Here is a 41,507-nt window from a genome sequence, read left to right on the forward strand (position 1 = left end):
ACCCGAACGGTGCCGTCGAGATGCCACCGGGCGAACTCGGCGTTGGCCTCCATCCGCAACGGGACGTCGACGGTCACGTCTTCGAACGCACACTCCAACTCCTCCTCCCGATCGATGGCCGTGTCGAGAACATCGTCGACAACGTCGAGCCACGTCTGTCCGTTTGTCTCGTCTGCCGGGGCGCGTCCCGGCTGGTCATCCAACATGTGGCGACCTACGGTTCGGGGGTGATTTGTATCTTCGGCTTCCGAGGGGGCGCGGGAGTCGACGGGTCGGGGCCGAAGCGTTTTCACCGCCACCGGATGAACGATGCGTATGCCGACAGTCGACCCCGGCGGTGGGATTTACGATCTGTTCGGGCGGCGGCGATTCAACGCCGCGCTCGGCTGGGGGTTCGTCGGGGTGCTTTGTTTCGCCGCCGGTGGGGCGGTGGTCGGCGGACGCCCCCTCTGGGCGGGGTTTACGCTGGCGCTCGTCGCACTCGCCGCCGTTCCGGCGGTCGCCCGCCGCCGTCTCGACGCGATGGTTCGTGGGAAGCGTTGGCGCTTGCCTCCGTCCCGGCGGTGGGGCGGCTCCTCGTCGTCGGACAGACCGTCGGCGGCGTGACGCTCACCGGGCGCGTGACCACGTACGTCGCCGTCGCAGCCGCCGCACTCATTCTCGCGGTGGAACTCGACGTGTTCACGCCAGTCCGGATGACCCACACCTTCGCCGTGCTGTTCGTGGTCGTTACGACGGTGGCAACGGCGGGGTTGTGGGCCGAGGCACGCTGGCTTTCCGACACGCTCCTCGGGACGCAGGTTCTGTTGGACGGCCGCCCCGAGCACGTCATCGAGGAGGCGCTCATGTGGGACTTCGTCGCCGCGACGGTGGCCGGCGTTGTCGCCGGTGTCTGCTTCGAACACTACTTCCGGCGGTTCGCAAACGAGACGCCGCGGTATCCGATCGACACCACCGGGAACGGAGACGACTGAGGTGCGACTCCGTGACCGACTCAACGTGAGCGAGCGCCGACAACGACAGCTCTCTCGACTACTGCAGGTTCTACTCGTCGGACTCGTGTTTGTCGGGTTCGAACGTGGCAACGCAGGGGTCGTCGTTAACGCGACGGTCGGACTGGGAGTGACGTACCTGCCTGCGGTGCTCGAACGCGACTACCACATCCCGATGGACTCGGCGTTGACGCTGTGGATCACCACCGCCGTCTTTCTCCACGCGTTCGGAACCGCCGGGCTCCCCGGGGCGACGACCAATCTCTACCGGAGCGTCTGGTGGTGGGATCACCTGACACACACCCTCTCCTCGACCATCGTCGCGGCAGCGGGGTACGCCACCGCTCGCGCGTTCGAACTCCACTCCGACGGCGTCTCACTCCCCGACCGGTTCATGTTCGTGTTCATCCTACTGTTTGTTCTCGCGTTCGGCGTTCTCTGGGAAGTTCTTGAGTTCGGTGTGACGGTTGTCGCGTCGGTTTTGGGAACGCAAGCCGTTCTCGTTCAGTACGGCCTCGGCGACACGATGCTCGACCTGTTGTTCGACACCCTCGGCGGTATCATCGTCGCTGTCTGGGGGACGGCACATCTGACTGATCTCGTCGGTGTTCTCGCCGACCGGTTCGGTCTCGGGACCGCGAGCGAGGATAGCCCCTGACGCCCGACCCGGGACGATCGGTCGGGTCAGTCGAGTTCAACCGCGACGTGAACGAGCGACACAACGGCACACGACAGAACGGCGACGGTTGCGTAGGCCACCCCGGAAACCTGCGCGAACGGGTCGACGTTGGCCGCCGCGAGCGCTATCGACACGATGATGACCGTGGTGGCGAGCAGATACCACCGCCACCACCGCCGTCGGCGGTCGCCGATTGCGTCGAGATACGGCAGACAGCGTCTGGCGCCGTTGGCCAGCGTGATCTCCCCCGCCCGCTGGTCGTAGGACACGATGTCGCGGTCGGCGAGTTTCGGCAGGTGCATCTGGTAGAGGACGGTCTGGACGCGTTTTCGTTGTTCGTACGTCACGTCCGCGGGGTCACAGTCGTTTTCCATCGCGGCGATGTGTTCGCTCAGGTCGCGCAGGTCGACCGGTTCCGACCGGTCACGGAGGTAGCCGATGACCTCGCGTCGGCGCTCGTTGCGGAGCGTTGAAAAGAGCGCGTCTCGTGGGGAATCGTCCGATTCGGTCGGAGGGGGGTTCGGTGGCATCGGCTCAGCGGGTCCGCCGCTTACCGGGAACGTTCGGCCGGGCGACCGTCTGAGACACGCACGTCACTGATCGTCGGAACGACATAATTGTACTGTCGACCGACCGATCAACCGACAACGATGGGGCACCGAACGGGCTAGAGTATTTTTTTCTGGCGGTGGAGTGTCACGTATGGGGTACGTTGTCCGGATGCCAAAGCTCGGCTTGGAGATGGAGCAGGGAACGTTGCTCGAATGGGCGGTGGACATGGGTGAGTCGGTCGGCGAGGACGATTTGATCGCCGAAATCGAATCTGAAAAAAGCATCGGCGAGGTCGACGCCCGCGAGGACGGTGTTTTGCGGGAGGCGTACCTGTCGGTCGGCGACGCAGTCCCGCCGGGGACGCCGATCGGAATCGTCGCGCCGGCGGAGGCGGACATTTCGTCGCTCGAAGCCGACGCCGAGGCCGACCTCGCGGGCGACGCGGCGGCCGAGACGACCGAGAGTCCGGGGGCTACCGGGGGGGCCGACGACCCCGGCGACACCGACCCGGCACACACCGATGCGGACGACGGAACCACGACGGGAGTAAAGGCCTCACCACGGGCACGCCGCCGCGCCGAGGAACTCGGCGTCGACATCGCGACCGTTGAGGGCACAGGTCCACAGAACTCGGTTACCGAAGCCGACGTCGAGGCCGCCACGGAGGGCGACGAGAACCGGGGTCTCAAGGATGGCGAGACGGCGACCCGACCCGGTCGCGCCGATCCGGAGACCGAGACGGTCGCAGGCGTGACGCGTGCGCCGCCGTCGACCGTCGACCGGTACGCGCGGGAGACGATGGTTCTCGACGCCGACGCGGCCGAATCGGTGTTCGACGCGGCGGCCGCGGCGCGCGAGACCGTCGACGAGGACGCGTCGGTGACAGACGTGATGGTGCTGGTGACGACGGACGCACTGGCGTCGTCCCCGCGGTGTAACGCCACGTTCGCCGACGCGACCCACCAACTCCGGTCGGAGGCCCACATCGACATCGTCGTCGGTAACGAGGGGGAGATGTCGGGGACGGTCCGCGTCGACGACGCGTCGGCGTTTGCGGCGGGATCGGCCGTCGGGCGAGTGATCAATCCGCCAGCGGTCGTCGCTCTGGAGTTCGATCCGGTCGGACAACGGGCGACGCCAGAACACGACGGCGTCGGGTTCGAACCGCTGGTGACTCTCGGGGTGACCTACGACACCCGGGCACTCGACGCCGACGACGCTCGGGCGTTTCTCGATGCCGTCGCCGCGGCCGCCGGCCGTGCTCCCGCGCTCGTCACGGAGTCGTTCCTGTCGGGGGCGTAACGTCAGTCGCGGACGAGGACCCCGGCACGGGCGGCACGATCAAGTGCGTCTCGGACGTCGATCAGTTGCGGCCCGTTCTCGCGTGGCGTGATGTCGACGGTGGCGTCGACCAGTTCCTGTTCTCGCTCCCCGTCGGCGCCGACCACGCCGTCAGCCACATCGAATCGGGCTGTCTCGCCGGCGGCCAAGCGGTCGTGTGACTCGATGCCGACGGTTGCGGTCACACCTGGCGCGACGGCCGTCCGCACCGTCCGGGACGCCGTCGCCGGATCACGGAGACGAAGCGCGGCCCCGCCGGCAGCCTCGGGACCGAAGGGGTCGAGACAGCCGGTAGCACCGCTGAGACCGATCTCTGTGGGGTGAGCGCGGCTCACTACACCACCCACCAGATCGGCGGGGTCGATGAGTGCGCGCGTGCCGACGAACGACCGGGCGGACACCTCGACCGACGCGAGGCCGGTCACCGTCGCCTCGCCGGTCGGCGTCTCGGCGCGGGCCTCGACGGTCCCGTGGCGCGTCGTCACCGCGTCGGTGTCGACGCGGCCGGCGGCGACGACGGCGGCGGCCGCCCCGGCGACCGTGCCGTCGACCGGCGTCGGGACGACGTTGTTGGTGCCGGTCGAAACGGCAAGCACCGGCATCGGCCCGCTCTCGACGGCGGCGTCGCGGGTGGTGCCGTCGCCGCCGAGAACGACGACGACGTCCGCGGACTCCCGGAAGTGAGCGACCGCCCGACGGGTGTCCTCAGCCGACCCCTCGACCGGCAGATCGAGAATCTCGACGGTGACGGTGTCGGGCGCGTTCTCGGCGGCGGCCGCCGCGATGCCGGCGCGGTCGGGCATGATCGACACCATCGGCGGCTCGCTGAGAACCGTCACCCCGTCGAGAACGCAGGCAGCGACCCGTTCTTTCGCGCGGTTATCGACAACGCTCGCGCCGCCGGTCAGCCGCCGGATATCTCGGCCGGCCCCGGGGTTGACGACGAGTCCGACGCGGGCCACTATGTGATCCGACCGATCGCCTCCCGGACGTCGTCGCCGTCAGGGAGCACCTCGTCTTCGAGTGTCGGGCTGAACGGGATGTGCGTGTCGGGCGTCCCGACCCGCTGGATCGGGGCATCGAGGCTGAAGAAGGCGTTCTCCATCGCGCGGGTGGCCACCTCCGCGTGGATACCGTAGGAGAGGGGACTCTCGTCGGCGACGACGAGGCGGCCCGTCTTCTCGACGCTCTCGACGATGGTGTCGGTGTCAAGTGGGTAGAGCGACCGCGCGTCGATCACCTCGACGCTCGTCCCGCCGGCGAGGTCCTCGGCGACATCGAGCGAGTCGCCGACGAGTCGCTGGGTGGCGAGAACGGTCACGTCCGACCCCTCCCGTTCGACCGCCGCCTCGCCGATTGGGACGGTGAACTCGGGATCGGTCGGCACCTCGCCCTGCCGTTCGTAGATCATCTTGTTCTCAAAGACAAAGACGGGATCGTCCGAGCGGATGGCGGCCTTTGTCAGCCCCTTCGCGCTCTCTGCGGTGCCGGGCGAGACGGCTTTCAGTCCGGGGAAGTGTGCGATCCAAGCGTGGACGGTGCCGGAGTGTTGGCTGGCCGCACCCATGCCGCCGCCCTCGGTGGTCCGGATGGTGACGGGCATCTCCGTTTTCCCGCCGAACATGTAGCGCATCTTCGCCATCTGGTTCATCGTCTGTTCCATCGAGACGCCCATGAAATCGGAGAACATGATCTCCACGACCGGGCGGGTGCCGGTGGCGGCCGCGCCGGTCGCCGCGCCGACGAAGCCGGCCTCGCTGATCGGTGTGTCACGGACGCGTTCCTCACCGAACTCGTCGATCAGGTCGCCCGTTACCGCGAGAACACCGCCCATATCACCGATGTCCTCGCCCATCATGTACACGTCGTCGTCGCGGTCCAGTTCCTCGCGGAGCGCCTGTCGGATCGCCTCGCGGACGGTCATCGTCTCCGTCTGTTCGATACCCGCTTGCGCCATCAGTGATCACCCCCGTCGGTCCGGGCCGTGGCCTGTTGTGCGAATCGTTCGATTTCCGGCACCGAGTCCCCGAACATGTCCTCGTAGGCCTCGCTGGGATGTGGGTCGTCGGCCTCCTTGGCGTAGGCCAACGCGTTCTCGATGGTCGCTTGGGCCTCGGCCTGCATCTCCTCGAACACCGCCTCCGTGAGCTCACCCCGGTCGATCAGGCGTTCTTTGAACGACGCGATGGGGTCTTGCTCCCGCCAGCGCTCGACCTCGTCCTCGTCGCGATACACCTGTTCGTCACCCTCGTAGTGCCCGCGGTAACGGTAGGTTTCGGCCTCGATCATCGTCGGGCCGTCGCCGGCGCGGGCGCGCTTTCGCGCTTCCTCGACCGCCTCCGCGACGGCCGTCACGTCCATACCGTCCACCGTAACGCCCGGGATGCCGTGAGCCGCAGCGGTGTCGCTGAGGTTGTCGACGTTGTGTTGTTGCTCGACCGGCGTCCCCTCGCCGTATCGGTTGTTTTCGATGACGAAGATGGCCGGCAGATTCCACGTCGATGCGAGGTTGACCGCCTCGTGTACCTGCCCCTGTGCAACCGCGCCGTCGCCGAGAAAGCCGACAGCCACCTGGTCGCGGCCCTGATAGTCGATGCTGAGAGCCGCTCCCGTCGCCATCGGCGGTCCTGCGCCGACGATACCGTTGGCGCCGAGCATCCCGGCGTCGACGTCGGCGATATGCATCGACCCGCCCTTGCCGTTGCAGTAGCCGTCCGCCTTGCCGTACAGTTCGGCCATCATATACTTTGGGTTCAGTCCCTTGGCGATGCAGTGGCCGTGGCCGCGGTGGGTGCTGGCGATGTAGTCGTCGTCGTTCAACGCGGCACAGGTGCCGACGCCTACCGCTTCCTCGCCGACGTAGAGGTGGACGAACCCCGGTATCTCGCCGTCGGCGAACCGCTCGCCAGCCGTCTCGTCGAACGAGCGGATCGTTAGCATTCGACGCAAGGCCTCGACTCGTCCCTCCGCCGAATCGAGTGTATAGTCTGACATGCTGTACCCCGTGTGCTGGTCTGACACGCTGTTAAAAATAACGATCGTCCAGGAAGGATTCGGGGGTGTCAGTCGCCGCGGATCGCATCGGCGAGACGGAACATCGCGGCCCGGGCGCGGTCAAGATCGGGGTTCTCGAGCATCGTCAGAAAGCCGTGGATCTGGTTATCGTAGTGGACGTGATCCGTCGGGACGCCCGCGGCGTCCAACCGCTCAACGTAAGCCCGGCCCTCATCGCGTAGCGGGTCGAATCCGCAGGTAAGCACCGTTGTCGGTGGAAAAACGGCGGGTGACTCGGCGCGCAGTGGCGAGGCGTAGGGATGTCTCCCATCCGCGTCGTCGCGGAGGTAGCCGTCCCAGAACCGTTCCATGTCCGCCCGCGTCAGAAGGTAGCCCTGCGCGTTCTCGGTGTAGGAGTCGGTGTCGAAGGCGTGATTCGTGGCGGGGTACGCGAGCACCTGCCGGTCGATCGACGGCCCATCGCGGTGGGCGGCAAGCAGTGACACGCCGGCCGCGAGGGTGCCGCCGGCGCTGTCACCGGCGAGGACCAGACGGTCGTCCCCGTCCTCGGTGTCGACCGGCCCCTCGTCGGCGAGCCACCGCACCGCCGCATAACAGTCCGCAAGCGGAGCCGGAAACCGGTGTTCCGGAGCGAGCCGGTAGTCGACGGCGACGACCGTCGCCCCCGTCGTCCGGGCGAGAGCACGACAAAGCGCATCGTGGGTATCTAGCCCGCCGAGCATCCAGCCGCCGCCGTGGAAGAAGGCGACGTCCGGGCCGTCGGCCTCGCCGGAGTCGTACGTTCGGATCGGAACAGGGCCGGCCGGGCCCGGGACCGTCCGGTCGGTCACCTCGGCAACCGAATCCGGGTCGTCGACGGCACACAACCGCCGGTACGTCGCCCGGGCCTCGGACACCGACAGCGTGTGGAGTGGTGGAACGCCCGCCTCCGAGAGGTCGTGGAGGTATGACTCCACCTGTGGATCGAGTTCCGTTGCCATGACGCGTTTTTTGTTCGGAGACGATCATTAAAACCGTTCGGCAGGGCAACGGCGGCACTGTCGGGCGGCGTGTCCATGAGGGGGCCGTGACCGTCGCCACGGACACCGTCGCGGTCAGATGAACTCCGCGTTCCCCGGCCCGTTGGTGATGTGGATCTCGAACGGTTGGGTGCTGGTATCGTCCCGTTCGACCAGTTGCCAGTAGGTCTCGGCCAACTCCACCGGATCGAGAAGCGTCTCGTCGTCGCGGTCGGGCGCGTCCGGCGTATCGATCTGTCCGTCGAGAACGACGTGTGCCACGTGGACCCCTTCGGGACCGTACTCCTGTGCCATGTCCATGGCCATCCCGCGGGCGGCGAACTTCGCGGCCGTGAACCCGATCGCACCGCCGAGGCTCCGCACCGCGGAGGTCGCGCCGGTGAAAATGACCGTTCCGCCGCCCGTGTCGAGCATGTCGCCGACCGCTTCCTGCGAGCAGACGAACGCGCCGCGGCCGCCGACCGCCCACGCCTCCTCGAACGCTTCGACGCTCGTGTCCATGAGCCCGGTCCACGAGGCGGCGCTCGCGTGGTTGACGAGTACGTCGACCGAGCCGAACGCCTCGCGGACCGCGTCGAAGCCGTCGCGAACCGCCTCGACGTCGGCGATGTCGGTCGGGACGGCGAGTCCCTTACCGGGGTCGGGAAGGTCGGCGGCGAGGGGTTCGATGTACGTGTCCGACCGGGCGAACAACGCGACCCGACAACCCTCGGCCGCGAACCGCCGTGCCAACGATTCACCGAGTCCGGGGCCGACGCCTGCGATGACCGCCGTGCGAGCCATGCCCGGTCTACGCCTCGTTCGGTGTAAACGATGGCGGCGGAGGCGGGGGGCTGTTCGGAGGTTGGAGGGGCCATGGGAGCTGGGGTCACCTCGAACGTCCGCTGCACGGAACGGTGTCCCGTTGGGTCGGCGGAGTTTTAAGTCATCTGTCGAACAAGAATGGGTGGAAGACCGACTCATGGTATTCAAGAAAATAACGCTCATCGGCCGGAGTTCGGAGAGTTTCGACGCCGCCGCGGACGACGCCATCGACCGCGCCACCGAGACGCTCGACCGGGTGAAGTGGATCGAGGTGGAGGAACTGGGCGTGGAGGTCGCCGGCGTCGAGGACCGCGAGTACCAAGCCGAGGTCGTGGTGGCGTTCGAACTCGAGGGGTAGTTGACCGCCGCGACGTCGCGGAGGGTGAGGGACCGAGGCGGTGGCGGGCCGACCGCCGCGAATCGAATAAATGAAACCGACACCCATCGTTGAGGACGTATGACACTGGTCGTCGTGCCGGTTCGCTACCCGCTCAGCAAGCACTCCCGGGCGACGCTTGCCGAGGCGACCCGGGTCGCCGAGGAGCGCGACGCCGACCTGACGGTGCTGCACGTCGATCTGTATCAGGAGACCGGTGAGGTGACACGAACGGGGTTGAAACGCGCCGTCGAACAGGAGTTCGGCCCGCTGGACCGCGCCCGGTACGTCGTGCGCCGGGGCTTTCTGGTCGAGGAGACGATCGTTGACGAGGTGGTCGCCGAGGACGCCGACGCGGTCGTCGTCGGCTCGAAACAGGTCGGGCGGTTTCGGCAGGCGCTTGGCCGGTTTCTCGACGACCCCGACGTGGAGCGGTTCCTGCGGGAGAAGGTTGACTGTGACGTGATCACGGCGGCAGGGTAGCTCACCCCCCACGGTTGTCGGGGTCGGGTCGGCCCGCATCGAGGCCGTCGCTCTCGGGTGGTGTGTCGTCGCGTGGGGCGGCCTCGGACTCGGCCGATGGTTGAGTGCCGTTCTCGACGGCGACGCGGGCGCGACCGCTGTGCTCATCGAACAACAGGTGTTGGTGTGGGTAGGCGATCTCGACGTCGGAGTCGTCGAGGCGCTCCCAGATCCGTTCACGGACCGTCGATTCGATCCGCGGGATTCTGTAGGGTGTCTGCACCCAGAACCGCAGGACAAGTCTGACCCCGCTGTCGGCGTACGAACCGATCAGACACGTCGGTCGAGCCGGGTAGCGGGCGCTCCCGATGCGGATGTCAGGGCCACCCCCGATCACCTCGTCACAGTCTCGCGCCGCCTGCTCCATGATCCGTCGGGCCTCGTCAAGGTCGCCCTCGTAGGTCACGAGCAGTGGGACCGAGAGCCGGGTCCGTTCGTCCTCGGCGGAGAGGTTGGTCACGTCGCGTTCGCGCATCTGGGCGTTCGGGACGACCTGAGACGTGTTGTCGAGTGTGAGAATCTTCGTGTATCGGATCGTGATGTCCTCGACGAACCCCTGACGACCGTCCTCGAGTTCGATCATATCGCCGATTTCGTACGGATTGTCAGCGAGAACGAACAGGCCGTTGATCACGCTCCCGACGATCGGTGCGAGAACGATACCGAGAACGGCCGAAAAGACCGTTACCGAGAGGACGATATCGCCGATTTCGAGGCCGAGAAAGCTCGCGGCGATCAAACCCCCGATGACGACCGTCGTGACGCGGAGTATTCCCAGAACCGTCTGGGCGACGCTCTGGCGTTTGAACCGGCGGGCGACGGGACGGCCGAGCAGGCGAACGAGCAGTTTCGAGACGACGACCGCCAGTCCCACGACGACCACGGCGGCAAGAATCCGAACGGCGGTACTCCCCCACAGCCACGCCAGTAACTCCGCGGTTCCCGTCGGCGGCGCCGGATCGGTCTGTGCGACCGCCGCGGTGTCCATGCCAGCGTCTCGCCGCGTCCGGGAGAAAAGGGTTTCCACGGTCTCGGGCCGGCGCGGCGGGCCGCCGATCACAAGCTACTATGCCGTCGGCGTTGGACGACGTAGACGAATGGACCGACGGACACGCGAGTATCTCGCCGGCCGGTTTGGCGACTACTACCGGAGCGCGGAGCCGACGCGACCGCCGGCCGCGGCGTCTCGGGAGTGGGGTCACATCCCGTGGACGAGCGGTGCGGAGACGACGATGGTCCGTCACCGGTCGATCTACGATCTGGGGGATCTGGGTGATTTTCTCCGGCGAGCCACACCACGGCACGTCTACTTCTCGGCGGCGCGGTACGACGACCCGGGTGCGGGGTCGATGGACGAGAAAGGGTGGCAGGGAGCCGACCTCGTCTTCGACCTCGACGCGGACCACCTCCCCGGGACCGACCCGGGGAACGCCAGCTACGCCGAGATGCTCGCGGATTGTAAGAACGCCCTCGAACGCCTGCTCGACCTGTTAGAACGCGACTTCGGCTTCGAGGACGCGACCGTGGTGTTCTCCGGGGGTCGGGGGTATCACGTCCACGTCCGCGACGACGGGGTCGCCGGACTGGACTCGGCGGCCAGACGGGAAATCGTCGACTACGTGCGTGCCGTCGACCTCGATGTGGCGGGACTGATTCGGACGCGCGCGGTCGGTGGGGCGACCCGGCGCGAACTCCGGCTCGGTGGTGGCTGGGGGCGACGAACCCACCGTCGCCTCCGCGCGTTCGTCGAGGAGTTGCGGTCGGTCGACGAGGAGACGGCGAAAAAACGGCTGATGGCCTTCGACGGCATCGGCGAGGGGCGGGCGACGACCCTGCTCGGTGCGTTTGTCGGCAACGAGTCGGCCATCGAGAACGGCAACGTCGAGGTCGGCGGTCCTGGCGCACGCACCTTGGTCGAGGCGCTCGCCCGCGAGACGGTCGAGAACGACAGCGCACCCATCGACGAGCCGGTGACGACCGACACTCGGCGACTGATCCGACTGCCGGGGAGCCTCCACGGCGGGACCGGACTGGTCGTTCGCCGGATCGACCGCGATGCCCTCGACGCGTTCGATCCGCTGGTCGACGCGGTTCCCGAGCGGTTCACGCGACGCTCGGTCCGGGTCGAGGTGACCGATCCCGGAGGGGTCGAACTGAACGGCGACAGGTTTACACTCGATGCAGGCGAGCACTCCGTACCGGAGTGTGTCGGGGTGTTCCTGATGGCGCGCGACCGAGCCCGGAAGGTCAAAGAATGAACGTCGAGGAACTGCGCACGGTCCAACGGACCGAACGGCAGAAAGACAGTCTCCAGCACCTCCGGGACTCCTTTTACCGCGACGTGGCGGAGTATATCGCCGAGCGGAAGGCGGAACGCGAACGCATCGCAAGCGAGGTCGACGACCCCTTCTCGTCGCCCGAGGTGAGCCGCCTCAGCGACGAAATCGAGACGGCCGAGGAAGTCGTCGAGAGCATCTACGAGCGTCGTATCGGCAAGATCGTCAAGCGGGCAACCTTCGCGGCCGCCGGGATGGCCGCGGAGGACGAGGGACTCACCGGCGAGGAGCGTGAGCTGTTCGATGATCTCGTCGCCCGGATCGAGAACAACCGCCGGACGGTGCTTGAGGATCTCGTCGGCGATGTCGACGCCGCCGACGAGACGGCCGAAAGCGACACGCCGGCCACGGAGACGGCGTCGGCACCGGCGACCCCCTCTGAGCCGGCGGACGCCGGGACGGCCGGCGATCCGGCACCGACGACCCCGGATCCCGACGACCTCCTCGCGGAGGCGATGGGTGGGGACGAGGGCGGGAGCAAGGCGACCGGCGGCGACGCGGGTGGAACGGCCGACCCGGCGAACGACGACGGTGCACCGGCGGCCACGGCTGCTGGGACGGATCCCACGCCCACGCCCACGCCGACGGCGCCGGACCCCGAACCGGAGTCGGAACCGGCGACGACGCCGGGGCCGGGTCCCGACCCCGATCGGACCGCGACCGATGGCCAGGCGACGGACGGGGGTGACGCCGCGGCGTCGCCCGGCACCGACCGGACGATGCTGCGGATCACGCGGGACGTAGGCGAGATATTCGGCGTCGACGAACGCGAGTACGACCTCACGAGCGAGGACGTGGTGATGCTCCCGACGGCGAACGCCGAGCCGTTGCTCGACCGGGGCGCGGCCGAGCGACTGGAGTAGGGGCCACAGATACTTTATGAAGCCATCCCAACGGCAGCTATGGTAGACGGTCGCTCCCGTCGCGGGATGCTCGTGGCGGTCGTGTCGATGCTGCTTGTCGCCGGGCTGGCTTCAGGGGTCACCACGGCCGGTGCCGGGGACGCCGCCGTCGAAACCGACACCCGAACCGATACCGATGTCGGATGGACGACGGCCGTCGATGCCGATGTCGACGGGACCGCGACCACACCGCAGACGACCGACCGGCCGACGGTCGGCCAACAAGCAATCGCCGCCCGGAACGACGAACCGGGAGCCGTGACACTCACCTTCGAGTACGACATTCCCTCGTCGGTGGAGGCGCTCCGGGTGAACGTCCCCGTGACGTCTCTTTCGGGGATTTCGGTTGAGGAGATGGACGGGTTCGAGCGGACCGAACAGGGCTGGTTCCGCTGGGACGGCGAAACAGAGACGCCCTCCTTTTCGTTGCGGTTGGCGGTGAGTGACTCGCTCGCCGACGGCGTCCGTGGCGTCGAGCGTGACGGCTGGGCGCTCGTCTCGGAGCCGAACAGTCGGGTGCAGGTGCGGGCCCCCGGCCAACCGATCCGGACGAGATCCTTCGAGGTTGCGGCAGACGAACCGGGATACGCCGATAGCCACCTCGCGTACCTCGGCGACTACGACAGGCGAGATGTGACGGTCGCCGACGAAAACGCGACGTTTATCCTCGGGGCCGAAGGGGTCGACCCGGCGCGGGCGACCGACTTTCTCCGGACCGCGAACGAGCGTTTCGACCTCGGAATCCAGCGGGAGCGCGTGACGGTGTTTGTCATCCCGCTACGCGAGGAGGAGACGGCGGATATCGAGGCGGCGACCGTCGACACCGCGTTCTGGATCGGATCGAGCGAACTCGCCCTCGACGAGACGGGGTCGGTGTTCGCCCACGAGTACGTCCACACCCGACTCGGGCCGACGGGACGGGACGACGCGACGTGGCTGACCGAGGCAACCGCGGAGTACTACGGCCGCGTCTTCGCGCTCAACGACGGTGTCGGGAGCTACGACGCCTGTCTCGACGGACTCCGGGCGACGGAGTACGCGCCGGATGAGCAGGCGGTCGTTCTCTCGGAGCGACGGACGTGGCGCGGGACCACCGCCCACTATGGCAAGGGCGCACACGTCCTCGCCGCGTTGGACGCACAGATTCAGCGACGAACCGGCGGCGAGCGGTCGCTCCGGGACGTGTTCGACGGACGGTCCGACCCGTTTCAAAACTACGAGGCGTTCCGCGCGGCGGTGATCGAGGTGAGCGGCGACGAGGACCTCGGCCCGTGGCTGGATCGTTACGTCACCACGGACGACCTGCCACCACTGCCCGAGAACCCGCGGTACTACGTCGCGGCGTCCACGGTCGATACGGACGGTGACGGAATGGAAAACGGGGCGGAACTCGACCAGAACAGGCATCCCTTTGTCGAGGGCGAGGGGCCGACCGTCGCGACGGTGACGAGTGTTGACGACACGACGACGGCACCCACCGCGACCGACGACGCGGACGACAGAACGGAACCGACGACGGCCGAACAAGGCACGACCGGGACGACCGGCAACGCGCCCGGCTTCGGGGTCGGCATCGTCGTCGCGGCGGTTGCGACCCTCCTCGTTGGCGTTCGGGTGTGGACGAAACCCTGATCGGACGGTCAGACGCGGCGCAGGCCGTCACCGAGACCGGCCGCGTTCCCACACTCCGGGCATTCGTAGGTCCAACCGTCCTTCGTGGCGCGGCCTTCCGGGAATTCGGCATCACAGCGTCGACAGGCAAGGAGATCGCGGCGATCGGTGACGTGTAGTTGCGGCATACTCGGATGATTTACCGCATCTGTGATGAACGTGTCGTTTCGGTTCCATGCGGTCGCACGCCCGGCCGGGATCGGCGGGGTTACTCCCTCTCGTCGTCGTCGCCGTCGCCGTCGTCGTCGCTTCGCAGGATGCCGCGGCCGGTCATCCGCTCGGGGTCGAGAACATCGTCAGCCTCGGCCGCGGTGAGATACCCCTTCTCGACGGCAACCTCACGGACCGTCTCGCCCGTTTTGAGCGCCGTCTTCGCCACCTCGGAGGCCTTATCGTAGCCGATGGCGGGATTGAGCGCCGTCGCGAGCGCCATCGACCGTTCGACGGCTGCCTCGCAGTGAGCCTCGTTCGCCTTGAGTTTCGCGACGAACCGCTCGGCAAAGGTCTCGGCGGCGTTCGCGAGGAGGTTCGCCGACTGGAGAAAGTTGTGTGCGACGACCGGTTTGTACAGGTTGAGATCGAGTTGGCCACCCGCCGCGCCGGCGGAGACGGCGGCATCGTTTCCCACGACCTGTGTGTGGACCTGGTTGACCGCCTCGGCAACGACGGGGTTGATCTTGCCGGGCATGATCGACGATCCCGGCTGGTTTTCGGGTTGCTCGAGCTCCCCGAGCCCGTTCCGGGGGCCGGAGGCAAGCAGGCGGAGGTCGTTTGCGATCTTGTTCAGCGACCCCGCGACCGTTCGGAGAACACCGTGGGCCTCGCTCATGGCGTCGTGGGCGGCTTGGGCCTCGAAGTGGTCGTCGGCCTCGCGGAACGGGAGTCCGGTCTCGGCGGCGATGTACTCGGCCGCGAGTTCGGGGAAGTCGGGGTGTGTGTTCAGGCCCGTTCCCGTGGCCGTCCCGCCGAGGGCGAGTTCGGCCAGTCGCGGCGTGACCGACTCACACCGGTCGATCCCCTTCTCGACCTGTGTGCGGTAGCCGCCGAACTCCTGGCCCAGACGGACCGGCGTCGCGTCCTGGAGGTGTGTGCGGCCGGTCTTGACGACGCCGTCGAACGCCGCGGTCTTGGCGTCGAGTTCGGCCGCGAGCGTCTCCAGTGCGGGGATCAGATCCGTTTCGACGGCGGTCAAGGCGGCGACGTGCATCGCGGTCGGGATCACGTCGTTGGAGGATTGTCCGAAGTTGACGTGATCGTTCGGGTGGACGACCCGGTCGCCGACCTCGGCACCCAGCAGTTCGGCGGCGCGGTTGGCGATCACCTCGTTTGCGTTCATGTTCGTGGAGGTGCCCGATCCGGTCTGGAACACGTCGACGGGAAACTGGTCGTCGTGGTCGCCGGCGATCACCTCGTCGGCGGCGGCGACGACCGCGTCTGCCACCTCGTCGTCGAGGAGGTCCAACTCGCGGTTGGCCCGCGCCGCGGATTTTTTGACCACGCCGAGGGCGCGGACGAACCGACGGCCGAACCGCTGGTCGCTGATCGGGAAGTTCTCGACCGCCCGCTGGGTCTGTGCCCCCCAGTAGGCGTCGGCGGGCACGCGAACCTCGCCGAGACTGTCCCGTTCGACGCGACGGTCGGGGTCGGAGTCGGAGTCGGAGCCGGAATCGGAATCGGAATCGGAATCCGAGGTGGGGTCGTCGCTCATGCGCGAGCGAACGGGAGCCGCGTCGTAAAACCTACCGCTACGCGTCCGGGCCGTGTTTTTCGTACGCCTCGGGGGTGTACGTCTTCATCTCCATCGCGTGGATATCGGTCGTCATGTGTTCTTCGAGGGCATCGTAAACGAGCTGATGTTGTTGGACCAGCGACAAGCCCTCGAAGGCCGGCGAGACGACCACGGCGGCGAAATGTTCGTCCTCGTGGTCCTCGTCGGGCACCCGAGGCATCGTGACCGTCGCCTCGGCGTTCTCGATACCCTTCTCAATGAGTCGCTCGACCTCGGCGGTGTCCATACGTTATCCCGGCGGCCGCGGCACAAAAACCACCCGCTACACCGGGCGATACACGGCGGAGACAACGACGGCGCCGGCCCGGTCGACGGTGTGTTCGACGATCTTCGTCTCGATACTACCGTGCCACGTCCAGGCGTCGCGGGTGTCTCTTGCCGTCTCGATACCGCGGGTGATCCGCCCCTCGACGTTTTTGACGTTCTCGCCGCTCCCCTCGAAAAAGACGCCGCCCTCCTCGGCGGTCGCCCACCCCAGCCCCGCCGCGATGGTTTCGTTTTCCACCGGCGATTCGTTCTCCGCGAGAACGACCGCGACGAGTTCCCCCACGTCCCACCGCCGCTCGTGTGTGCCCCGCTCAACGACGGTCGCGCCCGCTGGGACCACCGACGAGAGCGTGACCAGATTGTAGTTGTGGATCCCCCCGACGCTCAACGCCTCGTCGAACGCACTCAAGGTGGTCCGTCCCTCGCCGGTGCCCCAGACGATCTCGATCTCCATCGTGGTTCGACCTTTCGAGCACCGTCACAAACCACTTGTGTCTCCACGGCAGTCACTGCCCGACTCGGAGGCTCCGAACGGGGCCGGCCGACCGCAGCCGTCCGTCGGGAACGACCGGGATCGCGTTACTGCTGATACCGACGGTCGTCGTCGCGGTCGACCTGCGACCCACCGCTCCCCATCTCGTCGTAGGTCATCCCGGAGAGATACTCGTCGTACGTAACATCGTACCCCTGCCGGAGGTAGAAATCGAGGTCGCCGGTGTCGACCGTCGACCGATACAGGGAGTGAATCGCCCGTCGAACGAGTTCGTCCGGGTCACCGCCGCCGGCCGCGAGCAACATCGCCAGTTCGTTTCGCGTCTCCCGGTCGAGGTCGATGGCGAGCGACTCGCCGAGATCACCGTAGATGGTTCGTACGTCCGCGTTCAGGTCGTCGAGGCTCATGTCCGCACAAGACGCGGGCGTGGAATACCGCTTTCGGCTCGGTCGGCCGGTTCGGTCGTGGTCCCGACCACCACCCCTAAGCGACCACGTCGCTAGCCACCGATAATGAGCAACGGCGAGAGCGACGAGAACGCGAACGCCGCCCGTCTCGACGCCGCGGTCGACGTCGATACCGTCCGCACGGCGCTCGTCGAGTGGTACGAGGCCGGCCACCGCGAGTTCCCGTGGCGACAGACCAGCGACCCCTACGAGGTTCTCGTGTCCGAGGTGATGAGCCAGCAGACCCAGCTCGACCGTGTCGTCGAGGCGTGGCAGGCGTTTCTCGACCGTTGGCCGACCGTCGACGCCCTGGCGGCGGCCGACCGGAGCGAGGTGGTGTCGTTCTGGACCGACCACCGACTCGGCTACAACAACCGTGCGCGCTACCTCCACGAGGCCGCCGAGCAGGTGGTCGGGGAGTTCGACGGCGAGTTCCCGAAAACGCCAGAGGGGCTACAGAAGCTGATGGGCGTCGGTCCATACACCGGCAACGCCGTGGCGAGTTTCGCGTTCAACGCCGGCGGCGCCGTCGTCGACACCAACGTCAAGCGGGTGTTACACCGCGCTTTCGGCGTTCCCGACGACGAGAACGCGTTCGAACGCGCCGCGACCCACCTCATGCCGGAGGGCGAATCGCGTGTCTGGAACAACGCGATCATGGAGCTTGGAGGAGTGGCCTGTCGGGGGACGCCTCGTTGCGACGAGAACGGGTGTCCGTGGCGGGGGTGGTGTGAGGCCTATCGAACGGGCGATTTCACCGCTCCCGACGTGCCGACCCAACCGGAGTTCGAGGGGAGCCACAGACAGTTTCGCGGCCGGATCGTCCGGGTTCTGGGGAACCACGACACGCTGGCGCTCGACGACCTGGGCCCGCGGGTCAGGGTCGACTACGCGCCCGATGGCGACCACGGACGGACGTGGCTCCGGAGCCTGTTGGAGGATCTACGGGACGATGGGCTGGTTGAACTGGTCGACGATGGGACCGGAGACGCGGTCGTCGCGCGGCTCCAACGGTGAGATCCGCCGAGGATTTATTCTCCTCCCACGCGGCGTGAGAGTATGCGCATGGAACTTCGCGTGTGTAAGCTCTGCCACGATGGCGAACACGGTAACGAACACAAGACCGCCGTGACACAGGATATGGTCCGGTGTGCGCGCCGCATCCGGGAGTATAAGGATCTCATCGGTCTCGGCGAACTCCACATCACGATGGTTACGGAGGGCGAACCCGGCGGCGCCGAGGCTCTTCCGGTGATCGTCGCGGGCATCGAACAGGACCAAATCTCGTTGTCGGACACGCAACTGGTGATGGAAGACGAGGACGGCAACTTTCTGGTCTACCCCGAACCGAAGGATATTCTCGAGGTGCTCACGCGCAACATCGACCAGATGAGCGAACAGACCAGACAGGACGTGACGGTCGAACTCTCCTCACAAGGCGCGGAACTGCTGTCCGGATAAAAACGCCGTTCGCGACGGCGGTTAGTCGTCGTCGGGTTGTCCGCCGTCGGCCGCGGTCGGCTGCTGGCGCTCCTTCTCCAGTCGGCGCTCCCACCGCACCCGCAGGAGGTTGCCGTACATCGAAAGAACGAGGCCAACGAAAAGCACGAAGATGCCCGCGTTGATCCCAATGGTGAGCAGGAGGTTCTCCGGCCCACCACCGATCGAAATCTCCCGAGGAACGGGGTAGCCTTCGTCGAAGATGGAACCGATCATGACGCTCGTGATCCCGACGACGGTCAGAATCCCCATGACCGAGCTCACCGCCCGCCACGAGGGCGAGAGCGTGAGGTCCTCGATTCCCCCATCGGCGTGGGTTTCGGGAATCAACTCACGCGGGATGTACGCCTTCGGCTCGACCGGGTAGAACGCGGGGTGGAGCCCGTGTTCGAAGATGTGGAGCATAACTCCCATCAGCATGACGACACCGAGCAGGCCGTGAAAGACCACGAACCCCATCGCCGCGGTCTTGGTGCCGAAGTACTGCATCAGGCCGGTCTTGCTCCAGATGAGCAGACCGCTGACCGTCAGCAGGAACAGTTCGGCGGCGAAGATGAACACGACACCCTTGCCGATGTAGGACAGCAGGGGGATCTCGTCGGGGTCACCGCCGGCGAACTGCTTTGCGTTGGGGTGACGTTCGTCCGCGCGACCAAGCGCGAACTGCACGTCCTGAATGAACGCCACGAAGTCCTTGGGGCTGGGGATGATCTCACGGAAGTTGCTCCGTCCCGTGTCGGTCGTGATCATGAGCGTCATCCAGAAGCCGATGAGCGCGATCAGACCGAACCCGGCGGCCCGGTGGAGCGCCGTGACGCTCTGTGGGCCACCCAACAGCGACAGCATCCACCAGAGTTCGTCGTTGAACGTGAGGCTGTATCCCGTGAAAAACAGGATGAACACGTCGAGTCCCAGCAACGAGTGGAACGTCGTTGTGACGCGGGTGAACTTGCCGTGATCCAGACTAGTCATCGGTCTCACCCCCGTCGGTCGCGACGGCCTCAGCGGTCCGCTCGCCGGGCTGTTTCATCCGCGTGGCGAGGCGGCGGAACGCCGCCCAGTGAATAAACACCATCAGGAGGATGAACACGCCCATCAACACGTCCACGGCGTGGATGAGTGCAACGAGGAAGTCGAGCCACGGAACCGTGTTCCCGACGACCCAGTCGGTGCCGATCCCGCCGCCGGCGACCGTCGGGTTGACCCGGAACAGGCCCTCGTAGAAGACCGCCGTTCCGGCGGCCCACCAGACGGACCCCACCGCGAGTGCGAGACCGGCGATGGCGCTGAAGATCACCGACACTTTGCTGTAACCGCTGGTTTCGGGAAGGTCGTCCTGATAACTCATCTCAGAACACCTGCGCCTCCTCCTCGCCGAAGATGATTTCCATGGCGACATCGTTGAAGAACGTGCCGCTGTCCCGCCGTTCCAGTTCCGCGGAAATCTCCGCGGCGTCGCCGACGAGAATGGCGTCGGTCGCGCACTCCTCGGCACACGCCGGTCCCTTGCCGACGTCCTGGCGCTCCTCGCACATGGTACACTTGTCCATGTTGCCGCCGCCGCCGAACAACTGGGCGGCGCCGTCGTCGGATTCGGGGAACTGGGGCGCGCCGAACGGACACGCCGACAGGCAGTACTGACAGCCGACACAGAGGTCGTCGCGCACCTGCACGAAGCCGTCTTCCTTCTGGATCAGCGAGTCCGTCGGACAGACCGACACACACGGGGCGTTCTCGCAGTGATAGCACTGCATCGGGACGGCCGTCTCACCCGGAGACTCCCCCTGTTCGAGGGCGCGGGCGCTGTGGGCGTTGAGTCCGTCGGCCCCCTCCTGGCCCTCCATCATCGTCGAGATGCTGATCCGTTGCTCGTCGGGCGCCGAGTCCCACGTCCGCTTGCAGGCGACGACACAGCCGCCACAATCGATACAGGCCTCGACGTCCGGGAAGATGCGGGCGTCCTCGCCGGTGCTCATGACGCCCTGCTGCATTATTTCTTTGTTGCTTGACATTTTTGATCACCTACTGGACGGTGCTCCCGTCCCGGACGTCGAAGTCTTTCTGAAGTCCGATGTCGTTGCGGTCCTGTGGGAACTCGAGGTCGACGTCCATGTTGAGTTCCTCGAGTAGACTCTGGGTGGCAGGACGGACCGAAACCATCGATACCTTTGTCTCCTGCATCTGCGTTTCGACGTCGTAGCCACGCGACGTGATGGCGTTGACCGAGTCTCCGATGGCGTACGGCACCATTCCGTCGGGGTATTTGTCCTCCAGACTCTGGCCTTTGAACACGCCACCCCAGTGGTACGGCAGGAACGTTTCCTCGTCGTACGGCCGATCGGTCACCCGTGCTTTCACGAGAATGGATCCGCGGTCGGTCGAGGAAATCACGACCAGATCACCGCCGTCGACGCCGAGTTCCTCCGCCTTGTTCGGCGTGATTTCGGCGTACATGTGCGGTTGGAGGTCGGCGTTGTGGATGTTGCTCCGGGTCTCCGAGCCACCGCCCTGGTGTTCGACCTGTCGGCCGCTCGTCATTATCGTGTCGAGCGTCGGGCCGTCGTTGTCGGCGTGGATGGTCTGCATCGCCCGCTCCTGTTCCACGGCGTTGTTCTGGTCGAGGCGGTAGAAGTTGCGCTGTTGGCCGTTGGCCGGCCACTCCTCGACGAGGTCCGGGCGCGGACTCTCGAGCGGTTCACGGTGAACCGGCACCGTATCGAGGAAGTTCCAGACCACCCCACGCGCCCGACCGCGCCCCGTCGGCGCGTCGGGTTGGTTGTAGTCGTACTGCTCGTAGAACGACGGATCGATGTTCTGTGTCTCCGAGAGATACTGATCGAACTCGGGAACCCCGGTGTCCGGCTCGTTGATCGCCTGTGCGGCGGTGTACACCGACCGCTGGTTGTCGAGTGCGTGCTGTTGTGGGATGGTGAGCTCGTCGGACTGGGTCTCCTGTGTCGGGTCGATCAGACTTTTTGGCGGGGTCGTCTTCCAGCCGGGATACTCCGGAATGCCGTGGATCATCCCGTCGCTCGCGGTGTCGGCCGTGGACGCCCAATCGGGGTTGTACGGTGCCCGCGTCATATCGAGGGCGTCATCGACGCTGTCGTACCGGTCACCGACAGCGTCGACCGTGTTCTGGAGCGGATACTCCTCGTCCGTGTTCATCTCCGCCCACTCCTCGGGGCTCGGGGCTCTGGTACCCCAGCGGGTCCGGAAGTCCTGTCCCCCGTTGTTGGGGTTTTTGTCGTCGTTCCAGATGATCGGCGTTCCGGGGTGGCCCTCCCCCCAACACGGCCACGGGAGCCCCCAGTACTCGCCTTCGACCGGCGTCCCCTCGGCGGCCTGAAGATTCTCGTGGGAGAACGCGTAGTCGTACTCGATGTGTTGCTGGAGGCGTTCCGGTGTCTGCCGGTAGCCGATGGTGTTCGTCCCGAGGTTGAACTCCCGGATGACGTTCTCGTAGGTTGATTTCCCGTTGTAGATTTCGGGGCCGGTCCCCCAGTCGAAGTGCTCGCCAAAGCCGAGCGAGTCGGCCAACTCCTGCATGATCTGCAGGTCGGGACGGGAGTTGTGCGACGGCGGCTTGACCGGTTCGGACCACTGGATGGAACGGTGGGAGTTCGTCAGCGAGCGGTAGTGCTCGTACTGGCTGGAAGCCGGCAGGAGCAGTACCGGCGGTCCCTCCTCGAAGTCGGGGAGAACGCTCGCCACCGACGGGAACACGTCGACGACCACCAACAGGTCGATGTTCTCCATCCCTTCTTTCATCTGTTCCATCTCGCTGATAGAGTTGGAGGAGTGGCCCCAGAAGACCGCGATCTTCACCTGGTCGGGCTGGTAGACCGGCGTCTCCTGCATCCGGTCTTCCTGGTCGAGGGCACCCTCGAACCAGCGTGCGACCGTCAGCCCGTTCTGGAACATCATCGAGTTCGGCGCAGGGTTCTCCGGTCCGAACGTTCCCTCGTAGCTACTCGTCGGAAGCGAGTCAGGGCTCTCCACGTCGTTCGCACGGACGTACTTCTCCGGTGGCATCACCTCGAACCGGTCGTACATGTCCTCGAACGATGTCGAGCCGCTGGTGTAGGGGTTCTTGTCCCAGATGTCCGCCCACCACGACCAGCCACCGGGTGACAGCCCGTAGTACCCCGGCAGGATGTGGCTCGCAACGGCGAGGTCGGTCGCTCCTTGCACGTTGGCGTGGCCACGCATGACCTGCAGGCCACCGCCGCTCCGGGCCGCGCTCCCCGACGCGAGGCTCGCGGCGGCGTAGGAACGGATGTTCTGGGTGCCGTTGTTGTGCTGGGTGCCGCCCATCGCCCACTCGATCTGGATGTTGGGGCGGTGCTCGTCGAACAGTTCGGCGAGGCGCTCGATCTCCTCAACCGAAAGCCACGTGATGTCCGCGACGGTCTCCTTGTCGTACTTGTCGAGTTCGGCGTCGATGTCCTCCCAACCCTGAACGCGGTCCGAAAGCATGTTCTGCCCGGTGTCGTCCGCGTCGGGGTCGAGTGCGAGGCCGTACTCGTCGCGGAGTTCCTTGATAATGCCCATCATAATGGCCACGTCGGTTCCCGGCCGGAACCGCATGAACTCGTCGGCGTGGGCCGCGGTCTTTGTGAACCGCGGGTCCATGACGAGCATGTGGCCACCGCGTTTCTGCCCTTCGAGAATATGCTGCATCGCGATGGGGTGGGCTTCGGCGGGGTTCTGCCCGATGACGACCAGCAGGTCGTACTGGCGGTAGTCCTGCAGCGTGTTCGTCATGGCGCCGTAGCCCCACGTGTTCGCGAGGCCGGCAACGGTTGTCGAGTGACAGATCCGAGCCTGGTGGTCGACGTTGTTCGTGCCCATAAACGCCGCGAGCTTCCGGATGGCGTAGGACTCCTCGTTCGAGTGGTGGGCGCTCCCGAGAAGCATGACGCTCTCGCGGCTGGCTTCCTCGTCAACGTCGACGGACTCCGACGGCGAGACGTCGGAGTCCGGCCACAGCGCCTGGATATCGGTCGACAGCCGGTCGTAGGCGGTGTCCCACGACAGCTTCCGCCACGCGCCGTTCTCCCGGATCATCGGGTGTCGGAGCCGCTTCTCCGAGTGTTCGGTCTCGTAGATGCCGGCGCCCTTCGAACAGAGCGACCCCTGATTGATCGGGTTCTCCTCCCATGGCTCCATTCCGGCGAACGAGTCACCGACACGCTCGCCGTGGAAGCCACAACCGACCGAACAGTAGTTGCAGATGGTCTTCGTCAACTCGCCTTCCGTATCGGCAGCCGACACCTCCTCATCACCGGACTGTGCAAGTGCCTGCCCCGCACCGCCGCCACCGAGGGCGACGGCACCGGCAAGCGCGCTCGCCTTCATGAACGAGCGCCTGTCTAAGTCTATCGAAACTGGTTCAGTGCTCATGGTGTGTGGTCCCGTTGTGTGCGCGTGCCAGCATCGTCACGCACATGCTCCCATGCATTATGTTCACATTATATAAATTAATGTGTTTAGGTTGACCTAAACCAACCACTATCAGGTAGGTTCTCGGAATATCGAAATCGAAAGCGACTAGCACGCAGCAAATGTTATACCGATGGTGCTGTTTAGCCGGGGTATGAACGTCGGTGCATTCGTCTGCTCCTGTGCGGACACGTGCGACATCGATCTAGAGGGCGTCCGGGACGGGGTCCAGGACGTGGAGGTCGTCGCCAGTTCGTCACACCTCTGTGACGACGGCCTTCCGGCCATGGCCCATCTGATCGAGGAGTACGGCCTCGACCAGCTCCTCGTCACGACCCCCGAACCGGGGTGTCAGGAGGCGATCACGGAGGTGGCCGTGGATGAGGGACTTCACCCGGAGGCCACGGCCTTTGTCGACCACCGGGAGGGGGCCGCGTGGGTCCACGAGTCCGACGAGGCGACCGACAAGACCGCCCGCCTGCTGAACGCCAAGCAGACGGGACTCGATCACGAGGCCCCCGGACGAACCGTTTCCCGAGACGCGGGCGACACCGTCGCCGTTGTCGGCGATCCGGAAACCGCGGCCGACCTCGCCGACACCGCGGACGTGACCCTGATCGCCAACGGCGCGGAGTTCGACGGCGTCGACGCCGACCTCGACGGTGTCGATCTGGCCCGCGGTCGCGTCGTCGACGTCGTGGGGGAGTACGGCGAGTTCGAGATCGAACTCCGTGCCCGCGTCACCGAGGACTGCATCTCGTGTATGGACTGCGTTCACGAGGGACCCGACGGCATGGTGACGCGCAGTCCGGTCGACATCGCTCCCGAGGCACCGGACGGCGAGTGGGCCGACTGTTGTCCGGTCGACGCCATCGACCTCGACGGCGTCGAACGAACGATCGAGGCCGATCAGGTGATCTTCCCGGACGCGACCGGAAAGGCGAGAGGGGGACGGATCGGGCTCTACACCGGTCCGGTCGACGGGGCGACCATCGCGGCCGTCGAGGACCTTCTCGGGGGCGTCGAGAAGCCGAAATACCTCGATCTGGACATGGACGTGTGCGCGGCTGGCGAGTCGAGTCAGGTGGGCTGTACCGCCTGTGTCGATGCCTGTCCCCACGACGCGGTCGACCGACCCCACGTCGACGAGGTGGAGTTCGACCTCGTGGCCTGTCAGGACTGTGGGGCGTGTACGAGCGCCTGTCCGACGGGCGCGACAACGCTTCGTGAGCCGTCGAACGAGCGCATCGCCCGGGAGGTCGAAACGCTTCTCGATCCCGGGACCGACGACGGCGGCCTCCTCAACGGTGTCCTGTCCGGCGGCGGCGGCATCGAAACGCCCGTGATCGCGTTCGTTTGTTCGGAGCGTGCCGACGACGCACTCCGGCGGTACGGCCGCCTCGCCCGGGAGAACGGCGACCTGCGCTACCCCCCCATCCTTCCCGTCTCGGTGAACTGCACCGACACCGTCGGTGAGGCCCACATCATGCACGCCCTCGCCGCCGGGGCCGACGGCGTCGCCATCGTGGGTTGTGGAGGCGACTGTCTCCACTCCGGCCCGGACCCGAAGGCAGAACTGGTCGATCGCCTCAACCGCGCGACGGCCGACCTCGGGCTTGGCGAACGCGTCACCTTTCTCGCGCCCGACCCGTCGGAGCCGATGGCGTTCGTCGAGACCTTCTCGCGGTTCGTGACCGAACTCGGTTCGACGCCGGTCCCCGAGGGCGGCCACGAGGCGACGGGGACCGTCAGGGGCGACAAGCCGAACCCGCCGTTCAACAGCCACGACTGGACACTCGAGAGCGTCCGGGCCGTTCTCGACCACGTCGAACCCGAGCAGGAGATGATTCGCGGCCTGAAGGACTTCGGCTGGATGGACGTCTCCGAGGCGTGCAACCTCACGCCCACCTGTTCGACGCTGTGTCCCACCGACGCGATCCGTCGGACCGAGAACGCCGACCTGCAGTTCAACCACGAGGACTGTGTCAACTGCGGTCTCTGCGAGGACGGCTGTCCGGAAACCGCGATCACCATGCACGACGGGCTCGACCTCTCGCGGCTGCCGGAGAACCGCGACGGGGAGCACTGGGAGACGGTCTATGAGGGTGAGATGCGACAGTGTGTCCGTTGTGACAAGCCCTTCGCCAGCGAAGGAACCGCAGAACACATCGCGAGCCAAGTTGGGGAGACGGTGGAGGGAATCGCCCCCGGGGCCGAACACAGCGTCTTCGAGTACTGTGGGGACTGTCGTGCCGCGCTTCTCTTCGAAGAGGGGGGTCGCTGATGGACGAACAAGCCCTCTACGAGTCGCGGCTCGAACTTGTCGACTTTCTGACCGAGGTGCTTCACGACGTTCCCGACGAAGCGTTCGTCGAGACGCTTCTTGCCGGCGACTTCGAGACGCCCGACGGCGAGGTGAACGAACCGCTCGACCGCGGCTTCGACGAACTACACACCTTCGCCGAGGAACACCGAGAGTACGACATCGAGGCCGTGGTCGATGTGCTCGAACAGGAGTACACGCGGCTCTTTATCGGACCCCGACCGCCCGTCATCGCCCACGAGACGTACTACCGCGAGGACGCGGACTACCTGGGCGAAGGGCTCGCCGAGGTGGAGGCGAGTTACAGCGCAGCCGGTTGGGCGCCGCCGGAGGAGTATCCCGAGGAAGACGACTTCATCGTTGTCGAACTCGCCTTTCTCCGCAACCTGATCGATCGGCAACGCCGCGGGGACGAGGAAGCCGTCGGCTTTGAGCGGGTGTTTCTCGACGAACACGCGCTGACGTGGGTCGACGCCTTCACCGACGACCTACGTCAGGAAACCGACAGTCGGCTGTTCGTCGCCATCGCCGACATCTACGAGGGCGTGTTGCGGTTCGAGGACGAACTCGTCGCGCAACTGGTTTAGTCGCGGTCGGCCAACGCGACCGTTCCGGCCAGTCCGACAACGGAGAGAACAAGCAGCACTACCGTCGCCGGCGTCGCCAGCGCCATCGCCTGTTCCATCCGGAAATACCACCGCCACGTTTTGACGAACTCCGCAAACATGGCGACGGTCGCGGCACCGAGAACGACGAGGAGGAGTCCGCCGATCGAGAGAACCGCCAGCCCGCGAAAGAGCCGCGGTACACTGGGGGGGCTACGCATCGACGACCCTCCGGCCGAGTACCAACAACACCGCCGCAGGGAGCAACAGTGCCAGGACGCCGGCGACGAACACGCCCATGTAACTGATCGTCGATTCGAGGTGGATGGCCCAGTGCCACGTGCCCTTGATCTCGGCGATGATCCCGACGGTTCCCACCGTCAACAACGAGAACACGAGCACCGAGCCGAGCAGATACGTCGTTCCCCGCAAATAACCGAGAACACGACCCGGCCACGCGGACGGCGCGTCCGACTCACCGCTTGGCGGTCTGACCGTCTCCGTCTCGGTCGGTTCGGTCTCAGCCATCGTTACCACCACCGGTCGACACCGCGTACGTCCGGTACATGTCGTAAACGACGAGCACCCCGACAACGGCACCGACGAGTAACAACGGAAGAGCGAGACGCATCGGGAGTGGGCCGTATGCGGCACCGAGATCTTGATGCATGCAACTCCTCGCTGAGCAATAATGTGTGATTCAGAAGTATATACCCTCGGGTCTGATCGGGCCGCCGGCACCCTCCCCGTTCGAGCGGGCGGGTGATGCGAGACGCTTATGATCGTTGCAACCATCAGATGGACAAGACGATGACATCTCGACGGTCCGCACTCGCCCGCCTCGGCGCACTCGCCGGAACTCTCGGCCTCTCAGGGTGTGCGCAGGTTCTCGGGTCGGCCAGCGACAGCGGGACAGACCTGCCGCCGAACCCCCACGCCGATTCGCTCCCGGACCAGCAGTTCGCACAGAACGCGCATCTTCCCACCGACGAGGCGGGCAACGATCTTCAGGCGCACTACCGCCGCCTCATTTTTCTGACCCTCGACGGTGCCCCCTCCGACGACGCCGAGCGGACGGTCGAGCGCGGGATGCGGACGATCGAGGCAGCGTACGATTGGCGCCCCGACGGGCTCTTCCACGTTCTCGCGTGGGGGACCGACTACTTCAAGCGGCTGGGAAAACTGTCGGCGGCGCCGATCTCGGAGCCGCGGGTGATCTCGCGGACCGACGATCCGGACCTTCTCGAGTTCGACGCCCTGTTGATCCTCGAAAGCGACATGCCCTCGCGGTTGACCGCTGTCGAGAACGCCATGTTCGGGTCAGCCGATACGCTCGGCGGCGAACCGGTCGAAGACCCTCTCGGCGACGTGTTCTCCATCGCGGAGGTCCGGACCGGCTTTCTCGGCAAAGGGCTGCCGGCCGAACACGCCAACGTCGAGGGAATCCCTGTCGGCGCGCTCTCCGAGGACGACCCCACGTTTATGGGCTTCTTCTCGGACCGGCAGGGAACGCAGGCGAGCGAAGACCGGGTGACCATCGACTCGGGACGGTTCGCGGGCGGCACGACGCTCCACGTCTCACACCTCACACAGAGCCTCGGCGGCTGGTGGGAGGCACTCGACGACACCGAACGCGTCGCGCGAATGTTCTCACCCGAGTTCGACCCGTCCGACATCCCCGACTTCGGGGCCGACGTCCCATTTACCGATGCCGTCCGGGACCACGCCGAGGAGTTCGACGTCGTGGGCCACCACGAGAAGGTCGCGCAGGTCCGGCGTGACGGCGAACCGATCGTCCTCCGGCGGGATTTCAATACGACCGACGGCGATCAGGCCGGCGTCCACTTCCTGTCGTTCCAACGAACGCTCGATCACTTCCGTGCCACCAGGCGGGCGATGAACGGGTGGTACGTCCGGGACGACAGCCGGTCGATCACGGACCGCGAAAACAACGGGATCCTCAACTTCATCGACGTCCAGTCGCGCGCGAACTTCTACGTCCCGCGCCGCGACCGGCGGTCGTTCCCGTTGTACTGATCGACAAAAAACGTCGGCTACTCGATGTCTTCGACGAGCGAGTCGGGGTCCGGGGTGGCGGAGCCGGTGATATCTTCGGCCCGAATATCACCGTCGATCTCCCCCTCGTTGAGTTCGTGCGGGGCGATGTTGTACTCCCAGATTTCTCTGCCTCTGTACCCTTCGTTTGCCCCCTGCGGGCGCCAGTCGAGGTCTTTCTTTGTCATACGCTATCACGCGTTTCGAGGCGGGGCTACTAAATCCTTCGCAGGAATCAGGTCGGCGGCGCGTTCGGTGGCCGGTCGTCGTCATCGTCGGAGAAGGCATCGGAAAACAGATCCACGTGGAGGCGGAGAACCGTCGCCTCGTCGAGGCCGGTGTCGGCGGCCTGTTCGGACAGGAGCGTCGCCACCGCGTCGCTCGGGGTGTAGTTGAGTTCGTCCGTCTCGGCGTCCACCTCGAAATCGGCCTCGGTCCGTCCGGAGACCAGATACTCGATCTCTAGTAAGGCCTGTTCGGCCTTTGTCTCGAGAGCCGTCTCCCGGTCCTCGAGACGCGCTTCGGCCCAGTCGTCGGCCGCGTCGACGAACCGTTCGGTCAGGTCGATGGTGAGGGTCAGAACGAGACCCCCTCCCCTTCGAACGCCGGTTCGAAGCGCGCGGACTCCTCGCAGGCCGGGCAGGTCTTGACGACCGTCTCGCGTTCGACGAGTCCGAGTCGCATGAAATGCCCGCACTCGCTACACTCGTACTGCATCGGTCACTCCCACGGATCGGGTGCCGGTTCTTCCTCGCTCAACTCCCCGTAGAGAACGAACAGCAACGCAAGCGTCGCCCCCATAACGACGAGGCCGATCAGCCCGGAGATCGGTGTTTGCCCGACGCCGCCGCTCGACAACGGACCGAGCCGTTGGTATACGGTCAGTATCGTCAAGACGATCCAGATGCCCGCCGCGATGGCGCCGAACGTGACGATTCGTGATTGCGAGAGTGCGGTTCGAAGGCCCATGATACCACTACTCACGTATAGAACAGCCACCGAATAAAAAGCTACTCCTCGTCCAACGTCCAGTCGGCCTTCTCGGCCGCCTCCGCGAGCGGGACGAACTCCCAGTCGGCCTCGGCGGCGACGCGTTCGTCCTCGCCTTTGATGCCGACGACGACCATTCGCTCCGCGTAGAACATCGAACGTGGACCGACCTCCGCGAGTCGTTCCCCCGGTCCAGTGCCGGTCCCGCTGAAGAAATCGGCGTCAACGCCGTGTTCGCGCTGGAAGCGGTTGATGACCGGCGTGTCCACACGGCCGACGATGCCGACCCAGTCCGCCCACGCGTCGGCGTCGGTGAACGCCGAGGCCGGGTACGCCAGTCGTTGGGCGGCCCGGTAGGTGAGTGCCATCGTCATGTCGTCGGGATCCTCGCCGTGGGGTGCCCCACCGGTCGCCCGGCGGGTCGTCGAGGTGGCGTCCTCGTTCTCGGGCACACCACCCTCGGGCGTCTCCCGATCCCCGGCGGGTGAACTTCCCGCGCCGCCGCCCTCGATGGGAATGCCGACCGGCTTGTCGTCGCCCTGCCTGGGGACGTGCGGAGTGGGGGTGTGGCCGTTGTCGCCACCGTCGTCGGTGCCGTCGGTACCGCCGTTACCCCACGATCCGTCGAGGTCGGTGTGACCAGCGTCGCTCGTCACGAACGGGTCGTCCGGTTCCTCTGTCGGGTCACCCTCGCCCCGCCAGAACCAGTCCCCGCGGGTCGGTTCGTCGTCCGGTTCGTCGTCGTCAACTTCGACGTCGTCTAGGTCGATTCTGTCGGTCATGAGTTCGGCGTCCCGGTCGTGTTGTTTCGCGTCGGGCGAATGGTGACCCGTTACCAGTTCCCACAATAAAACCTGTCGCCGGGTCACTCCGGCCAAATTATCAGTATAGATACCCTTCCGGCGACGACGCCGCGATCGCAGGTAGAGGTCGCGGTTTTCGAGCCGGTCAGGCAACGGCCTCGGAGGCGGCGAGTCGCCGCCTCCGGGCCGGTATCACGAGTCGCGAAGAACCAGCGGCCCGATTGCGAGGGTCCGCTTGGCAACGGTGAGAATCCGGAGGATGTAGGAGATAAAGAGTATGAACGGCACGAGCGTCACGGCGAGTGCCCCGCCGACGACGACGACGAGGTGGTCGACACCGAGCGTACTCCCGGGTGCCGTGCCGGCATCGACGCCGACGAGGGTGACGCTTGCGACGACCAGTGCCGGCACCGCCGCATACAGGATCCGTCTCGAGAGTTCGATCAGGGCCCACTGGAAGTACAACGTCTTGATGTGCTCGCGGGCGGGCCCGAACAACGACAGGGCCGTCGTCAGATCGTCCAACAGGCCGCGCTGGTGGGCAGTGAGGTCGTCGTGGGTGTCGACGATGCGCTCGATCCGAACGAGTTTCGGCCCGTAGTCGAAATCGAGCGCGGCAAACAACACGTCGAAGCTCCCGAACTCCGCGTCTGTGAGCCGTCCACGCACGTCGGCCGCGTTCTCGACGGTGCCCTCGGTGAACGCGTTTATTTCCCCTCGAAGGTCGGGATCGGTTCCGGCGGTGTCGGCCGACTCCTGGAGAGTCCGGGAGCGGTCCGCAACGGCACCGAGCAGAACGCTCAAAAAGGCCGCCGGCTCCGCGGGCACCGGCGAACCGAGAAGCGTCTCGAGGTCCCGTCGGAACGCCATCGTGCCGTCCATGCGCCCGCGCTGATCGCCGAGAGGACCGTTCTCCTGTGTGAGAACGAGTTGTCCGATCGTGACGACGAGTGTCGTGCCGGTGACAACGACGCCGATCATCGTCGAGAAGATCGTTTCGATCGGATCGCTCGACTCGACGCGGGCGGCAAACGAAGGGACGACGGCGTCGACAACGACCACGAACCCGATGAAAACGAGGAGTGTGAGGCCGGCGACAAGGAGAAGCCGGTCCGTACGCATCAGAAGCCAGAGCACCGGTCCGCTGTTGTCGGCGCGTGCCCGCATCGTGTCTGCCGTGCCGGCGCTCGACTCGTTCGTCATAACACCTGATTGAACCCACAGCCACGTATAGGCCGGTGTCACCGCCGTCGGAACCGGCACGTCCAGGCGTGTCGTGTCGCGGTCGGGTCGGAGGCCCGTCGCCAATAGTTAACACCCATTACCACACAATGGCACATGTATGTCAGAAACCACCTCGCAACTGGACCCGCTAAACCCTCGTCCATTGGCCGGCCACACCTGTGTCGTCACGGGGTCATCACGTGGGATCGGGCGGTCCATCGCGTTCGAACTCGCCCGGTGCGGTGCGGACGTGGCTGTAAACTACCGAAGCTCCGAGGAGGCGGCCGAACGCGTCAAGAAGACCATCGAGGAGAGCGGCGAGAACGCAATCTGTGTACAGGCCGACGTCTCGGACGCCGCCGCGGTCGAGGGGATGGCCGCCGAGGTCCGCGAGGAATTGGGTGCTGTCGACGTTCTCGTCAACAACGCCGGCATCACCGTCGACCGGAAGTTCGAGGATATGAGCCACGAGGACTGGGAGCAGGTGATCGACGTGAACCTCGGGGGGACGTTCAACTGCACGAAAGCCTTTTTTGAGGATATTCGGTCGGGCGACCACGGTCGCCTCATCAACATCTCGAGTGTCGTCGGGCAACAGGGAAACTACGGACAGGCCAACTACGCCGCATCGAAGGGTGGCCTGTTCGCGTTCACGCGGACGCTCGCGCTCGAACTCGCCTCGGACGGGGCGACCGCCAACTGCGTCGCACCCGGGTTCGTCAGAACCGATATGCTGGAGAAGGTTCCCGAACGCGTCCAAGACAACATCCGAAAGAAGATTCCGCTGGACCGGTTCGCCGACCCGGAGGACATCGTCGGCATCGTCAGGTTTCTCGCGAGCGACCACGCCAACTACATGACCGGGCAGGTACTCGGCGTCAACGGCGGACTGGAGTGGTGAGGCGGGGGTCACCCCGGCAATTTTGTTTGTCGGCGTCGACGATCCGATATGGCCACCATCGTCGCGATAGCCGGGAGCCTCCGGGCAGAGAGTTACACGCGGACGGCGCTTGACCGCGCTCTCGACGCCGCCGAATCGACCGGCGGGGACGCCGAACTGCTCGACCTCCGGGCGTTCGAGTTGCCACCACTAAACCCCGACGTCGACGGGCAGGGTGACAGCGTCGCGTTCACCCGACGCGTCCGGGAGGCGGACGCGGTACTGCTCGGAACGCCGATGTACCACGGATCGTACTCGGGGGTGTTGAAAAACGCCCTCGATCACTGCGGGTTCGACGAGTTCGGGGGGAAGACCGTGGGATTGCTCGGCGTCGCCGGCGGGGCCTTTCCCATCACTGCGCTCGATCACCTCCGTTCTGTGTGTCGCGCACTCGACGCGTGGGTGCTTCCCCACCAAGCCGCGGTCCCTCGCGCGTCGTCGTCGTTCGACGGCGGCGAGTTCGTCGACAACGACATTGAGGACAGGGTCGTGACGCTTGGCCGCCGGGTCGTCGAGTACGCGACGATCGAGCCCGATACGGAAACGTTCGAGAGCGGCCAGAACGTCGGTGGCTGACGACGGGACGACACGCCACAGTCGGTCGCGGTGCCCCGTTCGTGTTCGCCAATTATGCTTGTTCCCCGGTGATACGAAACCTTCGACCGTTCGTCGTGGGTGTGACCACCGGATGGCCTTCCGAGCAAAGGGCGACGGCGACGGTCTGGCGAACGCCGTGTCGGCCGCCGGACCAGAACCCATTTGACCGGCGGCCGCCCACATCGCACCGTGACGACGTGGGTCGAAAACCCTAGCGGGGGACGGGATCGCGGACCGCGCGGCATCGCCCGCGCGTGGCTCGAGGTGGTGACGCGACCGCGACGCTTCTTCGATAACGGGGTCGCGGCCGGCGATCAGGCGCCGGGACTCGTCTTCGCCGTCGTGATGGCGGTCGGTTACGCCGTCCTCCTCGCGGTGGTCGATCCGGGTCGGTTTCCGGTGAGCGGTCCGATCCGCGCCGGCGTCACCATCCTTCTGGTCGGCGTGCTGATCGCACCGGCGATCCTCCACCTGCTGGCGGCGCTCCAGACCATCGCGTTGATGATCGTCGTCCGTGACCGGGCGGGGGTGAGCGAGACGGTGCAGGTACTCGGCTACGCGACCGCACCCTGTCCGCTCGCCGCCGTTCCGGTCCCCGGACTCCGGGCGGCGTGTTGTCTGTACGGGGCCGCCTTGCTCGTGATCGGACTCGCGACCATCCACGACACGACCCGATGGCGGGCGAGTCTCACCGGCACACTCCCGGCAACCCTGCTCTTTGGCTACGGCTTCGGTGGTGTCGGCGCTCTAACCACCCTGTTGCGGGCGTGGTACATCATCTGACAGGGTATCGGCGGTCGAACAGTTTCGACAATCGTTTTAGGGTGTGGCCACTCCATTGTATCAATGGATTGGATCACCCACGAAGAAGACGTCTGGTTTGATTTCCGCGGTTCCAGCCCGGACCAGCTGGTATCGGGGCGGTATTACAAAGGGACGGTCGACGGATTCGCCGACTTCGGCGTGTTCGTCGACCTCTCGCCCGGTGTGACCGGGCTGCTCCACCGGAGCGAACTCGACCGTCGGTTGGAGAGTCTCGACTGGGACGCCGGCGATACGGTGTTCGTCCAGGTGAAAAACGTTCGCGACAACGGCAACGTCGACCTCGCGTGGTCGAAACGACAGTCGGACGGCGAGTTCCGTGGCGCGCAGGTCCACGACCCCGACGGTGATGCGGACGGTGAGCCGATCGAGTCCGACGACGACGACGACGACGGTCCCGTCCGAAAGACGCCAACGGCCCGGAACGACGGGGACGACGAGGCCGAGGAGGCCGACCGCGGGAGCGCGCGCACAGGGACAACGGCGACACCGGAGGCCGACGATGTCGACGTCGCCGACGGCGACCGTGGCAACGGCTCGACCGCGGCGGTGGCGACGGAGGACCACGACGCCGACCGGGCGCACGGAGACGGGAACGAGAACGGAGGCGAAAACGACGTGACCGGCGCACACGAACACGTCGACGCCGCCACGCTCGACGATCACATCGGCGAGACGGTGGGCCTCGAAGGCGAAATCGTCAGTATCCGGCAGACCAGCGGTCCGACGGTGTTCGAACTCCGGGACGACACGGGTGTCATCGACTGCGCGGCGTTTGTCGAGGCCGGCGTTCGCGCCTATCCCGAGGTCGAGGTCGGAAACGTGGTCCGCCTCGACGGCGAGGTTGAGCGGCGTTACGACGAACTGCAGGTCGAGACCGAGGCGCTCTCGGTGCTCGACGGCGAGGACGCGGCGGCCGTCGAGCAGCGACTCGCCGACGCGCTGACGGCCGAGGCCCGCCCCGAGTCGGTGACCGAACTGGGCGATCACGACGCCATCGACGCCGTCGACGACGCCCTTCTCGACGCGGCGGAGACGATCCGGCGTGCGATACTCGAGTCCCGGCCCGTGGTGGTCCGTCACGCCGCGACGGCCGACGGCTACGTCGCCGGCGCGGCCGTCGAGCGAGCCGTTTTGCCGCTGATTCGGGACGAACACGCCGCCGCCGAGGCGGAGTATCACTACTTCACGCGACGACCCCTTGAAGACGCCGTCTACGACATGGACGACGCGACCAACGACGTGACGCGGATGTTGCAGGACCGCGACCGACACGACGAGAAGCTCCCGCTGGTGTTGCTCGTCGGGACGGGCAGTACGGTCGAATCCAGCGATGGGCTGGGACTGCTCGGCATCTACGGCGCTCAGCGGGTCGTCGTCGACGCCGAGGTTGCCGACGCGGCCGTGGCCGAGGACTGCGACGCCATCGTCAACCCCGGGCTCGCGGGCGCAGACGCGGCCGACCTCTCGACGGGGTCGCTCGCGGCGACGCTGGCGGCGACGGTTACCCCCGACGTCAGCGACGACCTCGCACACCTGCCGGCCATCTCCTACTGGGGCGAGACGCCAGAGACGTTCACTGACCTCGCCGCCGACGCCGGCTACAACGCTGACCGGACACGCGAACTCCGCGAGGCGATCGCGCTGGAGGCGTACTACCAGTCCTACGAGGACAAGCGCGAACTCATCACGGATCTGTTGTTCGACGACGCCGGCGGACTGGCCGGCCACATCAGCGAGCAGTTCCGGCAGAAACTCGATGAGGAAATCGACACCGCGACCGCCAACCTCGACCGGCGGGCGGGCGACGTGACCGTCGACGTTCTCGACACCGACGCCTACACACACAGCTTCGACTTCCCGCCGACGGCGCTGCTGATCGACGCGCTTCACCGCCGCCGAAGCGCCAATGATGACCACCTGACGGTGGGTGTCGGCACGGACGAACTCTACCTCCGCGACGACCGTGGCCTCGACGTACGAGGTGTCGCCGCCGACGCCGCGGAGCGCGTCGCCGACGCCGGTATCACCGCCGCGAGCGTCCGCGACGGTCGCATCGAGTTCCTTTCCGGCCGCCGCGACGACGCCGTCGACGCGGTTATCGACGCCGCGACCGACCGGCTGGCCTGATCGGGCGGAGCGACACCCTTAACTCCGCGACCCGACGATTCGTGACCGAATGACGGGCACCGGGAGGACCGACCAGTGAGCACGGACTCCGATCCCGAACCGGAACACAGCGAGGCGTTCGAGCGCGTCTGTGAGACCCTCGTTGAACGCATCCTCGACGGCGAGGTGGGGCGCGACGATCTCGAAGCCGCGAAACTCGACGCCTGCTCAACGCACTCGGCGGCGAAGGTGCCGAAAAACACACACATTCTCCGGCATGCACCCGACGACCGGCGGGACGAGGTGCGATCGGTCGTCCAGCGCAAACCCGTCCGTACCGCCTCGGGCGTCTCGCCCGTGGCGATCATGACCGCACCACACATGTGCCCACACGGGAAATGCCTCTACTGTCCCGGCGGGCCGGCCTCGGAGTTCGACAGCGCCCAGAGCTACACGGGCCACGAACCCGCCGCGGCGCGGGGCGAGCAGAACGACTACGACCCGTACGGACAGGTGACCCTGCGGCTCGAACAGCTCAGACACATCGGCCACCCCGTCGACAAGGTCGAACTCATCCTCATGGGTGGGACGATGACCGCCCGAAGCCACGACTACCAGGAGTGGTTCGTCAAGCGAGCGTTGCAGGCGCTCAACGAGTACGACACCGACTCGACGCCGAACCCGGCGGAGGGGCGGAGCTTCGCCGAAGCGGACCCCGAGTTCCGGTATCTGGAGGACGTGATCGCCGACAACGAGACGGCCGCCGTCCGGAATATCGGTACGACCTTCGAGACCAAACCGGACTGGTGTGGGCCGGAGCAGATCGACCGGATGCTCCGACTCGGGGGGACGAAAGTGGAGGTGGGTGTCCAGACCACATACGAGCGGATCAACCGCGAGATGCACCGTGGCCACGGCGTGCAGGCGTCGATCGACGCCAACCGCCGCCTGCGCGACGCCGGGTTCAAGATCGGCTTCCACATGATGCCCGGCCAACCGGGGATGACCGAGGAGATGTGTCTGGAGGACTTCCGACAACTGTTCGAGGACCCGCGGTGGCGGCCGGACTATCTGAAGATCTACCCCACCCTCGTTGTCCGGGGGACCCGCATCTACGACCGGTGGCGACGCGACGAGTTCGACCCGCTTTCCAACGACCAGGCCGCCGACCTTGTGGCCGAGGTGATGGGTCTCATCCCGAAATACACCCGCCTGCAACGGGTCCAGCGGGATATCCCTGCCGACCACATCGACGCCGGTGTCTGGAAGTCGAACCTGCGGCAACTGGCCGAAGGGCGGGCCGAAAAGAAGGGGATCACCCCCCGGGATATTCGTGCCCGCGAGGTCGGTCACAACGACGCCGACCCGGATCCCGACCGGCTCGAACTCGGCGTGACCACCTACGAGGCCGGCGGCGGCACCGAACACTTTCTCAGTGTCGAGGACCCCGAGGCGGATCTACTGATCGGGTTCTGTCGTTTGCGGTTCCCGAACGGCCCCATCCGGCGCGAACTCGACGACGCCGCACTCGTGCGGGAACTCCACGTGTACGGGAGCGAGGCCGGCATCCGCGAGACCGGCAACGGCGAAAACGGCGACGGGGGCGACTGGCAACACCGCGGCTACGGTCGTCGCCTGTTGGAGCGTGCCGAGGAGTTGGCGGCCGAGGCCGGGTACGGCAAGGTGAGTGTCATCAGCGGGATCGGCGTCCGGCGGTACTACCGCGAGAAGTTGGGCTACCACCAGGACGGCCCGTACGTCTCGAAGCACCTCGGGCGGGGGCCACCGACGCGGCCGGGGTGAGGTTGAAGACGGCGGGCCGCGAATCGAACGCGTGACCCGTCCGGACGACTCGGCTGCCGACCGGCGACACAACCGCCTCGACCGCACCCCGACCAATGGGCCGCGAAACTCGTTGTGGGGGTGGACAGAGATACGCCACCCGATCCGGGTGACGGTGAACTATCTCGTCGTCTGGCTGATCCGCGTCTCGCCGAGCCTGCGGGCGAAAAACTGGTTGCTCCGACGGCTCGGTGCGACCGTCGGCTCCGGTGTGGCGATCGGACTGGAGGCGACGCCCGACGTGTTCTGGCCGGAACTCGTGACGCTCGAAGCCGACGCCATCGTCGGGTACGACGCGACACTGCTTTGTCACGAGTTTCTGCAGGACGAGTACCGGACGGGCGAGGTGGTGATCGGCGAACGGGCGATGATCGGCGCCGGTGCGGTGGTTCTGCCGGGCGTGGAGGTGGGCGCGGACGCGACGGTCGCGGCCAACTCGCTGGTCGTCGAGGACGTGCCCCCGGACACCACCGTCGCCGGCGTGCCGGCGCGGCCAGCGGAGAACGGCGTTGGCGGGCGTGGTCGAGGTCAGGAGTGAATGCGGACGAACCCGTCGGTGAACACCTTGCTGTTCGGGAACACGTGTTCCTCGCCGTCGGTTTCGACGTGTGTGACAAACAGGTCCATCTCCTGGACGATGCCCCGAACGTCGCCGATCCGGATCTCGTCGCCGATGGTGTACGGTTGGCGGAGGAGGAGGTAGGTGCCGACCGCGCCGGCCGAGAGCAGGTGTCGGAAGGCGAGGCCGCCGAGAAAGACCAAGGCGAAGACGTAGGCTCCGAGCAGGATGATGAGCGCGGCGGTGGCGACACCGACCTGTCCGAGGGCGATCAGCGCGGCCAAATAAAAGACACTGTACTTGGCTACCACGGGAAGAACGCCGGTCTGTGGGAGTTTCACTCCCCGGAACCGCTCGGAAACGAGTAGCTCTGCCTTATCACCGACCACCACCCCAACGATGAGAACGATCACGGCGACAAAGAGTCGCGGGAGAAAGCCGGCGACGGCGTTCCAGAACTGTGCGACGTAATCGACGTCGGCGACGCCGATGGCGGCAAACAGCCCGATGCCGAAAACGAAGTAGCCGGCGATGGCCGCGAGGATAGCGACGGTCGAGGTCCCGAACTCGCGGGCCGTCCGCTCGAAGGTCGTCCCCTCGATGACGACCGGGACCCCCGCCCGCCTGAGCAACCGGCCGGTGAGAAGACGGGCCAGCCAACCCAGAACGAGACCGGTGACGGCAGTCGCGAACGCGAACCAGAGACGGAGCGGCACGGCCGTGACGACGCGACCGATCGGACCGCCCTGCATCTCAGTACTCCTCCGGGTCGATCTCCAGAATGAGATTTCCGGCCTTGAACGCCCGGACCATCCCGTCTGACTCCGACAGAACGATGGCGATGGCGTTGGTGTCACGGGTGATCGCCCCGCCGGCCATGTGGCGCGCACCCAGCCCTTTCGGGATGTCGACACCCTCGGCGGAGGGTTCGAGATACCGGTACGCCGAGACGATTTTCCCCGAGTCGGAGACGACGAACGCGCCGTCAAGCCGGGAGAACTCCTTGAGCATCACATTCACGATGGGGTCGCCGACGTGGACGTGAGATTTCTCGAAGGGGTTGTATGAAAGCGGCCGGGACTTGTTCATCACCTTGCCTGCGTCGCCAACGACGAAGAGTGCGCCGACGGGCTTACCCTTCTGCCCTTTCTTCCCGAGACCGATGGCCACGTCGAACACGTCGCGAACGACCCCCGAATCGGCTCTGGAGTCGGTGAACAGATCGTAGACGCCGGAGCGAACGGAGTCGTCGACTCGGACCCGAAGCAGGCTGTCCGGGTCGTCGTCGAACACCGACACCGAGCAGGCAACCGTGTCGCCCTCCGTGACGAACCCCCGATCCATCGCCCCCTCGATGCCGAACTTGACTCGGTCACGGACGTTGTCGAAGGTCAGGGGCAGTTCGACAAAGGCGTCCGCGTTGACGGTGTTTTCGGCGGCGACAACCGTCAGTTCGACGTCGCCGTCTGCGAACCGCTCGTAGTACGACGCCGACGGGGAGAACAGAAACAACCGGTCGACACCGTCGACGAAATCATCGAGCGATTCCCGTAGCGTTGCCATTGACAGGACGACGAGACACGTCGAAATAAAGGTTTATGACGCGTCGCGTATCCCGCCACCGGCGGCCGACACTCGCCTCAGTCGCGCAGGTCCGCAACGTGGTCGATGCGCCGTTGGACGAGCGACCGCGTCCCGACATCGTGTCTGACCCGCAGTCCGTCACCGGCGGCCGACAGCGCGTCCGCGGCGATGCGCTCGGCGGTGGCGATGGTTCCCGCGACGCCGACGACGGCGAAGGCCCGCGAGGTGGTGGTGTAGAGGCCGTCGTCGCGGGCATCGACGCTCGCGTAAAAGAGGAGGGCGTCACCATCCGTTCCCTCGGCGGCCCGGGCGACACTCGCCTCGTCGACCTCGATCCGAGAGCCGGCCTCGGGATCGGTGGGGTAGCCCGCGGGCACGGCGTACTTACAGACGGTCGCACGCGGCGCAAAGGAGAGCTCCGGAAGCGAGCCATCCCGGGCCGCGGTCAGTACGTCGAGAACGGGCGTCTCCATGATCGGAAGGGTGTTCATCGCCTCGGGGTCGCCGAACCGGGCGTTGAACTCGACAACACGCACGCCGTCGGCGGTCAGCATGAACTGGCCGTAAAGAACCCCCGTGTACTCGGGGAGGGCGTCGACCGTCGCCTCCAAAATCTCGACGGCCGCGTCGTAGTCGGCCGCGTTCATAAACGGGAGCGCGGAGTCGGCGTCGCTGTAGCTCCCCATCCCGCCGGTGTTTGGCCCCTCGTCGCCCTCGTAGGCACGCTTGTGATCCTGTACCGCAGGCGTCACCCGAACCTCGTCGTTCGCGACGAACGCCTGGACTGTGAACTCCTCGCCGACGAGCCGTTCTTCCAGAACGACACGGTCGTAGTCGGAGTCCCGGAGGTACGCCTTGGCCTCCGCCGCGGTCACCTGATCGCCGATGACGCGGACGCCCTTGCC

46 protein-coding genes and 1 pseudogene are annotated in these 41,507 nt (G+C 66.1%); 19 read left to right on the top strand and 28 right to left on the bottom strand.

The genetic code is table 11. The features are described 5' to 3' along the window. Positions 1-206, bottom strand: a 206-nt coding sequence (locus Q0925_RS07190) for a hypothetical protein (RefSeq protein ID WP_299333398.1), incomplete at its 3' end; no start/stop codon positions are given. Positions 207-315: 109 nt separating this feature from the next. Between Q0925_RS07190 and Q0925_RS07195 the strand changes: the two are divergent. Further along, a pseudogene (locus tag Q0925_RS07195) lies at positions 316-974 on the top strand (hypothetical protein). 1 nt (position 975) lies between these two features. Continuing rightward, a complete protein-coding gene (locus Q0925_RS07200; protein WP_299333401.1) occupies positions 976-1,650 on the top strand; it encodes a hypothetical protein in 675 nt (224 codons plus the stop codon). A 26-nt stretch (positions 1,651-1,676) separates the two neighbouring features. On the opposite strand, the gene Q0925_RS07205 is transcribed toward Q0925_RS07200, so the two are convergent. Then, positions 1,677-2,201, bottom strand: a complete 525-nt coding sequence (locus tag Q0925_RS07205; RefSeq protein ID WP_299333404.1) for a DUF7344 domain-containing protein — start codon at positions 2,199-2,201, stop codon at positions 1,677-1,679. 172 nt (positions 2,202-2,373) lie between these two features. On the opposite strand from Q0925_RS07205, the gene Q0925_RS07210 reads away from it, so the two are divergent. Continuing rightward, on the top strand, positions 2,374-3,525 hold the full coding sequence (locus Q0925_RS07210; protein ID WP_299333407.1) for an E3 binding domain-containing protein: 1,152 nt from the start codon (positions 2,374-2,376) through the stop codon (positions 3,523-3,525). A gap of 2 nt (positions 3,526-3,527) precedes the next feature. Here the strand turns inward: Q0925_RS07210 and Q0925_RS07215 are convergent, their stop codons facing one another. The 5 genes from Q0925_RS07215 to Q0925_RS07235 form a co-directional block, all read right to left on the bottom strand. Beyond that, complete coding sequence (locus Q0925_RS07215) at positions 3,528-4,526, bottom strand: NAD(+)/NADH kinase (protein WP_299333410.1); 999 nt, start codon at positions 4,524-4,526, stop codon at positions 3,528-3,530. Then, positions 4,526-5,521 (bottom strand): alpha-ketoacid dehydrogenase subunit beta, encoded by a 996-nt coding sequence (locus Q0925_RS07220; protein ID WP_299333413.1) that lies wholly within the window; start codon positions 5,519-5,521, stop codon positions 4,526-4,528. The genes Q0925_RS07215 and Q0925_RS07220 overlap by 1 nt, the downstream gene beginning before the upstream one ends. After that, positions 5,521-6,558 carry a thiamine pyrophosphate-dependent dehydrogenase E1 component subunit alpha gene (locus Q0925_RS07225; protein WP_349254398.1) on the bottom strand — a complete coding sequence of 346 codons (1,038 nt, stop codon included), beginning with the start codon at positions 6,556-6,558 and terminating at the stop codon, positions 5,521-5,523. The genes Q0925_RS07220 and Q0925_RS07225 overlap by 1 nt, the downstream gene beginning before the upstream one ends. Before the next feature lie 68 nt (positions 6,559-6,626). Then, positions 6,627-7,559, bottom strand: a complete 933-nt coding sequence (locus Q0925_RS07230; protein ID WP_299333419.1) for an alpha/beta hydrolase — start codon at positions 7,557-7,559, stop codon at positions 6,627-6,629. A gap of 114 nt (positions 7,560-7,673) precedes the next feature. Continuing rightward, on the bottom strand, positions 7,674-8,381 hold the full coding sequence (locus Q0925_RS07235; RefSeq protein WP_299333422.1) for an SDR family NAD(P)-dependent oxidoreductase: 708 nt from the start codon (positions 8,379-8,381) through the stop codon (positions 7,674-7,676). Between the two features lie 178 nt (positions 8,382-8,559). On the opposite strand from Q0925_RS07235, the gene Q0925_RS07240 reads away from it, so the two are divergent. Together Q0925_RS07240 and Q0925_RS07245 are read left to right on the top strand one after the other, a co-directional pair. Beyond that, positions 8,560-8,760, top strand: coding sequence for a dodecin (locus tag Q0925_RS07240; RefSeq protein WP_299333524.1), 201 nt, complete (start codon positions 8,560-8,562; stop codon positions 8,758-8,760). A 99-nt stretch (positions 8,761-8,859) separates the two neighbouring features. Then, entirely contained in the window at positions 8,860-9,261 is a 402-nt protein-coding gene (locus Q0925_RS07245; protein ID WP_299333425.1) for a universal stress protein, read from the top strand. 1 nt (position 9,262) lies between these two features. On the opposite strand, the gene Q0925_RS07250 is transcribed toward Q0925_RS07245, so the two are convergent. Next, complete coding sequence (locus tag Q0925_RS07250) at positions 9,263-10,288, bottom strand: mechanosensitive ion channel family protein (RefSeq protein ID WP_299333428.1); 1,026 nt, start codon at positions 10,286-10,288, stop codon at positions 9,263-9,265. Between the two features lie 109 nt (positions 10,289-10,397). Between Q0925_RS07250 and priS the strand changes: the two genes are divergently transcribed. From priS to Q0925_RS07265, 3 genes are read left to right on the top strand one after another with little or no spacing between them, the layout of a single operon-like run. Further along, a complete protein-coding gene (priS, locus tag Q0925_RS07255) occupies positions 10,398-11,558 on the top strand; it encodes a DNA primase small subunit PriS (protein WP_299333431.1) in 1,161 nt (386 codons plus the stop codon). Further along, positions 11,555-12,499, top strand: a complete 945-nt coding sequence (locus Q0925_RS07260; RefSeq protein ID WP_299333434.1) for a hypothetical protein — start codon at positions 11,555-11,557, stop codon at positions 12,497-12,499. The genes priS and Q0925_RS07260 overlap by 4 nt, the downstream gene beginning before the upstream one ends. Positions 12,500-12,538: 39 nt before the next feature. Then, on the top strand, positions 12,539-14,170 hold the full coding sequence (locus Q0925_RS07265) for a hypothetical protein (RefSeq protein WP_299333437.1): 1,632 nt from the start codon (positions 12,539-12,541) through the stop codon (positions 14,168-14,170). 8 nt (positions 14,171-14,178) lie between these two features. On the opposite strand, the gene Q0925_RS07270 is transcribed toward Q0925_RS07265, so the two are convergent. The 5 genes from Q0925_RS07270 to Q0925_RS07290 all read right to left on the bottom strand — a co-directional run bounded on the left by Q0925_RS07270 (position 14,179) and on the right by Q0925_RS07290 (position 17,165). Then, positions 14,179-14,337, bottom strand: a complete 159-nt coding sequence (locus Q0925_RS07270; protein WP_299333440.1) for an HVO_2901 family zinc finger protein — start codon at positions 14,335-14,337, stop codon at positions 14,179-14,181. Between the two features lie 80 nt (positions 14,338-14,417). Next, entirely contained in the window at positions 14,418-15,917 is a 1,500-nt protein-coding gene (locus Q0925_RS07275; RefSeq protein WP_299333443.1) for a class II fumarate hydratase, read from the bottom strand. A gap of 37 nt (positions 15,918-15,954) precedes the next feature. After that, positions 15,955-16,224, bottom strand: a complete 270-nt coding sequence (locus Q0925_RS07280) for a BolA family protein (RefSeq protein ID WP_299333446.1) — start codon at positions 16,222-16,224, stop codon at positions 15,955-15,957. Positions 16,225-16,260: 36 nt separating this feature from the next. After that, on the bottom strand, positions 16,261-16,719 hold the full coding sequence (locus Q0925_RS07285; protein ID WP_299333448.1) for a pyruvoyl-dependent arginine decarboxylase: 459 nt from the start codon (positions 16,717-16,719) through the stop codon (positions 16,261-16,263). A 125-nt stretch (positions 16,720-16,844) separates the two neighbouring features. Continuing rightward, the gene (locus tag Q0925_RS07290; protein ID WP_299333451.1) at positions 16,845-17,165 is read right to left on the bottom strand and encodes a hypothetical protein; all 321 of its coding nucleotides are present in this window, start codon (positions 17,163-17,165) and stop codon (positions 16,845-16,847) included. 105 nt (positions 17,166-17,270) lie between these two features. Here Q0925_RS07290 and Q0925_RS07295 point away from each other — a divergent pair, with 105 nt between their 5' ends. Continuing rightward, positions 17,271-18,221 carry an A/G-specific adenine glycosylase gene (locus tag Q0925_RS07295; RefSeq protein WP_299333453.1) on the top strand — a complete coding sequence of 317 codons (951 nt, stop codon included), beginning with the start codon at positions 17,271-17,273 and terminating at the stop codon, positions 18,219-18,221. Positions 18,222-18,263: 42 nt separating this feature from the next. Continuing rightward, positions 18,264-18,665, top strand: a complete 402-nt coding sequence (locus tag Q0925_RS07300; RefSeq protein WP_299333456.1) for a hypothetical protein — start codon at positions 18,264-18,266, stop codon at positions 18,663-18,665. 21 nt (positions 18,666-18,686) lie between these two features. Here Q0925_RS07300 and Q0925_RS07305 read toward each other — a convergent pair whose 3' ends face one another. From Q0925_RS07305 to Q0925_RS07320, 4 genes are read right to left on the bottom strand one after another with little or no spacing between them, the layout of a single operon-like run. Further along, positions 18,687-19,676: a cytochrome b/b6 domain-containing protein gene (locus Q0925_RS07305; RefSeq protein ID WP_299333459.1), complete on the bottom strand. Its 990-nt coding sequence runs from the start codon at positions 19,674-19,676 to the stop codon at positions 18,687-18,689. Further along, positions 19,669-20,052, bottom strand: a complete 384-nt coding sequence (locus Q0925_RS07310) for a hypothetical protein (RefSeq protein ID WP_299333461.1) — start codon at positions 20,050-20,052, stop codon at positions 19,669-19,671. The genes Q0925_RS07305 and Q0925_RS07310 overlap by 8 nt, the downstream gene beginning before the upstream one ends. 1 nt (position 20,053) lies before the next feature. After that, entirely contained in the window at positions 20,054-20,716 is a 663-nt protein-coding gene (locus tag Q0925_RS07315) for a 4Fe-4S dicluster domain-containing protein (RefSeq protein WP_349254399.1), read from the bottom strand. Positions 20,717-20,726: 10 nt separating this feature from the next. Next, positions 20,727-24,110 carry a formate dehydrogenase subunit alpha gene (locus Q0925_RS07320; protein WP_299333466.1) on the bottom strand — a complete coding sequence of 1,128 codons (3,384 nt, stop codon included), beginning with the start codon at positions 24,108-24,110 and terminating at the stop codon, positions 20,727-20,729. Between the two features lie 193 nt (positions 24,111-24,303). Between Q0925_RS07320 and Q0925_RS07325 the strand changes: the two genes are divergently transcribed. Both Q0925_RS07325 and Q0925_RS07330 read left to right on the top strand, forming a co-directional pair. Continuing rightward, positions 24,304-26,433 carry a hydrogenase iron-sulfur subunit gene (locus tag Q0925_RS07325; protein ID WP_299333469.1) on the top strand — a complete coding sequence of 710 codons (2,130 nt, stop codon included), beginning with the start codon at positions 24,304-24,306 and terminating at the stop codon, positions 26,431-26,433. After that, positions 26,433-27,059 (top strand): TorD/DmsD family molecular chaperone, encoded by a 627-nt coding sequence (locus Q0925_RS07330; protein ID WP_299333471.1) that lies wholly within the window; start codon positions 26,433-26,435, stop codon positions 27,057-27,059. Before Q0925_RS07325 ends, Q0925_RS07330 begins: the two co-directional genes overlap by 1 nt. Here the strand turns inward: Q0925_RS07330 and Q0925_RS07335 are convergent. Genes Q0925_RS07335 through Q0925_RS07345 form a run of 3 tightly spaced genes read right to left on the bottom strand, consistent with a single transcriptional unit; the run spans position 27,056 to position 27,747 of the window. Beyond that, positions 27,056-27,298, bottom strand: coding sequence for a hypothetical protein (locus Q0925_RS07335; RefSeq protein WP_299333474.1), 243 nt, complete (start codon positions 27,296-27,298; stop codon positions 27,056-27,058). The genes Q0925_RS07330 and Q0925_RS07335 overlap by 4 nt on opposite strands. Then, complete coding sequence (locus Q0925_RS07340) at positions 27,291-27,605, bottom strand: hypothetical protein (protein WP_299333477.1); 315 nt, start codon at positions 27,603-27,605, stop codon at positions 27,291-27,293. The genes Q0925_RS07335 and Q0925_RS07340 overlap by 8 nt, the downstream gene beginning before the upstream one ends. Next, on the bottom strand, positions 27,598-27,747 hold the full coding sequence (locus Q0925_RS07345) for a hypothetical protein (RefSeq protein ID WP_299333480.1): 150 nt from the start codon (positions 27,745-27,747) through the stop codon (positions 27,598-27,600). Before Q0925_RS07345 ends, Q0925_RS07340 begins: the two co-directional genes overlap by 8 nt. Positions 27,748-27,887: 140 nt before the next feature. On the opposite strand from Q0925_RS07345, the gene Q0925_RS07350 reads away from it, so the two are divergent. Beyond that, entirely contained in the window at positions 27,888-29,114 is a 1,227-nt protein-coding gene (locus tag Q0925_RS07350; protein ID WP_299333482.1) for a DUF7405 family protein, read from the top strand. Between the two features lie 17 nt (positions 29,115-29,131). On the opposite strand, the gene Q0925_RS07355 is transcribed toward Q0925_RS07350, so the two are convergent. The 5 genes from Q0925_RS07355 to Q0925_RS07375 all read right to left on the bottom strand — a co-directional run bounded on the left by Q0925_RS07355 (position 29,132) and on the right by Q0925_RS07375 (position 32,128). Then, entirely contained in the window at positions 29,132-29,320 is a 189-nt protein-coding gene (locus Q0925_RS07355) for a hypothetical protein (protein WP_299333485.1), read from the bottom strand. A 47-nt stretch (positions 29,321-29,367) separates the two neighbouring features. Then, positions 29,368-29,829, bottom strand: a complete 462-nt coding sequence (locus tag Q0925_RS07360; RefSeq protein ID WP_299333488.1) for a hypothetical protein — start codon at positions 29,827-29,829, stop codon at positions 29,368-29,370. A 23-nt stretch (positions 29,830-29,852) separates the two neighbouring features. Continuing rightward, positions 29,853-30,116 carry a hypothetical protein gene (locus tag Q0925_RS07365; protein ID WP_299333491.1) on the bottom strand — a complete coding sequence of 88 codons (264 nt, stop codon included), beginning with the start codon at positions 30,114-30,116 and terminating at the stop codon, positions 29,853-29,855. A 26-nt stretch (positions 30,117-30,142) separates the two neighbouring features. Continuing rightward, a complete protein-coding gene (locus Q0925_RS07370) occupies positions 30,143-30,904 on the bottom strand; it encodes a DUF7124 domain-containing protein (protein WP_299333495.1) in 762 nt (253 codons plus the stop codon). A 213-nt stretch (positions 30,905-31,117) separates the two neighbouring features. Next, positions 31,118-32,128 (bottom strand): hypothetical protein, encoded by a 1,011-nt coding sequence (locus tag Q0925_RS07375; RefSeq protein WP_299333498.1) that lies wholly within the window; start codon positions 32,126-32,128, stop codon positions 31,118-31,120. 139 nt (positions 32,129-32,267) lie between these two features. On the opposite strand from Q0925_RS07375, the gene fabG reads away from it, so the two are divergent. The 6 genes from fabG (at position 32,268) to Q0925_RS07405 (ending at position 38,997) form a co-directional block, all read left to right on the top strand. Next, a complete protein-coding gene (gene fabG, locus Q0925_RS07380; protein ID WP_299333501.1) occupies positions 32,268-33,050 on the top strand; it encodes a 3-oxoacyl-[acyl-carrier-protein] reductase in 783 nt (260 codons plus the stop codon). A 48-nt stretch (positions 33,051-33,098) separates the two neighbouring features. Then, positions 33,099-33,665, top strand: a complete 567-nt coding sequence (locus tag Q0925_RS07385; RefSeq protein ID WP_299333504.1) for an NADPH-dependent FMN reductase — start codon at positions 33,099-33,101, stop codon at positions 33,663-33,665. A gap of 210 nt (positions 33,666-33,875) precedes the next feature. Then, complete coding sequence (locus Q0925_RS07390; RefSeq protein WP_299333507.1) at positions 33,876-34,469, top strand: YIP1 family protein; 594 nt, start codon at positions 33,876-33,878, stop codon at positions 34,467-34,469. A gap of 63 nt (positions 34,470-34,532) precedes the next feature. Continuing rightward, on the top strand, positions 34,533-36,638 hold the full coding sequence (locus Q0925_RS07395; protein ID WP_299333510.1) for a DHH family phosphoesterase: 2,106 nt from the start codon (positions 34,533-34,535) through the stop codon (positions 36,636-36,638). 75 nt (positions 36,639-36,713) lie between these two features. Continuing rightward, complete coding sequence (locus Q0925_RS07400; protein WP_299333512.1) at positions 36,714-38,420, top strand: tRNA uridine(34) 5-carboxymethylaminomethyl modification radical SAM/GNAT enzyme Elp3; 1,707 nt, start codon at positions 36,714-36,716, stop codon at positions 38,418-38,420. Positions 38,421-38,451: 31 nt separating this feature from the next. After that, the gene (locus Q0925_RS07405; RefSeq protein WP_299333515.1) at positions 38,452-38,997 is read left to right on the top strand and encodes an acyltransferase; all 546 of its coding nucleotides are present in this window, start codon (positions 38,452-38,454) and stop codon (positions 38,995-38,997) included. On the opposite strand, the gene Q0925_RS07410 is transcribed toward Q0925_RS07405, so the two are convergent. The 3 genes from Q0925_RS07410 to Q0925_RS07420 all read right to left on the bottom strand — a co-directional run. Continuing rightward, positions 38,988-39,770 (bottom strand): mechanosensitive ion channel domain-containing protein, encoded by a 783-nt coding sequence (locus Q0925_RS07410; protein ID WP_299333517.1) that lies wholly within the window; start codon positions 39,768-39,770, stop codon positions 38,988-38,990. The genes Q0925_RS07405 and Q0925_RS07410 overlap by 10 nt on opposite strands. Before the next feature lies 1 nt (position 39,771). Beyond that, positions 39,772-40,581 carry a diadenylate cyclase DacZ gene (gene dacZ, locus Q0925_RS07415; RefSeq protein ID WP_299333519.1) on the bottom strand — a complete coding sequence of 270 codons (810 nt, stop codon included), beginning with the start codon at positions 40,579-40,581 and terminating at the stop codon, positions 39,772-39,774. Positions 40,582-40,658: 77 nt separating this feature from the next. After that, on the bottom strand, positions 40,659-41,507 hold an 849-nt coding region (locus tag Q0925_RS07420), incomplete at its 5' end, for a phosphoribosylamine--glycine ligase (protein ID WP_299333522.1).

Origin of the sequence: Haloplanus sp., from assembly GCF_028275055.1 — an archaeon.
GTDB lineage: Archaea > Halobacteriota > Halobacteria > Halobacteriales > Haloferacaceae > Haloplanus.

Bases quoted from the DNA above. Each gene is read 5' to 3' on its own strand.
- Q0925_RS07350 (WP_299333482.1), top strand. From the start codon at position 27,888: ATGACATCTCGACGGTCCGCACTCGCCCGCCTCGGCGCACTCGCCGGA.
- Q0925_RS07270 (WP_299333440.1), bottom strand. From the start codon at position 14,337: ATGCCGCAACTACACGTCACCGATCGCCGCGATCTCCTTGCCTGTCGA.
- Q0925_RS07310 (WP_299333461.1), bottom strand. From the start codon at position 20,052: ATGAGTTATCAGGACGACCTTCCCGAAACCAGCGGTTACAGCAAAGTG.
- Q0925_RS07325 (WP_299333469.1), top strand. From the start codon at position 24,304: ATGAACGTCGGTGCATTCGTCTGCTCCTGTGCGGACACGTGCGACATC.
- Q0925_RS07370 (WP_299333495.1), bottom strand. From the start codon at position 30,904: ATGACCGACAGAATCGACCTAGACGACGTCGAAGTTGACGACGACGAA.
- Q0925_RS07230 (WP_299333419.1), bottom strand. From the start codon at position 7,559: ATGGCAACGGAACTCGATCCACAGGTGGAGTCATACCTCCACGACCTC.
- Q0925_RS07245 (WP_299333425.1), top strand. From the start codon at position 8,860: ATGACACTGGTCGTCGTGCCGGTTCGCTACCCGCTCAGCAAGCACTCC.
- Q0925_RS07305 (WP_299333459.1), bottom strand. From the start codon at position 19,676: ATGACTAGTCTGGATCACGGCAAGTTCACCCGCGTCACAACGACGTTC.
- Q0925_RS07225 (WP_349254398.1), bottom strand. From the start codon at position 6,558: ATGTCAGACTATACACTCGATTCGGCGGAGGGACGAGTCGAGGCCTTG.
- Q0925_RS07335 (WP_299333474.1), bottom strand. From the start codon at position 27,298: ATGCGTAGCCCCCCCAGTGTACCGCGGCTCTTTCGCGGGCTGGCGGTT.
- Q0925_RS07265 (WP_299333437.1), top strand. From the start codon at position 12,539: ATGGTAGACGGTCGCTCCCGTCGCGGGATGCTCGTGGCGGTCGTGTCG.
- Q0925_RS07320 (WP_299333466.1), bottom strand. From the start codon at position 24,110: ATGAGCACTGAACCAGTTTCGATAGACTTAGACAGGCGCTCGTTCATG.
- Q0925_RS07295 (WP_299333453.1), top strand. From the start codon at position 17,271: ATGAGCAACGGCGAGAGCGACGAGAACGCGAACGCCGCCCGTCTCGAC.
- dacZ (WP_299333519.1), bottom strand. From the start codon at position 40,581: ATGGCAACGCTACGGGAATCGCTCGATGATTTCGTCGACGGTGTCGAC.
- Q0925_RS07375 (WP_299333498.1), bottom strand. From the start codon at position 32,128: ATGACGAACGAGTCGAGCGCCGGCACGGCAGACACGATGCGGGCACGC.
- fabG (WP_299333501.1), top strand. From the start codon at position 32,268: ATGTCAGAAACCACCTCGCAACTGGACCCGCTAAACCCTCGTCCATTG.
- Q0925_RS07235 (WP_299333422.1), bottom strand. From the start codon at position 8,381: ATGGCTCGCACGGCGGTCATCGCAGGCGTCGGCCCCGGACTCGGTGAA.
- Q0925_RS07410 (WP_299333517.1), bottom strand. From the start codon at position 39,770: ATGCAGGGCGGTCCGATCGGTCGCGTCGTCACGGCCGTGCCGCTCCGT.
- Q0925_RS07385 (WP_299333504.1), top strand. From the start codon at position 33,099: ATGGCCACCATCGTCGCGATAGCCGGGAGCCTCCGGGCAGAGAGTTAC.
- Q0925_RS07345 (WP_299333480.1), bottom strand. From the start codon at position 27,747: ATGCATCAAGATCTCGGTGCCGCATACGGCCCACTCCCGATGCGTCTC.
- Q0925_RS07315 (WP_349254399.1), bottom strand. From the start codon at position 20,716: ATGTCAAGCAACAAAGAAATAATGCAGCAGGGCGTCATGAGCACCGGC.
- Q0925_RS07290 (WP_299333451.1), bottom strand. From the start codon at position 17,165: ATGAGCCTCGACGACCTGAACGCGGACGTACGAACCATCTACGGTGAT.
- Q0925_RS07260 (WP_299333434.1), top strand. From the start codon at position 11,555: ATGAACGTCGAGGAACTGCGCACGGTCCAACGGACCGAACGGCAGAAA.
- Q0925_RS07205 (WP_299333404.1), bottom strand. From the start codon at position 2,201: ATGCCACCGAACCCCCCTCCGACCGAATCGGACGATTCCCCACGAGAC.
- Q0925_RS07240 (WP_299333524.1), top strand. From the start codon at position 8,560: ATGGTATTCAAGAAAATAACGCTCATCGGCCGGAGTTCGGAGAGTTTC.
- Q0925_RS07300 (WP_299333456.1), top strand. From the start codon at position 18,264: ATGCGCATGGAACTTCGCGTGTGTAAGCTCTGCCACGATGGCGAACAC.
- Q0925_RS07275 (WP_299333443.1), bottom strand. From the start codon at position 15,917: ATGAGCGACGACCCCACCTCGGATTCCGATTCCGATTCCGATTCCGGC.
- Q0925_RS07285 (WP_299333448.1), bottom strand. From the start codon at position 16,719: ATGGAGATCGAGATCGTCTGGGGCACCGGCGAGGGACGGACCACCTTG.
- Q0925_RS07210 (WP_299333407.1), top strand. From the start codon at position 2,374: ATGGGGTACGTTGTCCGGATGCCAAAGCTCGGCTTGGAGATGGAGCAG.
- Q0925_RS07280 (WP_299333446.1), bottom strand. From the start codon at position 16,224: ATGGACACCGCCGAGGTCGAGCGACTCATTGAGAAGGGTATCGAGAAC.
- Q0925_RS07250 (WP_299333428.1), bottom strand. From the start codon at position 10,288: ATGGACACCGCGGCGGTCGCACAGACCGATCCGGCGCCGCCGACGGGA.
- Q0925_RS07220 (WP_299333413.1), bottom strand. From the start codon at position 5,521: ATGGCGCAAGCGGGTATCGAACAGACGGAGACGATGACCGTCCGCGAG.
- priS (WP_299333431.1), top strand. From the start codon at position 10,398: ATGGACCGACGGACACGCGAGTATCTCGCCGGCCGGTTTGGCGACTAC.
- Q0925_RS07395 (WP_299333510.1), top strand. From the start codon at position 34,533: ATGGATTGGATCACCCACGAAGAAGACGTCTGGTTTGATTTCCGCGGT.
- Q0925_RS07330 (WP_299333471.1), top strand. From the start codon at position 26,433: ATGGACGAACAAGCCCTCTACGAGTCGCGGCTCGAACTTGTCGACTTT.
- Q0925_RS07355 (WP_299333485.1), bottom strand. From the start codon at position 29,320: ATGACAAAGAAAGACCTCGACTGGCGCCCGCAGGGGGCAAACGAAGGG.
- Q0925_RS07340 (WP_299333477.1), bottom strand. From the start codon at position 27,605: ATGGCTGAGACCGAACCGACCGAGACGGAGACGGTCAGACCGCCAAGC.